Source organism: Bacillus sp. SIMBA_026, from assembly GCF_046535335.1.
Classification (GTDB): Bacteria; Bacillota; Bacilli; order Bacillales; family Bacillaceae; genus Bacillus; species Bacillus velezensis.
This window is the reverse complement of record NZ_JAWRWX010000003.1, coordinates 115,344-173,014: the sequence shown is the minus strand read 5'-3', so window position 1 is coordinate 173,014 and position 57,671 is coordinate 115,344. Positions and strand designations below refer to the sequence as shown.

41 protein-coding genes and 1 pseudogene (2 of these 42 cut by a window edge) are annotated in these 57,671 nt (G+C 48.5%); 14 read left to right on the top strand and 28 right to left on the bottom strand.

The features are described 5' to 3' along the window. The 3 genes from srfAB to hxlR all read right to left on the bottom strand — a co-directional run. Positions 1 to 3,955 carry the start of a surfactin non-ribosomal peptide synthetase SrfAB gene (gene srfAB / locus SB847_RS17025; protein ID WP_410564591.1) on the bottom strand. Its footprint begins 6,806 nt before the window's first position, so the window shows 3,955 of its 10,761 coding nt (coding positions 1-3,955); it begins with the start codon at positions 3,953 to 3,955; its stop codon lies off the left edge, out of view. A 21-nt stretch (positions 3,956 to 3,976) separates the two neighbouring features. Then, positions 3,977 to 14,731 carry a surfactin non-ribosomal peptide synthetase SrfAA gene (srfAA, locus tag SB847_RS17020; protein ID WP_410578170.1) on the bottom strand — a complete coding sequence of 3,585 codons (10,755 nt, stop codon included), beginning with the start codon at positions 14,729 to 14,731 and terminating at the stop codon, positions 3,977 to 3,979. A gap of 591 nt (positions 14,732 to 15,322) precedes the next feature. Beyond that, on the bottom strand, positions 15,323 to 15,685 hold the full coding sequence (gene hxlR / locus SB847_RS17015; RefSeq protein ID WP_007409352.1) for a transcriptional activator HxlR: 363 nt from the start codon (positions 15,683 to 15,685) through the stop codon (positions 15,323 to 15,325). 231 nt (positions 15,686 to 15,916) lie between these two features. On the opposite strand from hxlR, the gene hxlA reads away from it, so the two are divergent. The 4 genes from hxlA (at position 15,917) to comJ (ending at position 18,320) form a co-directional block, all read left to right on the top strand. Continuing rightward, on the top strand, positions 15,917 to 16,552 hold the full coding sequence (gene hxlA / locus SB847_RS17010) for a 3-hexulose-6-phosphate synthase (protein WP_014416875.1): 636 nt from the start codon (positions 15,917 to 15,919) through the stop codon (positions 16,550 to 16,552). After that, positions 16,549 to 17,106, top strand: a complete 558-nt coding sequence (gene hxlB / locus SB847_RS17005) for a 6-phospho-3-hexuloisomerase (RefSeq protein WP_044802747.1) — start codon at positions 16,549 to 16,551, stop codon at positions 17,104 to 17,106. The genes hxlA and hxlB overlap by 4 nt, the downstream gene beginning before the upstream one ends. A 357-nt stretch (positions 17,107 to 17,463) precedes the next feature. Continuing rightward, positions 17,464 to 17,901 (top strand): NucA/NucB deoxyribonuclease domain-containing protein, encoded by a 438-nt coding sequence (locus SB847_RS17000; RefSeq protein ID WP_003156588.1) that lies wholly within the window; start codon positions 17,464 to 17,466, stop codon positions 17,899 to 17,901. 20 nt (positions 17,902 to 17,921) lie between these two features. Beyond that, on the top strand, positions 17,922 to 18,320 hold the full coding sequence (comJ, locus tag SB847_RS16995; RefSeq protein WP_410578168.1) for a competence protein ComJ: 399 nt from the start codon (positions 17,922 to 17,924) through the stop codon (positions 18,318 to 18,320). A gap of 40 nt (positions 18,321 to 18,360) precedes the next feature. On the opposite strand, the pseudogene SB847_RS16990 reads toward comJ, so the two are convergent. From SB847_RS16990 to SB847_RS16960, 7 genes and pseudogenes are all read right to left on the bottom strand, one after another. Then, positions 18,361 to 18,579 (bottom strand): annotated as a pseudogene (locus SB847_RS16990) (family 1 glycosylhydrolase); the annotation flags it as partial. Further along, positions 18,504 to 18,695: a family 1 glycosylhydrolase gene (locus tag SB847_RS16985; RefSeq protein WP_410578282.1), complete on the bottom strand. Its 192-nt coding sequence runs from the start codon at positions 18,693 to 18,695 to the stop codon at positions 18,504 to 18,506. The pseudogene SB847_RS16990 and the gene SB847_RS16985, both read right to left, overlap by 76 nt. An 89-nt stretch (positions 18,696 to 18,784) precedes the next feature. Next, positions 18,785 to 19,063 carry a YckD family protein gene (locus SB847_RS16980; protein WP_263612330.1) on the bottom strand — a complete coding sequence of 93 codons (279 nt, stop codon included), beginning with the start codon at positions 19,061 to 19,063 and terminating at the stop codon, positions 18,785 to 18,787. Positions 19,064 to 19,180: 117 nt separating this feature from the next. Beyond that, positions 19,181 to 19,615 (bottom strand): RDD family protein, encoded by a 435-nt coding sequence (locus SB847_RS16975; protein ID WP_021494203.1) that lies wholly within the window; start codon positions 19,613 to 19,615, stop codon positions 19,181 to 19,183. 14 nt (positions 19,616 to 19,629) lie between these two features. Further along, positions 19,630 to 20,766 (bottom strand): zinc-dependent alcohol dehydrogenase, encoded by a 1,137-nt coding sequence (locus tag SB847_RS16970; RefSeq protein ID WP_007609290.1) that lies wholly within the window; start codon positions 20,764 to 20,766, stop codon positions 19,630 to 19,632. Between the two features lie 64 nt (positions 20,767 to 20,830). Then, on the bottom strand, positions 20,831 to 22,033 hold the full coding sequence (locus SB847_RS16965) for a GTP-binding protein (protein ID WP_410578166.1): 1,203 nt from the start codon (positions 22,031 to 22,033) through the stop codon (positions 20,831 to 20,833). Positions 22,034 to 22,221: 188 nt separating this feature from the next. Further along, entirely contained in the window at positions 22,222 to 23,427 is a 1,206-nt protein-coding gene (locus tag SB847_RS16960) for an MFS transporter (RefSeq protein WP_032872798.1), read from the bottom strand. A 180-nt stretch (positions 23,428 to 23,607) separates the two neighbouring features. On the opposite strand from SB847_RS16960, the gene nirB reads away from it, so the two are divergent. From nirB to cobA, 5 genes are all read left to right on the top strand, one after another. Next, positions 23,608 to 25,935: a nitrite reductase large subunit NirB gene (gene nirB, locus SB847_RS16955; RefSeq protein WP_410578164.1), complete on the top strand. Its 2,328-nt coding sequence runs from the start codon at positions 23,608 to 23,610 to the stop codon at positions 25,933 to 25,935. Next, on the top strand, positions 25,928 to 28,060 hold the full coding sequence (gene nasC / locus SB847_RS16950; RefSeq protein WP_410578162.1) for an assimilatory nitrate reductase catalytic subunit NasC: 2,133 nt from the start codon (positions 25,928 to 25,930) through the stop codon (positions 28,058 to 28,060). The genes nirB and nasC overlap by 8 nt, the downstream gene beginning before the upstream one ends. Before the next feature lie 119 nt (positions 28,061 to 28,179). Continuing rightward, a complete protein-coding gene (gene nasD, locus SB847_RS16945; protein WP_410578160.1) occupies positions 28,180 to 30,597 on the top strand; it encodes an NADPH-nitrite reductase in 2,418 nt (805 codons plus the stop codon). Positions 30,598 to 30,617: 20 nt separating this feature from the next. Next, positions 30,618 to 30,938 carry a nitrite reductase small subunit NirD gene (gene nirD / locus SB847_RS16940; RefSeq protein ID WP_007409365.1) on the top strand — a complete coding sequence of 107 codons (321 nt, stop codon included), beginning with the start codon at positions 30,618 to 30,620 and terminating at the stop codon, positions 30,936 to 30,938. A 66-nt stretch (positions 30,939 to 31,004) separates the two neighbouring features. Continuing rightward, positions 31,005 to 32,444 carry a uroporphyrinogen-III C-methyltransferase gene (gene cobA / locus SB847_RS16935; RefSeq protein WP_410578158.1) on the top strand — a complete coding sequence of 480 codons (1,440 nt, stop codon included), beginning with the start codon at positions 31,005 to 31,007 and terminating at the stop codon, positions 32,442 to 32,444. 54 nt (positions 32,445 to 32,498) lie between these two features. Here the strand turns inward: cobA and SB847_RS16930 are convergent, their stop codons facing one another. From SB847_RS16930 to SB847_RS16890, 9 genes are all read right to left on the bottom strand, one after another. Then, a complete protein-coding gene (locus tag SB847_RS16930) occupies positions 32,499 to 33,509 on the bottom strand; it encodes an NAD(P)/FAD-dependent oxidoreductase (RefSeq protein ID WP_410578156.1) in 1,011 nt (336 codons plus the stop codon). 198 nt (positions 33,510 to 33,707) lie between these two features. After that, positions 33,708 to 34,943: a proline utilization transcriptional regulator PutR gene (gene putR, locus SB847_RS16925; RefSeq protein ID WP_003156600.1), complete on the bottom strand. Its 1,236-nt coding sequence runs from the start codon at positions 34,941 to 34,943 to the stop codon at positions 33,708 to 33,710. Positions 34,944 to 35,100: 157 nt separating this feature from the next. Next, entirely contained in the window at positions 35,101 to 36,555 is a 1,455-nt protein-coding gene (putP, locus tag SB847_RS16920) for a sodium/proline symporter PutP (protein WP_007609276.1), read from the bottom strand. 91 nt (positions 36,556 to 36,646) lie between these two features. Next, positions 36,647 to 38,194, bottom strand: a complete 1,548-nt coding sequence (gene pruA / locus SB847_RS16915) for an L-glutamate gamma-semialdehyde dehydrogenase (RefSeq protein WP_011996302.1) — start codon at positions 38,192 to 38,194, stop codon at positions 36,647 to 36,649. A 17-nt stretch (positions 38,195 to 38,211) separates the two neighbouring features. After that, positions 38,212 to 39,123, bottom strand: a complete 912-nt coding sequence (locus SB847_RS16910) for a proline dehydrogenase family protein (protein ID WP_087920787.1) — start codon at positions 39,121 to 39,123, stop codon at positions 38,212 to 38,214. A gap of 202 nt (positions 39,124 to 39,325) precedes the next feature. Continuing rightward, on the bottom strand, positions 39,326 to 40,096 hold the full coding sequence (locus SB847_RS16905) for a nucleotidyltransferase domain-containing protein (RefSeq protein ID WP_410578154.1): 771 nt from the start codon (positions 40,094 to 40,096) through the stop codon (positions 39,326 to 39,328). 65 nt (positions 40,097 to 40,161) lie between these two features. Continuing rightward, on the bottom strand, positions 40,162 to 41,118 hold the full coding sequence (gene cah, locus SB847_RS16900) for a cephalosporin C deacetylase (protein WP_044802737.1): 957 nt from the start codon (positions 41,116 to 41,118) through the stop codon (positions 40,162 to 40,164). Between the two features lie 140 nt (positions 41,119 to 41,258). Next, positions 41,259 to 41,819, bottom strand: coding sequence for a shikimate kinase (locus tag SB847_RS16895; RefSeq protein ID WP_003156609.1), 561 nt, complete (start codon positions 41,817 to 41,819; stop codon positions 41,259 to 41,261). 126 nt (positions 41,820 to 41,945) lie between these two features. After that, positions 41,946 to 43,256, bottom strand: a complete 1,311-nt coding sequence (locus SB847_RS16890; protein WP_410578151.1) for an MFS transporter — start codon at positions 43,254 to 43,256, stop codon at positions 41,946 to 41,948. Positions 43,257 to 43,473: 217 nt separating this feature from the next. Between SB847_RS16890 and SB847_RS16885 the strand changes: the two genes are divergently transcribed. After that, positions 43,474 to 44,262 (top strand): sugar phosphate isomerase/epimerase family protein, encoded by a 789-nt coding sequence (locus tag SB847_RS16885; protein ID WP_308826439.1) that lies wholly within the window; start codon positions 43,474 to 43,476, stop codon positions 44,260 to 44,262. Between the two features lie 130 nt (positions 44,263 to 44,392). Beyond that, a complete protein-coding gene (locus SB847_RS16880; protein WP_044802733.1) occupies positions 44,393 to 44,671 on the top strand; it encodes an antimicrobial peptide LCI in 279 nt (92 codons plus the stop codon). Positions 44,672 to 44,719: 48 nt separating this feature from the next. Here the strand turns inward: SB847_RS16880 and nadE are convergent, their stop codons facing one another. Beyond that, positions 44,720 to 45,538: an ammonia-dependent NAD(+) synthetase gene (nadE, locus tag SB847_RS16875; protein WP_410578149.1), complete on the bottom strand. Its 819-nt coding sequence runs from the start codon at positions 45,536 to 45,538 to the stop codon at positions 44,720 to 44,722. Between the two features lie 134 nt (positions 45,539 to 45,672). Then, positions 45,673 to 46,269, bottom strand: a complete 597-nt coding sequence (locus SB847_RS16870; protein ID WP_011996295.1) for a DUF1989 domain-containing protein — start codon at positions 46,267 to 46,269, stop codon at positions 45,673 to 45,675. 123 nt (positions 46,270 to 46,392) lie between these two features. Here SB847_RS16870 and SB847_RS16865 point away from each other — a divergent pair, with 123 nt between their 5' ends. Then, the gene (locus tag SB847_RS16865; protein ID WP_044802731.1) at positions 46,393 to 47,721 is read left to right on the top strand and encodes an amino acid permease; all 1,329 of its coding nucleotides are present in this window, start codon (positions 46,393 to 46,395) and stop codon (positions 47,719 to 47,721) included. Between the two features lies 1 nt (position 47,722). On the opposite strand, the gene SB847_RS16860 is transcribed toward SB847_RS16865, so the two are convergent. The 3 genes from SB847_RS16860 to SB847_RS16850 form a co-directional block, all read right to left on the bottom strand. Continuing rightward, on the bottom strand, positions 47,723 to 48,484 hold the full coding sequence (locus SB847_RS16860) for a YqcI/YcgG family protein (RefSeq protein ID WP_410578147.1): 762 nt from the start codon (positions 48,482 to 48,484) through the stop codon (positions 47,723 to 47,725). 67 nt (positions 48,485 to 48,551) lie between these two features. After that, on the bottom strand, positions 48,552 to 49,181 hold the full coding sequence (locus tag SB847_RS16855) for a LysE family translocator (protein ID WP_410578145.1): 630 nt from the start codon (positions 49,179 to 49,181) through the stop codon (positions 48,552 to 48,554). Positions 49,182 to 49,244: 63 nt separating this feature from the next. Then, a complete protein-coding gene (locus SB847_RS16850; RefSeq protein WP_003156626.1) occupies positions 49,245 to 49,706 on the bottom strand; it encodes a MarR family transcriptional regulator in 462 nt (153 codons plus the stop codon). A gap of 113 nt (positions 49,707 to 49,819) precedes the next feature. Between SB847_RS16850 and SB847_RS16845 the strand changes: the two genes are divergently transcribed. After that, positions 49,820 to 51,352 (top strand): MDR family MFS transporter, encoded by a 1,533-nt coding sequence (locus tag SB847_RS16845; RefSeq protein WP_410578143.1) that lies wholly within the window; start codon positions 49,820 to 49,822, stop codon positions 51,350 to 51,352. A gap of 41 nt (positions 51,353 to 51,393) precedes the next feature. Here SB847_RS16845 and SB847_RS16840 read toward each other — a convergent pair whose 3' ends face one another. The 4 genes from SB847_RS16840 to SB847_RS16825 all read right to left on the bottom strand — a co-directional run bounded on the left by SB847_RS16840 (position 51,394) and on the right by SB847_RS16825 (position 56,818). Beyond that, on the bottom strand, positions 51,394 to 52,347 hold the full coding sequence (locus SB847_RS16840) for an L-lactate dehydrogenase (RefSeq protein ID WP_014416851.1): 954 nt from the start codon (positions 52,345 to 52,347) through the stop codon (positions 51,394 to 51,396). A 248-nt stretch (positions 52,348 to 52,595) separates the two neighbouring features. Further along, positions 52,596 to 54,575: an alpha-amylase gene (gene amyE, locus SB847_RS16835; RefSeq protein ID WP_410578140.1), complete on the bottom strand. Its 1,980-nt coding sequence runs from the start codon at positions 54,573 to 54,575 to the stop codon at positions 52,596 to 52,598. Positions 54,576 to 54,804: 229 nt separating this feature from the next. Further along, the gene (locus tag SB847_RS16830; RefSeq protein WP_130571641.1) at positions 54,805 to 55,293 is read right to left on the bottom strand and encodes a DUF6773 family protein; all 489 of its coding nucleotides are present in this window, start codon (positions 55,291 to 55,293) and stop codon (positions 54,805 to 54,807) included. A 91-nt stretch (positions 55,294 to 55,384) separates the two neighbouring features. Beyond that, on the bottom strand, positions 55,385 to 56,818 hold the full coding sequence (locus tag SB847_RS16825) for a YfcC family protein (protein WP_410578138.1): 1,434 nt from the start codon (positions 56,816 to 56,818) through the stop codon (positions 55,385 to 55,387). Between the two features lie 135 nt (positions 56,819 to 56,953). On the opposite strand from SB847_RS16825, the gene SB847_RS16820 reads away from it, so the two are divergent. Beyond that, a protein-coding gene (locus SB847_RS16820; RefSeq protein ID WP_410578136.1) for a M20 peptidase aminoacylase family protein crosses the window boundary here: on the top strand, positions 56,954 to 57,671 show its 5' portion. 404 nt of this gene lie beyond the right edge of the window; only the first 718 of its 1,122 coding nucleotides appear in the window; it begins with the start codon at positions 56,954 to 56,956; its stop codon lies off the right edge, out of view.

Below are 57,671 nucleotides of genomic sequence, written 5' to 3'. Positions count from 1 at the left end.
GATGCTGTCTACCGGCCGCCGGAGACCCGACTATGATGTCTTCCTGACCCGAATATTTGGACAGCAGCACTTGAAAAGCGGCTAACAAGAACATGTACATCGTCGTATCCGTATCAGCCAGCAGCTTCTTAATCTGCGCCGTCACCTGTTTATCAAGCCCGAAGATGACGCGTTCCCCTTCAAAACTGCGCTCGGCAGGACGCGGGAAATCAAGCGGCAGATCCAACACCGGCAGATCGCCTTTGAACGTATCAAGCCAGTAGGCTTCGTGCTGATCGAGATTTGCTTTTTCACGCTGCCAGACTGAAAAATCCTTATAATGAATCTTTGGCAGCGCAAGCTCCGTGCCTTGATAAAGCTTCGCAAGATCACCGATGAAAATGCCCATTGAGCTTCCGTCCGTAATAATGTGGTGCATGTCAATCAGCAGAAGATGCCGGTCTTCTTCAAGCCGGATCAGCTTCGAACGGACAAGCGGCGCGCGGTTGAGCGCAAACGGCCTGATAAAGGCTTTTGTCAGCTCTTCTGCATCTTCTTCCCGGCCCTCGGCGGTTTCAAGCTCAAACGACACATTTTTATGAATGGTCTGCACAACTTCTCCATCTGCCATGTCAAACGACGTACGCAGTGTCTCATGACGGTTGATTAATGCCTGCATGGCCTCCTCAAGACGCTTTTTGTCTACTGATCCTTCCAGCAAAAGTACAGCAGGGACGTTGTAGCTCGTGCTGGCCTGTCCGAGCTGATTGAGGATATACATCCTGCGCTGTGCTGAGGAAACAGGATAATGCTTCTGATAAGGCGCTTGTCGGATCGGTTCAAACTGCTGTTCCTCCTCGCTCTCATGCTCCAAATAATGCGCAAGCTCCTGAATGGTCGGCTTTTCAAATAACACTTTAATCGGCACTTCTTTTTGAAAGTGCTCCTGGATTTTAGCGGTCATCATCATGGCTTTTAAAGAATGTCCGCCAATCGTGAAGAAATTGTCAGTCACACCCGCTTTTACACCGAGAATGCCTTCCCAAATGTCCGCGAGTTTCTGCTCCGCTTCCGTTTTCGGCGCTACGTATTCTTTTTGAACGGCTTCAGCCTGAGGCTCAGGCAGCGCTTTTTTATCAATCTTTCCGTTCGCCGTCAGCGGAAACTGATTCATCTGGATGAAGTGCGCGGGAATCATATATTCCGGAAGTGATTCCGAAAGCGTTTTGCGCAGGTCTTCCGGCGAAAGAGCTTGGTCTGCTGTAAAGTAAGCGCAGATTTCATTTTCATCCGCTTTATTTTTCCGGATCACAGCCGCAGATTCCGTCACATTCTCCGCCTGGCTGATTTTCGCCTCGATTTCGCCGAGCTCGATTCTGAAACCGCGGACCTTTACTTGGTTGTCAATTCTGCCGAGAAACTCGATCGTGCCGTCCGGAAGCCACTTCGCCAAGTCCCCCGTCCGGTATATCATTTCATCCGGTCTGAACGGATCGCGGACAAACTGCTTCTCCGTTAATTCAGGCAGATTCACATAGCCCCTTGCCACTCCGCTTCCGCCGACGCACAGCTCACCGGGCGCGCCGATCGGCTGGAGGTTGCGGTTTTCGTCCATAATGTACGCAGTGGAATTTCCGATCGGCTTCCCGATCGGGACCGAACCGTCATAATCCTGATCAATGAGAAAACTCGTCGAAAACGTCGTATTCTCAGTCGGCCCGTAGCCGTTCCAAAGCGACAGCTCCGGTGATGCCTTTCTCACTTTGCTGACGATATGCGGCACAAGCGCATCACCGCCGATGATGAGGTGCCGGAGCGTGTTAAACATGCCGGCATCCTTTTGGGCAAGCTGATTAAACAGCGGAGACGTCAGCCACATGGTCGTGATCCGCTGCTCTTTCAGAAATTGGGCGAATTGTCCGGCGTCAAGCAGCGTCTCTTTTTTCACCGGGTGCAATGACGCTCCGTTCAGCAATGCGCCGAAGACTTCGAAGGTTCCGGCATCAAAGCTGACGGCTCCCGTTTGCGCCATCCGGTCTTCTTCATGAACCGGCACGTAATTCGAATGTTTGACGAGCCTGATGATATTTCTGTGTTCAATCATGACGCCTTTCGGTTTGCCGGTCGATCCGGATGTATACATGATATACGCCAAGTCGTTGCCGCCGGCCGGAAGATTCAAGTCTGTTTCGCTTACCGTTTCAACCGTGCTTTCATCCAGCATGACGACCGGGACTTGCAATGCGCCCGCTTGTTCTTGATAGTCCTGAACTGTCAGCACGAGCCGAATCGAGCTGTCTTCCGCCATAAAGCGGAGACGGTCCTCCGGAAAAGCCGGATCAATCGGCACATATGCGCCGCCTGCTTTTAAGACGGCAAGCATTCCGACAACGGTTTCCGCAGACCGGTCGTTCATAATAGCGGCGGTCCGGCCTTTTTCCAGCCCGCTCTTCACAAGGTGTCTCGCCAGGCGGTTGGCCGCTTCGTTCACTTCACGGTAGGTCCATTCGTGTCCCGCTTCTTTTATCGCGATACTTGCAGGCGTCCGGTTTGCCTGTGCTTCAAACAAACGGTGAACGGCCTCCTCTTCCGGAAGCGCCGTTTTCGTATCATTGAATACCTCAACAATCTGCCGCTCTTCTTCGCCTGAAACAAGGCCGAGTTCCCGCACGGGCGCGTCAGGCGTTCCGACCGCGGCTTTCATCATGCGGGTCAGATGGTGCGCCGTTCGTTCGATGGCATCATGAGCGAAAGCCGCTCCATTGTATTTGATTTTGACAGTCCACGTTTTTCCCGGATACACGATAAGATTGAAATCAAAGCTCGTCTGCTCAAAAGCATGTTCCACTTTAATGGAAAAGCCGAGTCTTTCCTCCATGCCCCCGTTTTCCAGCTCTTTGTCCAGCGGATAGTTTTCAAACGCGACCAAATGATTTAAGAGGCTGCCGTCCAGGGCGGAGCGCTTTTGAATGTCATAGAGCGGCACATAATCATAGCGCTCGGCTTCCACGGCGTTTTTCTGAACTGCCGCCATCACGTCCGAAAAGGCTGCACCTTTGTCAATCTTGATTCTTACAGGAATCGTATTGATGAACAGCCCCGCCATCGTTTCTATGCCGTTGATTTCTGAAGGACGGCCTGATACGACGGTGCCGAACACCACATCGTCTGTATAGTTGTATTTGCTGAGCACCGCACCCCAAACGGCCTGAAACAGGTTAGGCCCCGTGACTTGATGCCGGTTGGCGGTCTGCTGAATCTGTGCGACCAGCTCTTCATCCCAGACAAAAGAATATTCTTCATTTTGGTAGTCTTTCTTTTCTGCTGCCAGACGGCCCGGGAGCAGGCTCGGCTGTTCGAAATCCGCCAGGCGGCTGCTCCAATATTGTTCCGCTTCCTCATAATCCCGGCCTCCGAGCCATTTGATATAGTCAGAGTAAGGTTTGCCCTGGCTTCCCCCGGCGTGCCGGCCGGCACGAAGCGCTTCATAGTTTTGAAACAGGCTTTTCATCAAAACGCCCATACTCCAGCCGTCCATGACGATATGATGATTGCTCCAGACGAGATACAGCTCCTTCTCACTGAGTCTGAACACCGCCGCTTTAAAGAGAATATCCTTCGCCAGATGAAAGCCCTGCTGCTGCACGCCGCGTTTATAGCGTTCGATATACTCAGTTTGGCGCGCTTCATCTAATTGACTGATATCTTCATAGTGCACCTTCGTCTTCCGCTCCGCCAATACGACTTGGCGCGGTTTTTGAAGCTGCTGGTGCACGAATACCGTACGCAGGATGTCATATGTCCGGATCAGCTCATTGACGCTTTTTTCAAAAAGCTCCAACTGAAAGCTTCCGTGAATCCTAAGCTCTAATTGTGTGAAGTAGGAGGAAGAATGCGGATCAAGCAGCGCATGATACAGCATTCCCTCCTGCATCGGTGTGAGTGCATACACCTTTTGAATCGATTTTTTGCTCATATGTCACCTCTGTCTTTTCTGTTAGAGAATTTCCATTAATTTATCAAGTTCATCAAGCGTCAGATCATCATCGCCAAGATCGCTAGGTGTAAGCTCAGGTCCGTCTTGGGCCAGGCAGTGATCTATGATTTTCAAGAGGTGCCCTTTAAAACTGTCACTGAACGATTGAATGGTTTTTTCATGAAATTCGAGAGAATGATAGGCAAACGTCATCGTCATCTGCCCATTTTCTATAAATCCGACAATATCAAGCGCATTCGGCTTCTCTGTGTCAGGGCTCAGCGATTGTCCTGACGGCATCCCGGATCTTGTAAATAAGCCGGAATCCGACATCTCATTAAACTGGCCTAAGTAGTTAAAGCTGATATCCGGATCAATCTCAAATGAAAGATTCTCTTTATGCTCAGGCGCCGTTACATAACGCAGAATGCCGTAGCCGACTCCTTTGTTCGGGATGTGTCTGATGTCTTCTTTCATTTGTTTCAGCTGATATGAAAGATCGTCGGCGTGCTTCATCTCAAGGATCATCGGATACATGCTCGTAAACCATCCGACCGTCCGGGTGATATTCAAGCCGTCAAGAATGTCTTCGCGCCCGTGGCCTTCCAAATGAACGCCGATCGTGTCTTCCCCCGTCCACTCTTTCAGCGCCAGTCCGAGCGCCGTGAGCAGGATGTCGTTCATTTCGGTGTGATAGGCTTCATGTACGTTTGTCGTCAGCTGTTCAGTTTGTTCAGGCGTCAGAGAGAAGCTGACTGTTCTCGTATGTCTCATGCGCTGATCACCAGACTGCCTGTCTTTCGGAAGCTGAGTGCATACCTCTTTTTCCTCAAGCTCTCTCCAGTAATCCGCTTCTTTCAGAAACGCCTTCGTATTTGCATATTCTTTGATTCTCTCGGCAAATTCGGCGAATGAATGTGTTTTCGGCGGCAGCGCTGGTTCATTGCCTTGCTTCAGCTGCGTATAAACGGACGTGAAGTCCTCCAGTAAAATCCGCCAAGATACACCATCCACGACTAAGTGATGGATTGCGAGAAGAAGGTGGTCTCCATCTTCAGCCCGGAAGAGCCCGGCCTTCAAGAGATGTCCTATTTCCAGTGAAATACTGCTTTGAAGACGGTCTGCTTCCCTTTCGATACGGTCCTCATGGTCTTCAGCAGGTCCGTTCAGCTCAAAGACGTTCAATTCAACAGACGCATCCTCAATCCCTCTGTAATACGGTTTTTGTTCACGATAAATCATCCGGAGCGCATCATGGTGTACCGTCAGGACATGTAATGTTTTTTCTGTTATCTCTGGATCAAAGCCGTCTTTTGCGTGAAGCATGACGGATTGGTTCCAGTGGTGTTTGTTCGTGAAGTTTTTCTCAAAGAACCAACGCTGGATCGGCGTTAACTCCGCTTCGCCTTCGACAGGTCCCTGGTCGGCCTGCTTGCCTTCCGTCCGCTCCACATAAGAGACGAGCTCTTCGATGGTCGGATGCTGGAAGAGATCCTTCATCTCCAGCTTGTAGCCGTGCTGGTTCAGGCGGCTCGCCATTTGGATGCCTTTGATCGAATCGCCGCCGAGCGTGAAGAAATTGTCGCTTACGCCGATCTGGTCAAGACCGAGCACTTCCTGCCAAATGTCGGAAAGCAGCGTCTCCATCTCCGTTTCCGGCGCTTTATATACGGTGCTTCCCGCTTCAATGTCAGGCGCCGGCAGGGCTTTTTTGTCAATCTTTCCGTTTGCGGTGACCGGAAGCTCGTCCATCTCCACCCAGAATGCCGGCACCATGTAGTCAGGCAGCGTGTCTTTCAGCGCGGCTTTGAGCGCTTCAATATCGTCCTGCTGAGGCGCGACATAGGCGCAAAGCGCGGTATTGCCCGCTTTGTCTTCCACGGCCATCACCGCTGCGTCATGAACGTCCGCAAGCTGGGCGAGGCGGACTTCGATTTCTGAAAGCTCGATCCGGTAGCCCCGCACTTTGACCTGCTGGTCAATACGCCCGATGTATTCGATGCCGCACTGCGCGTTCCATTTGACGAGGTCGCCGGTCCGGTACATGCGCTCACCGGGCACGAACGGATCTGCGGTAAACCGCTTCGCCGTTTCTTCTTCACGGTTCAGGTATCCGCGCGCAAGACCGCGGCCGGCCACACACAATTCACCGGCAATGCCTTCCGGCTGCACCTGATCGCCGTCCCCGAGAATATAAACTCTCGTATTGGCAATCGCCCGTCCGATCGAAAGCGATCCTTCCTCCGGATTGATGACGCCGCTTGTCGCGACGACGGTGTTTTCCGTCGGGCCGTAGTTGTTGACGATCGTGTACGGCTGTTTCACCGCCCGCTTCAGCTTGTCACCGCCGACGAGAAGCATACGGAGAGAGGTATTTTCCAGCTCCATAAATTGTTCGGCCAGCTGCGTCGGCAGGAAGGTGATGGTCACGCCGTTCTCCTCGAAATAGTGATTTAAGCGGGTGATATCCAGCCGGATCGCTTCGTCAATGACGTGAAGCTCCGCGCCGATGGTCCATGTCGGGAACATTTCCCAAATGGAGGCGTCAAAACCGAAGCCCGCGTATTTGGCGCTCTTATCATCCGCCGTCATGGCGAATGCGTCGTGATGCCAGAAGCACAGGTTCACCAGCGCATGGTGTTCGACCATGACACCCTTCGGCTGTCCGGTCGTTCCTGACGTGTAAATCATATAAGCGAGATGATCCGCCGTTGTTTCCGTCTGCGGGTTCGCTTCATCGTTTTCATCAAGCGGCAGGCTCAGAATGGAGCGTCCGCCGTCAAGCAGAATCGTTTCTCCGTTGTAGCTGTCCGGCACGTCCAGCGCTTCCTGTGTGAGAAGAAGCTTGGCGCCGCTGTCCTGCAGAATGTAGCTGATCCGCTCTTCCGGGTAGTCGGGGTCAATCGGCACAAATGCCGCGCCCGCTTTCAGGACGCCGAGTACGCCCGCGGCCATTTCCAAGGACGGTTTCGTCAAAATGCCGACACGTTCGTCAGCCGTGACGCCGCAGTCCATGAGAATGCGTGCGATGCGGTTCGCCCTTGCGTTCAGCTCGCCGTACGTCCACTTCGCGCCGTTGTATGCCGCGGCCGGCCGGTTCGCGTGGCGGGCGGCCGTTTCTTCAAAGAGACGGTGAACCGTTTTGTCCCGCGGCACAGAAATTGTTTTTCCTTTCCATGCGTCAAGGAGGGCTTGTTTTTCTGTTTTATTCACCAATGAAAGCTCAGAAAGCTTCGCAGCCGGATTTTCCGCTGCTGCTTCTAACAGTTGAAGCCAGTAATGCTTCCATGTCTCTGCCGTTTCCGGTTTAAACAGCGCGGTGTTATATTCAAGCACAAACGTTAAGCCTTCGTCTGTGTCCTCAGCCGTCATTGTCAGGTCAAACTTGGCTGTTTTTCTGTCAAACGGATGGTGCTTCAGCTCAATTCCTTCCATGACCAGATCTTCCGCATTTGCATTTTGCATTGAAAATACTGCATCAAACAGCGGATTTCTGCTCGTATCACGCTGCACCTCAACCTTTTGCAGAAGGTCTTCAAGCGGATAATCCTGCGCGTCAAATGCATGTAAAGCGGTTTGTTTCACTTCTTTGAGATAGTCCGTGAACGTTTTGTCCGCTTCCGGATACGTACGAAGCGCGAGTGTATTCACAAAAACACCGATGACGTTTGCGAGATCCGCATGTGACCGTCCCGCAACCGGCGAACCGACAATGATGTCATGCTGTCCGCTCAGTTTTGAGAGAAAGGCGCTGTATGACGCCAGCAGCACCATGTACATGGTAGAATCTGTTTGTTTCGCAAGACTGCGAAGAGCCGACGTCTGTTCCCCAGTCAGAGAAAAGACCAGCTTGTCTCCTTCAAAGGTTTGCACGGCCGGACGGCTGTAATCAGCCGGCAGCGTCAATACCGGAAGCTCGCCGTCAAGCTCCCGAAGCCAATGCTCCTCCTGCTTGCGGTACTGCTCTGATTGAATAAATTTCTGCTGCCATACCGCATAGTCTTTATAATGGATCCGCAGCGGATCAAGCGTTTCACCGCCATACAAGCGGGACAGTTCATCTATCAGCACGCCCACTGAAGCGCCGTCCGAAATGATATGGTGCATATCAAACAGCAGCAGGTGGTCATGTTCAGCCAGCTTGACCAGTCCCGTTCTGACGAGAGGAAGCTGATCCAGGCGGAACGGCCGGATAAAGCTCTGAATAATCCGTTCAGCATCTTCTTCAGAGGCTTCATAATATTCCATGTCGATATCAGCTTCCGCCCATATGCGCTGAACCGTTTCTCCATCCTTTATGTCAAATGTCGTTCTGAAGGCTTCATGGCGTTCTGTCAGCTGTTTCATGACGGATTTCAGCTTTTCTGCATCAAGCTTTCCTTTTAAGCGGAGCACAGACGGCATGTTATAGCTTGTTTCAGCGCCTTCCAGCTGCTGAAGCACGAACATCCGCTTCTGCGGTGAAGAAACCGGATACGTTTCCCGCTCGGCAGCCGGTGCGATGCTCTCTGCCGTTTTCCGCTCAGCCCCTTCAATCAGCTGCGCCAGCCCCGCAGCCGTCGGAGAAGTGAACAGATCCTTTAAGGTAAGCTGCACGCCGAATGTCTTCTGGATAAGGGCCAGCAGTTTCATCCCCGCTAACGAGTGGCCCCCGATCTCAAAGAACTGATCATGGACGCCGACCCGCTCCATTTGCAGCACCTCAGCCCAAATATCCGCCAGTTTTTGTTCTGTTTCATTGCGCGGTGCCGTATATGACACGGCATTCGCTGCGGTCACATCCGGCATCGGCAGCGCCCGCCTGTCGATTTTTCCGTTTCCTGTAAGAGGCAGTTCATCCAATTGAATAAAGACGGACGGAATCATATAAGCCGGAAGATCCTTCGCCGTATGCTCCCTCAGCTCCCGGGAAGAGATTTCCCTGAGGCCGACAACATACGCGCAAAGAAGTTTGTCACCCGCGCCCTGATCCACAGCGAGCACAATGCATTCCTGTATCTGGTCATGACTTTGAAGCTGATGCTCAATTTCGCCAAGCTCAATCCGCTGACCGCGGATTTTCACCTGATGGTCGATACGTCCGATAAACTCGATATCGCCATTCGGAAGCCATCTGGCCAAGTCGCCCGTTTTATACATCCGTTCACCTTCCTCAAACGGATGCTTTACAAATTTTTCTTCCGTCAGTTCAGGACGGTTGTAGTAGCCTTCTACGAGACCTTCACCGCTGACGCACAGCTCTCCCGCGATACCGGCCGGCTGAATGCGTCCGGCTGAGTTCATAATAAAGACTTCCGTATTGCTGACCGGTTTCCCGATCGGAACGGAGAGCGTATCCTCTTCAATGACATCCACCGGATGGTATGTCGCAAACACCGTGCTTTCCGACGGACCGTACATATGAAGCAGTCTTCCTTTTCCGACTGCCGCAAGCGCCTTTTTGACATGTTCTACAGACGCTCTTTCGCCCCCGAACATGATTTTCCGAAGCGTCGTCAGACAGGACGGCTCCATATCAACAAGCAGGTGGAACAGGGCCGTCGTAATCATCAGAATGCTGACGTTCTCCCGTTTGATCACACGGGACAGACGTGACATATCCAGCACCGTATCTTTCGGGACGATCACAAGCTTTGCACCGTTTAACAGCGAACCGAACATATCAAACATAAAAGCGTCAAAGACGTAGTTTGACAGACCGAGCACTGTGTCCTCTTCAGAAACGGTCAAATAGTTCGTGTTTTTTACCGTCCGCAAAATGTTGGCATGTGTGACGATGTTTCCTTTCGGCGTTCCCGTCGTGCCAGATGTATAAGTGAGATTGGCAATCGTTTTGGAATCAAACGGCAATGCTGGATTGCGAGAGTCCTTTTCATAGCTCGCCTCATCATCAGCAAGCACAATGACGCCTTGAAAACCGGCCTTTTCCGCAAGCGGCTTGAGGCTTTGCTGAGTCATGAGCACATTCGCCCCGCTGTCGCGGAAGAAATGCTGAATCCGCTGAACCGGATGCTCAGGATCAATCGGCACATAGGCGGACCCCGCTTTTAACACAGCCATAATGGAAACAATCATATCCATTGACCGTTCACACAGAACAGCCGCGGTTTTTCCGCCGCCTCCGACTGAAAGAATATGCCGCGCAAGCCTGTTGGCGCGTTCATTCAGCTGCTGATACGACAGGGTTTCCCCTTCGAACTGAAGAGCCGTCCGGTCAGGGTTCTTTCGGGCCTGTTCTTCAAAGATCTGCACGATCGTTTGCTCTTTCGGGTACGCCGTGCGCTCCGGATTGAACCGCTGTAATTGAGTCAAAGCCTCCCGTTCAGAAAGCAGATCATATTCGCTGATTTTCGCATCCGGCTGAGCTGCCGCGCTCTCCAGCAGACGGACATAGTGCGCAAGCATGCGATCCGCAGTTGAGCGCTTAAACAGCTTCGTGCAATAATCCAAATCAAGCGCAATGCCTTCCGCTGTTTCCCGAGCCTGCATGGTCAGGTCGAATTTGGCGATGTTGAAGTTTGTTTCATGAAGAGACAGCGTCAGATTACCGATCTCCGGAATTCCGTCCGAAGCATTTTGCAGACTGAACATCGTATCAAATATCGGATGCCTGCTCATATCCCGGGGCACGTTCAGCTCCTCGGTCAGCCACTCAAACGGATAGTCCTGATGAGAAAACGCGTCCAGCACCTGCTTGCGCACATGACCTAACAAGCCGGCAAATGTCTGATCCTGCTTTACGGAGCTTCGCAGCGCGAGCGTGTTGACAAACATCCCGATAAGCCCCTCGGTATCAGAGTGATTTCTTCCCGCTGACGGTGTTCCCACGATGATGTCTTCCTGTCCCGAATACTTAGAAAGCAGCGTATAGTAAGCTGATAACAGCACCATGTAAAGGGTGGCTCCGTTTTTCTCGGCAAGCTTCTGCAGCCGTTCCCGCAGCATTTTCGGCAGCTTGGCGGACACGCGGTCACCTTCAAAGCTTTGCACCTGCGGCCGCGGATAATCAGAGAGCAGCTGAAGCACCGGCAGTTCGCCGCTGAAGACTTCTTTCCAGTACGCCCGCTCCTTCTTGTAGCCTTCTTTCGCCCGTTCCGCCTGCCATACGGCATAATCTTTATATTGAATGCGCAATTCAGGCAGCTGATTTCCGCCGTAGATGTCAGCCAGTTCCTTCAGCATGATGGAAATAGACACCCCGTCAGAAATCAGGTGATGCATATCAAACAGCAGCATATGGCGATTGTGATCGAGCGTTTGCAGGCCGATTCTGAACAGCGGCGCCTCAGATAAATCAAAACGGCGCACAAAGTCCTTCATGACCTGTTCATTCGTTCTTCCGCGCGCTTCGATCATTTCAATATGAAACGGAACATGTTCGTGAATCACCTGTCTCGGCGTGCCGTCCTCTGATTGAAACGATGTTCTGAGCGCTTCATGCCTGCTGATTAAGGCAGAAAATGCACGCTCAAGCTTTTCACGGTCTAAAGCGCCCTCAATCATGGCCGCAGCCGGCATGTTATATCCGACTCCCGCGTCTTCAAATTGGCTCGCGATATAAGTCCGCTGCTGAGCGAGCGAAAGCGGATAGCTCGCCTGCTTCTCAGCCGGCTCAATCGCACTGAATGCCGGTCCTTCGTTTCGGTTTTCCGCATAATCGGCAAGCGCTGCAATCGTCGGATGCTCAAACAAGTATTGCAGCGGAATTTCAACGCCCATTTGCTTATGAATTTTCGTCAGAAGCGTCATGGCCTTTAATGAATGACCGCCTGACTCGAAGAAATGATCATAAATGCCCGCCTTGTCCATTCCGAGGACTTCCTGCCAGATGACGGTGAGCGTTTCCTCCGTTTCATTTCTCGGCGCGGCATATTCGGATGAGCTGACAGCCTGCACATCAAGCGCAAACAGCTTTTTGCGGTCCGCCTTCCCGCTCGGCGTGAGCGGAATTTCGTCCGTTTTTGTAAAGTAAGCGGGCACCATGTAATCAGGAAGGTGCTTTGACACATACTCTCTGTACTCGGCAGGGTGAAACTCGGTTCCTTTTTCCTGAACGATATATGCGCAGACATCTAAGCTGCCCTGCTGATCCGGCCGTGCCAGCACGACGGCCTGCGCCGCGCCCGGAGCTTTTCTGAGCACCGTTTCAATTTCTCCCAGCTCAATGCGGTAGCCGCGGACTTTCACCTGATCATCTTCACGGCCGATATATTCGATCGTCCCGTCCGGCAGCCAGCGCGCCATATCACCCGTGCGGTACATGCGGCCGCTTCCGTTAAACGGGTCTTGCAAAAACTTCTCTGCGGTCAAATCCGGCAGATTTAAATAGCCGCGGCCTACACCGTCACCCGCGATATACAGCTCACCGGCCGTGCCGTCGGGCTGAAGCCGCTGGTGCTTATCCAATATATACAGACGGGCGTTGCCGAGCGGTTTTCCGATCGGAACGTACGCCGCCTGTTGATTCATTCCGTTATCGGCTGACACCTGATGCACGGACGCATCTACGCACGTTTCTGTCGGCCCGTAGACATTTGTCAGACGCGGCGCCCTGCCCGATTGATGAAAGAGCGTCATCAGCTGCTCGGCAACAGCCGCGGACAGGCCCTCTCCCCCAATGAGCATGTGGCGCAATTCAATTCCGCTGACATCTCCCGCCGCAACCATCATCTGCAGATGCGCAGGCGTTCCGTCAGTGGCTTCAATCCGGTTTTGACGATAATAGTCCAGCAGTGCCGAGCCATTCGTTACAGTCGTTTTCGGCACGATATAAAGCGTCTGTCCCAAAAGAAGCGATGCAAAAATCTGTTTGACGGACGCATCAAAATGAAACGGAGCCAAAAGCGCCATTCTTAACGTCTGCTCACCGCATTGATAAATCTCCTGCTGCAGTGATTGCACCAGATGATGAACTTGCCGGTGCTCAATCATCACGCCTTTCGGCCGCCCCGTTGTACCTGACGTGTAGATGATGTAAGCCAGCCGGTCTGATTGTGTGCTGACACCGTCCGCAGCCGTTTCAAACTGAACAGCCTCGTCAAAATCAATCCGTTCGGCATCCGCTGCAGGCACCTGTATTCCGGTCTCCGTCAGAACAGCCTTCGCTCCGCTGTCCTCTAAAATGTACTGAATCCGATCCGCCGGAAAGTCAGGATCTATCGGCACATAAGCGCCGCCCGCTTTCAAAATTCCCAATATTGCCGCAATGACACGCTCAGATCGGCCAAGCAGCACCGCGACAGGAGAATCGGCTGATATCCCGGCTTGAAGAAGGCGTCCGGCAATACGGCCTGATTGTTCATGCAATGTGCGATAGGACAATGTTCGGCCTTCATACACAACTGCGGGTTTGTCAGACAGTGACTTCACTTTCTCTTCAAACAGCCCCGGTATCGTCATCTCCTTGCGGTAATTCACCGGATTGCCGGAGGCCCGTTTCAGCAGCCGCTCTTTCTCGGATTCAGAAAGAAGAGTAAGTTCATCAATTATGCGATCAGGAGATGAAATCGCATCTTCAATCAGCGTGATCAAACGTTCAGAAACAGATTCAATCTCTTCCCCCTTGAAAATGTCGCTGCGATAGTCAAAATCAATCGTCAATTTCCCGGTGTCCCATCGTTCCTTCACATGAATCGAAATATCATTTGTACCGCTTCCGCTGAAAATAGGGTCTGTCAGGAAGGACAGATTCTCTTTTTTCTGCCACTGCATCACCTGGTACTCCAGAGCCACCGTAAACAATCTGCTCAGCGAACTTTTCGAAGCACGCAAATCATTTACAAGCAGGTTATACGGATACTTTTGGTGGCGGAGAATTTTCATCAGATCCTTCATCCGGCCTTTAACGAATTCCAAGAACGACTGTCCTCCGTCAACGCTTGTCCGCACAGGCACCGTAGATACGAACATCCCGAGCATCTGCTTTTCTTTCGCATTCGTCCGGTTTCCCATAAACGTACCCGTGACAACGTCATCCCGGCCGGTCACTTTGTAGAGATAAGTGATCAGAGCTGACTGGAACAGAGACAGTACGCTGACTTTATGCTCCTCGCAGAATGAATGAATGCGGCCATATAAGTCGTGAGGAATTTCTTGAGAAAACCGTTTCGCATCAAGACCCGCATCTGCCCGGCTCCGTTTCAGGGACACAAGCTCCGGCACGGTCTCAAACTGCCCGTTCCAAAAGTCCCGATCCTTCTTAAACCGCTTTGACTGCACATATTCCTGCTCTGTCAGCACGTGCTCGATAAAAGAAGGAATCTCCGTCTGTTCCTCACTTGTCCCGCCTGAAAGCTCCAAATAAATATCAGTAATCGCATTGCCCAGAATCGTCATGGAAATCCCGTCTGAAATAATGTGATGCACATTAGCGTAAAACCAGACCTCATTTTCACTGATCGTGTGCACGGAAAAACGGAATAAATCCTGATCATATAACGCCAGAGGCTTGCCAGCTTCTTCACGCCCCCATTTTGACAGCTCGTCCGCAGAGCAGCCGGCTTGCCTGATATCCGTGTGCCCGATGGAGAGCGGACGGTATTCGCTCACATATTGAACGGGCTCCCCCTCATCATCAAGCCGCAGACGGATTCTCATCGACTCATACCGCCGGACGAATTCCTGTATCGCTTTCTCAACGTAATGAGCCTGTACGCCGTCTTCAGAAATGAGTTTCCCGAACCCCGCAAGATTTGAAATACTTGTCTTCGGATAGAATTTTTCTGTATACCAGATACGTTTTTGAGCATTTGTTAAAGGATAAAAAGTTATTTCCATATGTGTGCGCCTCCCCTTTTTAAGATATAGTTGTCAATTCTCCCTTAGAAACAGCCTCCCTCTATGTCCCTAACTCATTCTCAAGCCAAAAGAACCACTTACCTCAAAAACGATCCCGATTCAATCACCGCCGAAATCCGTCATCCGTTCACCCGCGCAGTCCGAAATGCGGCATCAAATTTATGAGAAATCAAGACAAAAAGCCATTGATTGTAAGCACGAAAGGTTTACCTATTTCTGCATGTATTTCTATATATCTACTTACGTTCACTTTATATGAAAATATTGTTTTTATCACCGAAAAATGGGTGAAAAGTTTCATGCGGCACACCGAAAAAAAATCCGACAAATCCAGAGGGTATTTTGCGGCATCCCGCAATTTATTTTCAAAAATATTATTTACGTAAAATTAAAAATCTTTAAACTATAATGAAAATCTGTCGAATATCCAGTTATGGCAGAAATAAAAAAAATTTACGTACGTAAGCTGACCCGGAAAAAACAGCGCAAGAACCGAAACAGACGGCCCGAATGTTCGCAATATGATTTCATTAAACCGCAAAAAAAGCACTCTATTTTACATAGAGCACTTCAAAAAGATTCCTTTATTGCAGTTTTATCAATGTTGATTAATTCCATATAATCTTTTCCCCACTTATACATGGCGTCCAGAATCGGCATAAGGCTTTCTCCTTGCGCCGTTAAAGAATACTCCACTTTCGGAGGGACGACAGGGTAAACTTCCCTGTGAACGATCAGATCCTGCTCCAGCTCCCTGAGCTGATTCACAAGAATTTTGTGCGTAATATCCGGAATTAAAGCTTTCAGCTCATTAAACCGCTTCGTCCCTTCTTTTCCCAAGTGCCACATAATCAGCATTTTCCACTTCCCGCCTATCACGGCAAGCGTCAATTCCTTTTCGCAATTAAACGTTTTCTCATCCATTCGGCTCACGGACAATTCTCCTTCCTCTTACTTTTTGTACGGTCATCATCTATTCATACACGCTTACTTTTTCACACAACTTTCATCAGTTTATACTACCACGCAGTTTTGCTGAAACAAAGCGCATTGCCTGCGGGGACAGTATCCTCAAAGTAACTATTAGACTTCAAAGTGCGTACTTCTCAACATGCGGGGCACTCTATAGAATGGAAATACATGAAAAAGAGGAGTGGATATAAAGTGGAATTACAGCTGGCATTAGACTTAGTAAATATCCCGGAAGCAATTGAACTTGTGAAAGAGGTCGAACAATATATAGATGTTGTAGAAATCGGCACTCCCGTTGTCATTAATGAAGGACTGAAAGCCGTGCAGGAAATGAAAACAGCCTTTCCTCACTTGAAAGTGCTTGCCGATCTTAAAATCATGGATGCAGGCGGTTACGAGATTATGAAAGCGGCAGAAGCGGGAGCCGACATCATCACCGTTTTAGGAGCGACAGACGACTCAACGATCAAAGGGGCCGTTGCCGAAGCAAAAAAACAGCAGAAAAAAATCCTCGTCGACATGATAAACGTAAAAAACCTTGAAACACGGGCAAAAGAAATTGACCAACTCGGTGTTGATTATATTTGTGTTCATACGGGTTATGATCTTCAAGCAGAAGGAAAAAATTCATTCGAGGAACTGACGGCGATTAAAAAAGCGGTCAAGAGCGCTAAAACCGCAATTGCCGGAGGCATTAAACTTGATACGCTTCCTGAAGCCATCAAACAAAACCCAGATTTAATCATTGTCGGCGGAGGCATTACGGGAGCTGACAATAAAGCGGATGCTGCTGCTAAAATGAAACAGCTGATCACACAAGGATCATGAAAACGACTGAATACTTACATGAAATACTAAATGAAATATCCCGCACCGCAGCATTAATATCCGACAGTGAAGCTGACAAGCTTGCGGATCAGATTTTATCGGCAGATCAAATCTTCACGTCCGGAGCGGGGCGTTCCGGCTTTATGGCTAAAGCGTTCGCCATGAGGATGATGCACATCGGCCTGAACGCTTACATCGTCGGTGAGACGCTTACCCCTCCCCTCCAAGAAGGCGGTCTCGTCATCATCAGCTCAGGCTCAGGCGAAACAAAAAGTCTGCTTCATACAGCTGAAAAAGCCAAAAGTCTTAACGGTATCGTCACTGCATTAACGATTAACCCCGGCTCAAGTCTCGGCAAACTTGCGGATCTTACAATAACGATTCCCGGCTCTCCTAAGGAAGAGACCGGCGGAGACAGAAAGACGATTCAGCCGATGGGTTCTTTATTCGAACAAACTCTTCTGCTGTTTTACGATGCGGTTATTCTAAAAATCATGGAGAAAAAAGAATTGAATTCAGCAGACATGTTTACAAAGCATGCGAATCTGGAATGATTTGCTGACGGCCTTCTTATCAGATGGCCGTCTTTTTATCGTCTTGTTGCGCACGGTCATGCAGACCAAGGTTTTCGGGTCGGACACTCGCAGACGAAGATATCCTGCCGGTGAGCTTATCGCTATAATAAGTCAATTGACGATACGGCCGCAACCGTTCATTTCTGAATAGGGAAACGGCAAAAAACACTTTCTGATCGAATTTTTAATGAATAAAGTTGATTTGTGCGGATGGTTTTACAGATATTCAGCTGAATTGCGGCTGAGAAATATATTTTAACAGCTTTACAGCCGGCCGATTCTGCTTTATTCTTGGACCAGCTTAAAGCAATTTATAACTGGAGGTGATTGATACTCTTGAAAACATTAAAAGCACTGCTGCTTGTTCTTATCATCATTGCCGGAGCAGTCGCGGCCCTGATCAAGGGTGATCTTTTCTCAGATAACGAGCAGACCGTTCAGAAGAGTGATTATGACAAAGTAATCCTATTTCCGTCCGATCGATATCCGGAAACAGCAAAGCATATTAAGGACGCGATAAAAGAAGGACATTCCAGCATATGCACCATTGACAGAGACGGAGTACATAAGCGTCGTGAGCAATCTCTTAAACATGTACCTGTAAAAACGGGATACGATAGGGATGAATGGCCGATGGCGGTTTGTAAACAGGGCGGAAACAACGCCTCCGTAGAATATATTTCTCCGGCAGACAACCGCGGAGCCGGCTCTTGGGTCGGACATCAGCTTACCAATGATCCCGACGGAACGAGAGTATTATTTAAAATCAAGTAAAAAACAGGAGGAACAGCGCATTGATTAAATCATGGAAACCGCAAGAACTGGCCATTTCTTATCATCAATTTACAATCTTCCAAAAAGATTCAGAACCGCCTGTTATCGATTGGACCGATGAAGCCATTGAAAAAGGATATGCGGAAGCTGACAGAGCTGTTTCATTTGAGGCAAGGAGAAATACGAGGGCATTTATCGTTCTCAGGCTTAACACAAGTGAACCGGTACCATCCTATGAGAAAAAAGCGACTGTTCCCTTTGAGGCTGTAAAAAATGGAATTGAGATTGAAAGCGTGATGTCAAAGCGGCTTTTCTTTCATATTCCGAAAGGCCGATACAGCCTTACCTTTTATTCAGTGCCTGCCGAAATATCCGATCTTCATGCGGATACGTATATTATTGATGCAGCCGCAATGTAAAAGAAATCCCTGAGAGAATCATATTTCTCTCAGGGAACTTTTATAAACTTTTACCGTTTGTTTCAATTACATTCCGGTACCAATAATAACTTTTCTTCCTGATCCGTTTCAAATCCTTTTCATCTTCTTCATCTCGATTGATATACACAAAACCGTAGCGTTTTTGATAGCCGTTCAGCCAGCTTAACAGATCCGTGAATGACCAGCTGCAGTAGCCGATGAGATGAACTCCGTCACTAATGGCCTCTCTGCACTGTTCACCCATACTGAAGGTCCTTTACCGTCTTTATTCCAGGCTCCTTCAGCCTGATAGGCAGCCGAGGCTGACCCCCATAGAAATGTATCAGGGAACAGGCCCTGTTTTTTATGTATCATGTGTGCGTATAATATTGATATCATACGTTATGAAACGCGTTTCAGAGCAATCCCGATAAAAACAAAAAAGCAACCGGCTTGCCGGATGCTTAAGAATGATGATGCCGCTTTTCCAATTTATGAGGCGGCGGCTTCGGAACAAACCCATTTTGTTTCATCATGTTAAAGCGCCTGTCCATATGCTGTTTAATATGTTCTGCTTTTTCTTTCGGCAGGACCCCGTACTCGACATATTTGGATATGACATGTTTTCGTTTTTCGAGCACTTCTTTTTCAAGTGATTCAATTTCTTTTTTCTGCTGTTCCGTGAGTGACATTGTTGAAGGCATTTTTGTTCCGGCGGCGTGTGCCGGCATTGTGAAAACCATTGCTGTAATGAAAAACGCAGCTAAAGACAATGCAGCTTTTTTCATGATTCTTTCCTCCTTTAACGTTTGTTATATGTTTCTCCCTCATCCATTTTTTATGCAAAAAAAAGAGCGAAATTATTCGCTCTTTTCAATCGATTCGTCCGGCAGCGCGTACGTGACATACGTTCCCGCTACAAAATCGTGGATTGACCGTTTGTCTTCTCTCATTCCGACCATGAATGCGCTCACGATCACACCGATTCCAAACGTCACCCCATATATCAGGCCGCCCACAAGCACTCTCAAAATCATAGTGAGAAAGCCTACCTGAGTTCCGTCTTTTTTGACGATGCGGATACCGCAGATCTTTTTGCCGATAACATAACCGTTCCAGTAGACAGGGAGCAAAATACCATAAAGAGTCAAAATAATGCTGATCATTGCGCTCTCATTCGGATCTTTTCCTGTTGCCAGCATAAAAATAATCGCCAAAGGCACTGAAGTAATTAAATAGTCGAGTACCACGGCTCCCAATCTGATCCAAAATCCCGCCGGTCTGTAAATATTCATCGTGTTTCTCCTCACTATGGCTTTAAAATCACTTTAATGTTGCCATCTTCTTTTTTGTCAAATATATCATATGCAGCAGGAGCTTCCGCAAGACTCATTTTGTGTGTAATGATGTCCGTCGGATCAATTTCATTTTGTTCGATCATTTGATACAGCATCGGCATCAGATGAATAACGGGTGCCTGGCCCATTTTTAAAGAAACGTTGCGTGTGAAAAAATCACCGAGCGGAAAGCCGTCCGCTTCAGAAATGTATGCGCCCGTGAGCTGCACGGTTCCGAACTTCTTAACGGCTTCTGATGCTGTAAGAATCGGACTGATCGTTCCGAACTGATTCGGTTTTTGCTCTGTTTTTTCTTTTGAAAGCGGCGTGCCGTCCATTCCGACACAATCAATCACTACATCCGCGCCCCCTGACGTTTGTTCATGCAGCAGTTTCCCGATCTCATCATGTTCTGAAAAATTGAAGGTCTCTGCTCCGTTTATGCGTCTCGCATGTTCAAGGCGATGCGGGACTTGATCGACTGCGATAACCCGCTTTGCTCCTTTTTTCCACGCGAATTTTTGCGCCATTAAGCCGATCGGACCTGATCCCAGAATCACGACTGTATCCCCTTTTTTCACTCCGCTGTGCTGGACGCTCCAAAAGGCGGTCGGCATGACATCTGACAGAAGCAGCACCTGCTCATCTTCAAGCTCACTGTCTGCCGGAACCAGAAAAGAAGAGAAATCAGCATAAGGAACACGTAAATATTCAGCCTGCCCGCCGGGATAATTACCGTTAAACTCCGAAAAACCGAATAAGCCGCCGGCATCTGTATGAGGGTTTGGATTTGATTCATCACACTGGCTTTCCATCTGATGCTTGCAATAATGACATTCTCCGCAGCCGATGTTAAAAGGAATCACGACCCGGTCGCCTTTTTTCAGCTTTTTGACTTGACTGCCCGTTTCTTCAACGATTCCCATCGGCTCATGCCCGACGATATAACCCGGATCGGCGGGTATTCCGTTTTTATATAAATGAAGGTCTGAACCGCATATCCCGGTTGCGGTGATTCGAACGATGACATCTCTCTCATCTTGAATGGCGGGTGCCGGGACTTCTTTCACTTCCATATGTTCTTTTCCTTGGTATGTCAGTGCTTTCACACTTGGTCAGCTCCTTTTTCATCACTCCTTCCCTTTTCACCTGCTTCTAAACTTGGCCGGTATGTTATTCGGCCCGCTGAATATCCCATTGAAAAGGATCTTCAAGCTGCAACCAATCGGAATCGAACTCAGACGGCGTGAGCAGGCACTGATCCAATTCCTTTGTAATGGCTGCTTCATCTAAATCTGTTCCGATAAACACCAGGTTCGTATGACGGTCTCCGAATTGGTCGTCCCAATCTTCCAGAATCTCCGGTTCCTGCTGTTTAATCTGCTCCTGCTCAAGTTTCGGCATTGCCGCCACCCAATAAGAAACAGGCTCAATCGAAACTGCCGGACCCGCCTGAGACATCAGCAGCGCAAGGCTGTTGCGGGTTGCGCACCAAGCAATTCCTTTTGCGCGCACAATGTTGTCAGGCATTGATTGATGCAGCCAGCTGTCAAAACGAACGGTATGAAACGGCAGACGCCGCGAGTACACAAACGAAGTGATGCCGTACTCTTCCGTTTCCGGAGTGTGCGCTTCATGACCTGCCGTCAGTTCCTTTATCCATCCTGCTGATGAACTCGCTTCCTCAAACTCAAATAAACCGGTATTCAATATGTATTCGGCGGGCACTTCTCCGCGGACGGACCGGATCAGTCTGGCACGGGGCTGTAATGCGCGAAGAACCGTTTCCAGCTGTTCAAGCTCTTTTTCGCCCACCATGTCGCATTTATTTAAAATGAGCACATCACAAAACTCGATTTGGTCAATTAGTAAATCGGCAATCACCCGTTCATCCTCTTCTCCCGCCGCTTCCTTCCGGTCAAGAAGGCTGTCACCGGACTGGAAATCATGCCAGAAGCGGTTTGCATCCACCACGGTCACCATTGTGTCCAGCCTGCAGAATGTTGTCAGATCAATACCCATTTCTTCATCTATATAAGAAAATGTCTGGGCAACGGGAATCGGTTCGCTGATCCCTGTTGATTCAATCACTATATAATCAAATCTGCCGTCTTTCGCGAGTTTCTCAACTTCGACTAATAAATCTTCACGCAGCGTGCAGCAGATACAGCCGTTGGATAATTCTACGAGTTTCTCATCCGTCCTTGACAAGCCGCCTCCCTGCTTCACCAAGCCCGCGTCTATATTTACTTCGCTCATGTCATTGACGATGACGGCAATTTTTAAACCGTTGCGGTTTTGTAAAATATGATTCAAAACGGTCGTCTTTCCGGCACCAAGATAGCCGCTCAATACTGTAACCGGAATTTTTTTCATATAAATAGCCTCCTGACAAAATAGAATGATTACGATTTACATGCTGCACCTGCCTTATTTTCATTATGATGTATATTGTCTCAAATCGTAACCGTTACTATTTATTCTGATATATTCTCCGCTAAAAATCAAGTGGAAATGATAAATCATAAAAAAGACACGCTGTCATACGTGTCTTCCGCCCAAACTTAAACATCCGCAGGACTGTTTTCAGTGCCATAGCTTTTTCTCCAAAAATAGCCTGCGGCCAGAACAAGCACAAATGCGAGCAATGCGATACATGAAAAAGAGATAAAACCGATCGCATAAGTTCCCGTCATCTGCTTCAATGATCCTAAAATATTCGGAAGGAAAAAACCCCCTATGCCGCCGGCTGCTCCGACGATCCCCGTCACCATTCCGATTTCTTTTGCAAAGTGCTGAGGGACAAGCTGAAATACTGCTCCGTTGCCCATACCGAGTGCCATCATTCCGATAAACAGCAGAACGACAACCGTTGAAAGCGGAGGCAGGCTGCTGACTCCCGCCATACACAGAGCCGCGATGACAAACAGTACAGCGAGAACTTTCGCACCTCCCGCACGGTCTGAAATCCAGCCTCCTGCTGGGCGAAAAAAACTGCCCGCCGCGACACATATTGTAACGAAATCACCGGCATGGATTTTTGACAATTGATATTGATCAACGAAAAAAATCGCCAAAAAACTTGATAATCCCACAAAACCTCCGAAAGTGACGCCGTACAAAAGACAGAAACACCATGTCTCCTTCTGCCTGAAAACGTGAAGGTAGTTTTTAAGCGGCTGCGGTGCGGGCTGTGCAGGAGAGTCCTTCGCCATGACGATAAACAGTATAAAAACGATCATCAACGGAAGAAGCGCAATTCCCATTACACTGTGCCACCCAAACTGTTCCGCAAGGCGGGGACCGAACAATGTCGCAAACAAAGTGCCGCTGTTGCCGGCACCTGCTATCCCCATCGCAAGCCCCTGCAAGTGAGGCGGATACCACCGGCTCGCCATCGGAAGCGCAACAGCAAAACTTGCGCCCGCCACGCCCAGCAGAATGCCGATCGCATACAGCTCAGTCAAAGAACGGCCGCCGAATGCCCCCCAAAGCAGCGGGATCATCGTGATCAGCATCCCGATCACGGCTGTTTTCTTCGGCCCGATCCTGTCCGTTAACACACCTAAAATGATCCGAAACACAGATCCTGATAAGATCGGCAGAGCCACGACAAACCCTTTTTCAAAAGAAGATAACCCGAAATCCTGAGAAATATAAACGCCGAGCGCCCCCAGCATTACCCAAATCATAAAACTCACATCAAAATATAAGAAGGAACAGAGCAGAGTGAGCGGATGGCCGCTTGTTTTTAATTCCGACAGCTTCATAACATTCTCCTTTCCGGTCTTCTATCATTTCAAATTGCTGAATCAAGAATATATGACCGGCATTCACCGGAAAAGACATGTGTAAGATAATGCGACACATTTAATGCGTTAATCAGGCAATGTGCCATAATTTCTCATAGAGAAGCAATCTTACAGGCAGCTGCAAAGGAGGTTTGGCGAATGAAGAAACAACGATTAATTGCAGCAGGGAACGGAATGGCCGGAATCCACTGTATTGAACACATTTTAAAGATGAACCGTGACATGTTTGAGATTGTCATTTTCGGAACCGAACCTCATCCCAATTACAATCGCATTCTCTTATCCTCCGTTTTACAAGGTGAGGTTTCGCTTGATGACATTACGCTGAATAGCCGCGAATGGTACGAGAAAAACGGAATTACGCTTTACACAGGAGAAGCGGTTGTAGACATTGATACAGAACGGCAGGTTGTCACAACGGATCGAAAGCGCAGCATGACTTACGATCATTTCATCGCGGCAACGGGCTCCTCTCCTTATATTCTCCCCATACCCGGAGCAGAGAAAGAAGGCGTCTGCGGCTTTCGGACAATAGAGGACTGCCAATCCCTTATCAGTGCGGCCGGCCGGTATCAAAAGGCGGCGGTCATCGGCGCCGGTTTATTAGGTCTTGAAGCGGCCGTCGGCTTACGGCAGCTCGGCATGGACGTCAGCGTCATTCACCACTCTTCCGCCATTATGCAAAAACAGCTTGATCAAACGGCATCACGCCTGCTGCAGAAAGAGCTGGAGCGAAAAGGCTTAGTCTTTCTTTTAGAGAAAGACACGGTATCCATTACAGGAAACTCACGGGCGGAAGGCATCCGTTTCAAAGACGGTTCTTCCATAGAAGCAGACCTGATTGTCATGGCCGCCGGTGTGAGGCCCAATATCCGATTGGCTGCATCTGCCGGACTTTCAGTGAACCGAGGAATCATCGTCAATCAATTCATGCAGACGAACAAACCGAATGTGTATGCCGTCGGTGAATGCGCGGAGCATGACGGGATTGTATACGGATTGGCGGCGCCGCTTTATGAACAGGGAAAAGTGCTCGCGCAGCATCTATGCGGCGTCCCGTGCGAAGGGTTTCAAGGCTTTGCACAATCTGCAGCCTTAAAAATAGCTGGTATTGATGTATGGTCGGCAGGAAAGGTGCACGAGGATGAGCACACAGCCGGCATATTGTTCCATGATGAGCATGCAGGCATCTACAAAAAAGCGCTCTTTGAGGACGATAAACCGGCCGGCTTTATTTTATTCGGGGACACGCGCGGTAAACAGCGGCTTCTCGACAGTCTTGTGAAGCAAAGAGATATTTCCATCGTGAAAAAACAGCTCATGGAACCGGATCAAGGCGGTATATCCTTTGAATCCATGCCTTCCCATGAAACCATTTGCCAATGCAGCTCAGTGACCAAGGGCTCCATTGAAGAAGCGGTGAACAAATATGGCTTAAAAACCGCGGAGGAAGTGAAGCACATGACAAAAGCGTCCGGGTCTTGCGGAGGATGCAGGCCGCTCGTTGAAGACTTGCTGAAGTATATGGCGAGCGATGATTACACAAAACCCTCCCGCCAGCCTTCGTTTTGCGGCTGCACCGATTTGACGGAAGAAGAAGTCATCGCGGAACTTCGGCGCCGTCCGTTCACTGATGCCGCCGAGGTAATGAAAGAGATCGGTTGGAAAACAGAAAACGGCTGCCGCATTTGTATTCCGGCGCTTCACTATTACCTGGAAAGGACGCGGCCTGATTTTATGCAATTCAATGAAATATCGGCAGAAGAGACATGCACCCTGATTCCGCAAATGTACGGCGGACTGACAAGTGCCGCAGAGCTCAAAAACATCGCAAACGTCATTGAAGCATACGGCATCCCCGGCGTTTCGATGACTGACAGTCACCGGCTGAGGCTTTCCGGAATCAGGCCAAATGACCTTGCAAGCATCAGAAAAGCACTGAACATGCCGGTTTTCTCCCCCTGGCACCGCTGGACGATTCAAATCAGATCATGTACGTGCGGACAGCATCGCTCCTTTCAAGAGCTGGCAAGCAGGATTGAACGAGATACCGACATGCTTGCCGTCCCCGCTTATGTATCCGTCAGCTTGTCATGTGAAAACAATTGCACCGATGCTTACATTCAGGATATCGGCGCGCTTCAGACACAAACTTGCTGGGAGATTTATATCGGGGGCGTCCGCGGAAAACAAGCTCGCGCCGGCAGCCTTTTTTGTGTGACGAATAACGAAGACAGTACCGCCGCTATGATGAAAGGCCTTATTCAGTATTATCGCGAAACGGCTCACTACAACGAAGCGATTTATCAATGGGTTAACAGACTCGGCCTCGTCCATATCAGAGAAATGCTGTTTGAAGAAGATATGCGGACACAGCTTCTGAAAAATCTCCGTTCAGACATATCCCTGCTGCAAAATCTGTCTGCCGGGAAAACGCCATACGAAAGGATGAAGCTTTTTGACTGAACCGATGCTCCGTTATTTCCGTGACAAACTGCAAGATATTCAATCGGAAAAAACATATGAGACTCAATGCCCGTTCTGCAGCATGCAATGCAAAATGCAGCTTACGGAACAAACCTTCGCGGCACGAAAGAAATACACTGCAATCGGCATTGATAATCCGACGACACATGGCCGTTTATGTACAAAAGGCATGAATGCCCATCAGCATGCCGTGCACACTTCCCGCATTACACGCCCCCTGCTTAAAAAAAACGGTGAATTTGTGCCTGTCTCTTGGGCTGAAGCGCTGAATCGCATAAAGGAACAAATCAATCTGATCCAAACCGAACACGGCAATGATGCGATGGCCGTCTATGGGAGCGCCTCCATTACAAATGAAGAAGCCTATCTGCTTGGAAAGTTCGCACGGATCGGCTTACAGACGAAATACATCGATTACAACGGGCGGCTCTGTATGTCTGCCGCAGCAACGGCGGCCGGCCAGACATTCGGCGCGGACAGGGGCCTGACGAATCCATTATCGGACATTCCGCATACACGCGTCATCATCCTGGCAGGCACCAATATCGCGGAATGCCAGCCGACGATCATGCCGTATTTTGATAAAGCGAAAGAAAACGGGGCTTACATTATCGCCATTGATCCCCGGGAAACGGCGACGACCAAAATAGCCGATCTTCACCTGAAAATCAAGCCCGGCACAGACGCCGCCCTGGCAAACGGACTCGTCAAAATCTGCATTGACGAACAGCTTACAGACAAAGACTTTATCCGCACACGTACAAACGGATTCGATAAGCTCAAACGGCATACCGACGCTTTGGATCTGAAAGAGATCTCCGAGCAGACAAGTGTTCCTTTGGAGCATATGCGAAAGGCCGCCGTGAAGTTTGCCAAGGAAACATCCGGCATGCTGTTTACAGCGCGGGGGATCGAACAGCAGACTGACGGTACCGCGGCGGTAAAAGCTTTCTTAAATATGGTGCTGATCACGGGAAAAATCGGCAAGCCCTTCTCAGGTTACGGGGCGATTACCGGTCAAGGCAACGGACAAGGCGCGAGAGAACACGGCCAAAAAGCGGATCAGCTTCCGGGCTACCGTTCTATCGAAATTGAAGAACACCGGGCGTATATTGCGAAGGTGTGGGGAATTCATCAGGATGAGCTGCCGCGAAAAGGCGTCTCAGCCTATGAAATGATAGAAAAAATAGATAGCGGCGACATCAAAGGACTGTTTCTCATGTGTTCCAATCCGGCTGTTTCCGGTCCAAATGCGAATTTCGTCAAACAAGCAATCAAGAAACTGAGATTCTTTGTCGCAGTTGATTTATTTATTTCTGAGACCGCGGCATTCGCAGATGTGATATTACCCGCCTCCTCTTATTTGGAAGACGAAGGCACGATGACAAATGTAGAAGGCCGCGTGACATTAAGAGAAGCGAGCCGCACCTGCCCCGGAGAAGCGAAACATGATTGGCAGATCATCTGTGACATTGCCTCGGCTCTTGGTAAAGGGCATTATTTTCCCTATACGTCGGCGGAGGAAATCTTTAACGAACTGAGAGAAGCGAGCCGCGGCGGAATTGCTGATTACGCTGGCATCACCTATGACAGGCTCAGGCGGGAAGGCGGCATTCAGTGGCCATGTCCTGAAGCGGATCACCCCGGAACCGGGCGATTGTTTGAGCACTCATTTGCCCATCCCGATCACAGAGCTGAATTAAGCGTGATTCCAAATGAACCGGCCGTCCAGAAAGAGAAACCGAGCGCCGGCTATCCGCTTTATTTAACCACGGGAAGGGTGATGTCTCACTACTTAACGGGTGTCCAAACGAGAAAAAGCTCCGCCCTGGCTGCAAGACATTTCGAATCCTTTGTGGAAATCCACCCAAAAACGGCGGCCGACTATCATATCGAAGACCGTGTTCTCGTGAAGATAGAATCCCCCCGGGGCAGCATCACGGTCCGGAGCAGATGGTCGGAGAACGTACGAAAAGACACGTTGTTTGTCCCCATCCATTGGTCTGACACGCAAAACGTCAACGATTTAATTGGTGAAGCCTTGGATCCGGACTGTAAAATGCCCGGTTTTAAGATGTGCACAGTACGAATCAGCCCTATATAATTTTTCATAAAATTTTTAGATTTTTTAGTATTTTTTGTTACATTTCATAACATGCACCTTAAATATTTGTTTTTGCTGTGCTACGCTAAAGAAAACATAGATAAGGAGCGGATCATCTGATGGGAAAAAAACAGCTAGTCCTTGTTGGAAATGGAATGGCCGGGGTAAGAGCGATTGAAGAAATACTGCGTGTTTCAAAAGACGAATTCGAGATTACAATATTCGGGGCCGAACCTCATCCCAACTATAACCGAATCCTTCTGTCAAAAGTGCTGCAAGGCGATACCGACATTCAAGACATTACGTTAAACGATTGGAACTGGTACAAAGAAAACAACATCCAGCTGTATACCGGTGAAACAGTCATCAAAGTCGACACGGAAAACAAAACCGTCATCACAGATGCAGCCAGAATCCAGCCTTACGATGAACTCATCCTGGCGACAGGCTCTGTCCCTTTTATCCTTCCGATTCCGGGCGCAGACAAACAAGGCGTCACGGCATTCCGGGACATAAAAGATACCGACACGATGCTCGCCGCGTCAAAACAATATAAAAAAGCAGCCGTCATCGGCGGAGGACTGCTGGGATTGGAAGCCGCACGCGGACTGCTGAATCTCGGAATGGACGTGTCTGTCATACACCTCGCCCCATTCCTGATGGAGCGCCAGCTTGACGCAGCGGCGGGACGCCTGCTGCAAAACGAATTAGAAAAACAAGGCATGACCTTTTTCCTTGAAAAGCAAACCGAAGAAATTCTCGGTACTGACCGTGTCGAAGGCGTACGCTTCAAAGACGGCACAAGCATCGAAGCTGACCTGGTCGTCATGGCGGTCGGCATCCGCCCGAATACACAGCTTGGCACAGAAAGCGGCATTCCGGTAAACCGCGGAATCATTGTCAATGATTATATGCAGACTGACATTCCGCACATTTACGCGGTCGGTGAATGTGCCGAGCACCGCGGAATCGCATACGGTCTTGTGGCGCCGCTCTATGAACAGGCGAAAGTGCTGGCCAAACATATTTGCGGCATTGAAACAAAACCGTATGAAGGCTCCGTTCTCTCCACTCAATTAAAGGTATCAGGCGTCGAAGTCTTCTCTGCCGGTGACTTTGACGAATCAGAGGACAAAAAAGCGATTAAAGTGTTCGATGAGCAGGACGGCATTTATAAAAAAATCGTCCTGAGGGGCAATCAAATTGTCGGCGCTGTTTTGTTCGGCGACAGCAGCGAGGGCGGCCGCCTGTTTTCTATGATTCAAAAAGAAGCCGATATCTCCGAAACTTCCAAAATATCAATCTTACAGCCTCTTGATCAGGAAGCAGGCGCAAGCATGACCGCGGCGATGAGCGACGATGAAATCATCTGCGGATGCAACGGCGTTTCAAAAGGTGCGATTATTCAAGCCATTCAGGAAAAAGGCTGCACATCAACGGACGAAATCAAAGCATGCACCGGGGCATCCCGTTCCTGCGGAGGCTGTAAACCGCTCGTGGAAGACATTCTTCAATATACACTGGGCTCAGAATTTGACGCGTCCGCGCAAAAAGAAGCGATTTGCGGCTGCACCTCACTGTCGAGAGATGAAGTCGTAGAAGAAATTAAAGCCAAAGGGCTGTCCCATACAAGAGAAATCATGAACGTGCTCGGCTGGAAAACGCCGGAGGGCTGCTCCAAATGCCGTCCTGCCCTCAACTACTACTTAGGCATGATTAATCCGGCTACATACGAGGATGACAGAACATCCCGTTTTGTGAACGAACGGATGCACGCCAATATTCAAAAAGACGGAACATACTCAGTCGTGCCGCGGATGTACGGCGGCGTGACCAACTCTCAGGATCTCCGCAAGATCGCCGATGTCGTCGACAAATATGATATCCCGCTCGTTAAAATGACAGGCGGCCAGCGGATTGATCTCATCGGCGTCAAAAAAGAAGACCTGCCGAAAGTATGGGCCGAGCTTGATATGCCGTCAGGCTACGCGTACGGAAAAACACTCCGCACGGTAAAAACGTGCGTAGGCGAACAATTCTGCCGCTTCGGCACGCAAGACTCCATGGCACTGGGCATTGCGCTTGAGAAAAAATTCGAAGGGCTCAATACGCCTCATAAGGTTAAAATGGCCGTGTCCGCCTGCCCTCGGAACTGTGCGGAATCAGGCATTAAGGACCTTGGCGTTGTCGGCATCGACGGAGGCTGGGAGCTTTATGTCGGCGGAAACGGCGGAACCCATTTGCGCGCCGGTGATTTGCTGATGAAAGTAAAAACGAATGAAGAAGTCTTAGAATATGCGGGGGCTTACCTTCAGTACTACAGAGAAACGGCAAACTATCTGGAGCGGACATCCGCATGGCTTGAGCGCGTCGGTTTATCTCATGTCCAATCCGTATTAAACGATCCGGAAAAACGGCAGGAGCTCAACGACAGAATGAATGAGACACTCTCTGTCCACAAAGATCCGTGGCAATACTTCCTTAAAGATAAAAAAGCATCTAAAGATCTATTCGAAAATGTCGTCACGACTTCATAAAACAGTAAGGGGGAACGGACATGGTTAATAAAGATATGACAAAGGTTTGCATAGGCAAAGTAAACGAATTACCCGAGGAGTTAGGAAAAACCGTATATATAGAAGATAAAGAGCTTGCCGTATTTAAGCTTTCTGACGGGAGCGTCCGCGCCGTCGAAAATCGCTGTCCCCATAAAGGGGGCGTCCTGGCTGAAGGCATCGTCAGCGGAGAATACGTCTTCTGTCCGATGCATGACTGGAAAATCTCCTTAGAAGACGGAAAAGTCCAAGAGCCGGATCATGGCTGTGTCAAAACATACGAAACACTGATTGAAGGAGAGAATGTATACCTCCTGTATTGAGCAAAGACCGGATCACTTTTTCAAGTGGTCCTTCATTTTTTAAATTGCTGAAGGGATGACGCCATCATGAAAAACGGAATCGTATATTTTGTCGGTGCCGGACCAGGAGACCCGGGGCTGATCACAGTAAAAGGAAAACAGGCTCTGGAGAAAGCGGATATCATTTTGTATGACCGGCTCGCAAACCCAAAGTTTCTTGAATATGCCTCACCGGACTGCCGGTTCATTTATTGCGGAAAGCTGCCCGACCGTCATTTTATGAAACAGTCTGAGATAAATGCCCTGCTGATTGAAAAAGCGGCGGAGGGCTGCACCGTCGTCCGCTTGAAAGGCGGAGACCCAAGTGTGTTCGGCAGAGTCGGCGAAGAAGCGGAGGCGCTTCATCAGCACGGCATCCGCTACGAAATGGTGCCCGGCATCACCTCGGGAATCGCAGCGCCGCTGTATGCGGGAGTCCCCGTCACCCATCGTGATTTCGCTTCGTCCTTCGCGATGATCACCGCTCATGATACATCATTGCAAGGCAGGCCGAATCTCGACTGGGAAGGGCTTGCCCGAAGCGTTCAAACGCTTGTGTTTTACATGGGCGTTAAAAATCTGTCGTTTATATGCCGGCAGCTTATGGAGTACGGAAAATCCCCTTCCGTTCCCGTACTCGTCATTCAATGGGGGACGTGGGGGCGGCAGCGGAGCGTTAAAGGAACGCTTCAGGATATCCATGAAAAAGTTCAAAACCAAAACATCACCAACCCTGCCATTATCGTCATCGGTGATATTGTCAATTTTCAAACACACAGCTGGTTTGAAAGCAAACCGTTCATCGGGCGGCATATCATGGTTGTCACTCATGGCGATGAAGAACATACATTGACAGACAAGCTGCGCGAGTATGGCGCCGATGTTATTGAATGGCCGAAGCGGATCGTTAAAAAAATGCCCGCAAACGAAAACATCCTGAATCAGATCAGCACCTTTGAACAACTATTTTTCACATCGCGCCTTGCGGTATGCGAATTCTTTGACACACTGGCTTTCAAGCAGATCGACATCCGCCGGGTGACCGCAAGCCTGAATGCAGCGACTGAGACCGCAAAGACGGAACTGACAAAACGGGGCTTTCTCCTATCCGAATGTCAATTTGATTCTCCGCATTCACTCATTGTAGGAAGCCGTCAAGCAGCAGAAAACTTGTCAAACTCAAAATCATGCTCTTTTTATATCACCCATGAACATATCGCGGATGAGCGGTTCACTTCCATGATCGAACGCACGATCAGTGAGTCTCCTCTGCAAATGATTATCTGTACGGGCAAAGAATCCGCTCAGCATTTGATCAGCGCCGGAAAACAAATCGGCATATCACCGGATCCGTCAGCAAACCGCCCTCCCGTCATCTGCATGGGCGAAGACGTCCCCGCCGGCTGCGGGTTTACCGCCGTGAAAAATCAGGAACAGTTATTTGCGTTTATACGAAATGAAATGAAAGACATGCTCGTTCACAGCTGATACGCCGGAATGCTTTTCTGACCCCCAGGCTCAACATCGGGGGTCAGCCCTTTTTTATTGTGTCACCAATTTTTTATGGTGAGTCGAATACATCGCCATCTGATCCGCCTGCGGGTCCAAATAGGCTTTGGCGCTGTTCACGGCGGTCGGCCCTTCCGTGAAACCGCCGGCAATCAATCTGAGCTTGCTTTCATAATGGGCGGCGTCACCGGCGACAAACACGCCCGGAAGATTCGTCCGCATATGTCTGTCAGCTTTAATTCTGCCTTCTTCTATCTCAAGCCCCCAGTCCTTCATCGGACCGAGATCAATTTTAAACCCGTGGTTGATAATGAGCTCATCAAGCTTGATGACTTCAGAAAGTCCGGACTCAGTTTGGCAAATGGTGACGCTCTCGATCCGTTCTCCGGTGCCATTGAGATGCTTCAGACGATACGGCGCAAGCACCCGCACGGAAGACCGCTTCATTTTCGCGACGCTGCTTTCCAAACCGCCGAACTCCTCCCTGCGGTGCAAGACGGTAACAGACGCCGCAATCGGTTCCAGCTCATTCGCCCAGTCAACCGCGGTATCTCCCCCTCCGGAAATCACGACATGCTTCCCCTGAAACGCATCAAGCTTCTCCACTTTATAATGAAGGTTCTTTCCCGAATAACGGCTCGCATCCGCGCTGTCAAGTTCATTGACCTCAAGCGTCCCCATGCCGACGGCCAAAATCACCGTGCGTGTATAGTGCTTTTCCCCTTTGGAACTTTCCAGCACAATGGTTCCGTCTTCCAGCCGTTCAAATCCGGTCACCCGCTGATTCAACACGATATCCGGCTCAAATGTCGCAGCCTGTTCCTTCAGCTGCTTAATCAGCTGTTCTCCGGCAATCCCGGGTATTCCGCCGATATCACGGATGATTTTTTCAGGGAAAAACATAGACACTTTCCCTCCGAGCCGCGGCAAAAACTCGATCACTTTCGTTTTCAGCTCGCGCATCCCGCAATAAAAAGCCGCAAACAGGCCGACCGGGCCTCCGCCTATAATCGTGACGTCATACACCTCATGATTTTCCGCCATCGTTCTGCCTCCCGTTTATATCTATACTTCAAATATTTTTAATTGAGAATCAATATCAATGAAAGTATAACACATATTGAGGAGAAGTGTTTATTCATTTCTCATCTTGCGGAAAAGGAGTGATTCAGAAGTGAGGTTCTGAGATTGATAAGCGGGAAGGTATTAAAACTGAAACCAGTACGGCGACTGGTTTCTTTTTTATCTCTTTTTCATCAGCATGATATCGAGGTACAGCTGGCACCTTGTCCTGAAGTCGTTTAAATTAATTGATGTCATGTCAAGAATCTGTTTGATACGGTAGTTCAATGTGTTTTGATGAATAAAAAGCTGTTCTGCGGCTGGTTTTGTTTTGCAGTTATTGAGGAGATAGATTTCTAACGTTTTCAGCAGTTCTGTACTGCTTTCTCTGTCTTTGGCTTTTAATAACGCTAAATCATCGTTTACATATTCCAGTGAGGCGTTTTTTTCTTCGATGCTTTCAAGATAGCGGTAAATCCCGAGCTTACTGTATTCGTACGGGATATTTTCCTGGTTTCCGGTAATTTCGGCGGCCTTTATGACTTCAAGGGCTTCTATATAACTTTTGCCGAGCTTCAGGATGCTGCTGTATTCATTGCCGATTCCGATATAGATGGGAGTGGGGATCTTCTGAAAGTGAAAATGAGTCAGCAGTTTGTGGATGAATTCAGATGCTGCCGAAGTGCCGGAGCTTTTTTGCGAGAAGCTTGCGACGACGATGACAATATTGGAATCAATGGTTAAGACGTGACTGACTTTATCCCGCAAATTCAAGTACGATTTGATGTTTTCCTTCACATCTTCGACTGCCTCCCCATCCCCATTTGCGGCGTGCAGGACGACCACTGAAAAAACCGACGGCAGCACGGCGTTCATCTTTTCCGCTTCCCGCCTGAACTCCTTTTCAGAGGAGAATTGCTGAAAGATCGCCCGTTTCACCAGGTCTTCCGCTCTTTCTTCTTTTTCTTGTTTCAGCCGGTTCGTTTTATAGATGATTTTTCCGACATGAAATGAAGTTTCATATAAAAAATCGAGCTCCTCGTCCGTCAAGTTTCGGTCGAGCTCCTGAATCCAGATGTAGCCCATCACTTCCCCTTTATGTTTTGCGCTTACAACCACTCTCTGATTCAGTCCGATGCTGTCTATTTTTTCGACACGGAACGGTTCAGGAACGGTTTTCAGCTTTTCGATCACCCCGTCCTTCAGAAACCTTTCAAAAATCTGCACGGGGCATTTTTTTGAAAATATCGTCTGCTGGTTGGCGGAGTCGAAGTGATTAATGTAATAAGAATTATAGGCAAGCAAAAAGAAATCCGCGCTTTCCAGAATAACGGGCTTCTGCAATTCATAACTGATGAAATCAATTAATTTATCAATGTCCGTAAATGAAAAAACTCTCTCTAAAAGCTCTTCCATACCTATTTCTCCTATGCTCTTTTTATCTTTATCATACTCTGCGGGGTGACTTTTTGTATAGAAAAAAATTCACATATTCCCAAAACGGCATGATCCGAAAGCCTGTATCGTGAAAAGAGGAAAAAGGGCGGTCCCTTCTTCCTCTCGTTCCTTGCTTTTATTGAGAAAGTGTATCACGGTAATCATGAAACTGATCTGTGACATCTTTTGACGGAGCCTGTGTCAATAAGCTGACGACAAATACAGCGGCAAGGCTTACAGCAAAGCCCGGAATGATTTCGTACAAAAAGTCTGAAAGACCGGCATTCGCCCAAATGATTACGGTAATCGCTCCCGCAATCATGCCGGCGAGTGCCCCCCATTTCGTCATCCGTTTCCAAAATAAACTGAGCAGTACGACCGGCCCGAATGACGCGCCGAATCCCGCCCATGCATAGCTGACAAGACCAAGTATCGTGTTGTTTTTCTCCCAAGCGAGCACCAAAGCGATGATTGACACCGCAAGCACTGCCATTCTCCCCAGAAATACGAGTTCCTTATCAGAAGCCGAACGCCTGAACATGGACTTATACAAATCCTCTACTAAAGAACTGGACGTAACGAGCAGCTGAGACGAAATCGTACTCATAATGGCCGCTAAAATCGCAGAAATGAGAAATCCCGTAATAATCGGGTGGAACAGAATGTTGCCGAGCTGAATAAAAATGGTTTCCGGATCAGCCAGCTTCAGTCCGTGCTGGTGGTAATACGCGATTCCCGCAAGACCCGTAAACAGCGCGCCTAGTGCAGACAAAATCATCCATCCCATTCCGATCCGTCTGGCGCGTTTGATTTCTTTCACAGATGTGATCGCCATAAAGCGCACAATAATATGCGGCTGCCCGAAATAGCCGAGCCCCCACGCAAATAAAGAAATAATGCCAAGGACGGTCGTCCCTTTGAACATGTTAAACAGTTCCGGGTTGACGGAACGGATATCGGCAACGGTTTCCCCCGGGCCGCCCGTATGGAAAATCGTCACAATCGGCACGAGAATAAGCGCCACAAACATAATGATCCCTTGAACAAAGTCCGTCCAGCTTACCGCCAAAAAGCCTCCGAACAAGGTGTAGGCGACAACGACGCCTGTCACGACCCACAGTCCCGTGTGGTAATTCAACCCTAAAATGCTGTTGAATAAGACGCCTCCTGAGACCATGCCGGATGATACGTAAAATGTGAAAAAGACGAGAATGACAAGACCCGAAAACAGTCTGAGAAGCTTCGTATGATCACCGAAACGATTTTCAAGGAAACCCGGAATAGTGATGGAATTCCCCGCTTTTTCGGTATACGTTCTCAGTCTCGGCGCCACGAAAAGCCAGTTCGCCCACGCCCCGAGCACAAGCCCGAGCACAATCCAAGCGCCGCTTAATCCTGTCGAGAACATGGCGCCCGGAAGCCCCATCAAGAGCCATCCGCTCATATCCGCCGCTCCCGCGCTGAGCGCTGTGACGGCAGGGCCTAAAGAACGCCCCCCGAGCATGTAATCCGTCAGATTTGACGTCCGTCTGTAGGCGAAATAACCGATAAACAGCATACCCGCCATATAAATACAAATGGAAATAATCAACTGAATGTTTGCTATGGCATTTCCTCCTCCGCTTTATATGTTTATGGTGAAATGGACACCCCCCGCGAGGAGGATGCCCATTCAGTCCCTCTTAAAACATTTCACTGATTGTTTTCGCCTGCATGTGGAGGGCCAAATAATCCGGGCCGCCCGCTTTTGAATCAGTGCCGGACATTTTGAAGCCTCCGAACGGATGGTAGCCGACAATCGCTCCCGTACAATTGCGGTTGAAGTACAGGTTGCCGACATGGAATTCCTGTTTCGCCCGTTCAATATGTTTGCGGTTATTTGTAATGACCGCGCCTGTCAAACCATATTCAGTATTGTTGGCCACTTCTAAAGCTTCATCAAAGTTTGACACTTTAGAAAACGCCACGACAGGCCCGAAAATTTCTTCCTGCATGAGTCTGGCTTTCGGATCAAGGTCAGCGAAGATCGTCGGCTTGATAAAGTAGCCTTTTGAATCATCTCCGGTGCCGCCGCTTACTAAACGGCCTTCTTCTTTTCCGATTTCAATGTAGCTCATGATCTTGTCGTAAGAACCTTGGTCGATGACAGGCCCCATATAAACATCTGCACTGTCAGGTTTAGCAGTTACTTTTGATTCCGTAATTTCAATGACACGCTCTAATACTTGATCATACACTTTTTCATGGACAACTGCACGTGAACCTGCAGAACATTTTTGTCCGGCAAAGCCGAATGCAGATGTGAAGATCGATTGAGCCGCTAATTCAATGTCCGCATCCTCGTCGACAACAACCGTATCTTTACCGCCCATTTCAGCAATGACACGCTTTAAGTGCTGCTGGCCCGGCTGCACTTTCGCCGCGCGTTCGAAAATTCTCGTACCGACTTCACGTGATCCTGTAAATGTGATAAGGCTTGTTTTCGGATGGTCAACAAGATAATCGCCTACTTCTGCTCCGCTTCCCGGCACAAAGTTGACTACGCCTTTTGGCAATCCGGACTCTTCAAGCACCTCAACAAATTTTGCTGCAATAACAGGTGTAGCACTCGCAGGTTTTAGAACCACTGTGTTTCCAGTAACGATCGGCGCCACTGTTGTTCCTGCCATGATCGCAAACAAGAAGTTCCACGGCGGAATAACAACTGTCACTCCAGTCGGCGTGTACACATATTGGTTCTTCTCGCCTTCACGGCTGTTGACCGGTTTGCCTTTTGCCAGTTCGATCATTTGGCGTGCATAATACTCCATAAAGTCGATGGCTTCAGCCGTATCTGCATCAGCTTCGTTCCAAGGTTTTCCCGCTTCCTTGACAAGCAGGGCGGAGAATTCGTGCTTTCTGCGGCGGACTTTGGCAGCTGCGCGGAACAAAACGGCCGCTCTTTCTTCAGGGGATGTGTATCTCCACTCTTCGAACGCTTTCGCAGCTGCTTCAATCGCTTGCTCAGCGTGCTCCTGGGACGCCTTTGACACTTTTCCGACGACTTCTTCTTTATCAGCCGGATTGATTGAAACGATTTTCGCTTCCGTCTCTACCTTTTCACCGTTGATGACGAGCGGATAATCTTTTCCCAGATACTCATTTACCGTCGCAAGCGCTTTCTTAAATTCTTCAACGTTCGATTGATCTTGGAAATTCGTGAATGGTTCGTGTTTATAAGGTGTAGTCATTGTCATCTCTCCCTTTTTTACTTCTTAGTCATCCCTTTAAAGGCGAATGCGATGTTTGAGGGGCGTTCGGCGAGCCGTCTCATGAAATAGCCGTACCAGTCATCCCCGTAAGGCAGGTAGACTCTCATGCGGTATCCTTCTTCCACCAGGCTGAGCTGGGTTTGCGAGCGCATGCCGTACAGCATCTGAAACTCAAAACGGTCGTTTGGAATGCCGTGCTCTTTGGCAAGCTGTTTTGTAAACTCGATCATTTTGTCATCATGCGTGGCAACTGCCGTATAATGTCCTTTTAAAAGCTGTTTGCGGATGAGTCTTTTATAATTTTCATCGACGTCGCTTTTTTCAGGATAGGCCACCTTTTCCGATTCTTTATAGGCCCCTTTGACAAGCCGCAGAAACGGATTCAGCGGGCTGAGGTCATCAAGATCCTTCTCCGTTCTGTACAGATAAGCCTGCACCACGGTGCTTACGTATTCATACCGGCTCCGGAAGTCTTTAAAGATATCCAGCGTTTTCTGGCATCTCGTTTCATCTTCCATGTCAATCGTCACCATGACTTTATGTTTTTCAGCCGTCTGGAGGATTTTCGTCATATTTTCATAGACAAGATCGAGATCTATATCAAGACCTAAAGACGTCATTTTTAATGACACTTGGGAATTCAGCTGTTCATCAGCGATTAAGGCGATGGTCTGCATGCACTCCTCGGTGCGTTCTTTCGCGACATCACCGCTGTTGACAAATTCCCCCAAATGATCGACAGTAACTGACAGCCCTTGGCTGTTCAAATGTCGGATTGTCGGGATAGAACTGCGGAAATCCATTCCTCCGATGATTTTGCCGGCTGCCACACGGCTTCCCCAGCTTCGCGCCATCTTATTGAGAAAGCTGCTCTTGGATAAAAATAAGAAAAAATCTCTTGTAATCACTTCCAACCTTAACACCCCGCAATCTAAGAAGTATTTGTATGAGTCTATTGTAAATGGACAAAACATCCTCTCACAATATTCTAAAAATACAAAGATTCTGATAAATTTTTGTGGTTTTACCACAATCAGCTTCTTAGATAGCAGGCGGATTATGCCGAAAAAAGGCGGACGGAAATGACGGCAATCGTCAATTTCCGCCTTTTTACCCCCATGCCTCTTCGACGGTCTGAATCAATAGCTGATTCAATTCCTCCGTTATGTCAGGTTTCGGCGTTTTGATCGTTTTGACATAGTGCCCGATGCGTTCTATTTCTTCTTCTATAAATGCATGAATGATCGTATTTCTCGGTTCCGGAGCCAGCTCCTGACCGCTTTTTTTCCTTGTAAGCAGTGTATTGATTTCAGAAATGAGCGCTTCATCCGTCAATAAGGCATCGGCCAGTACGGGAAATGACATCGGCGGTACGGAGCCGAACGTTTCAATCCATCTGCAGGCAAGGAGAGGACGCAGAACATAAAAATACTTTTTAATCTTCACTTCACTGCCCCGCAATTCCGTTTTTTCATTCCGTTTTGCCATATTGAGATAATGATAGATGCCGGCTTCAGGCGAAAAGGCGCGGTTTTTCAGTTTTCGAAGCTTTTCAGCCGCTGAGAAAGCTTCATAATAGATCATCTCAGAAGAGAGCCATTCCAAAAGAGGCGGATTTGATTTTTTAAAAAGCCGCAGCGCTTTTCTCAGTTCCCAGCCGCTGATGTCAAGCATGTCATGAATCGGCTCTTCTATGACATCCCTATGCGGTTCGATCGAAAAGTACCATTCTTTTTTCGGCACATAGAGAAACCGTACATCGTAGTCGCTGTCTCTTGACGGAAATCCCCATGCGCGGCTCCCTGATTCTACGGCATAAAGCACCTTGACGCCGTGCTGTGCTTCAATTCGTTTTAATTCTTCGATGATCCTTTGTTCCATCTGTATCCGTCCTTTTCCGTGATCATTCCTGAAAAAAGCCCAAGTACTTGGGCTTTTCGCTGTCGTCAGCCTTTCAGATGCGCTTTCAGAAAGGCCAGCTTTTCCGTATGGAAAGAAGGTATGTATTCATGTCCGAAATACCGGTAAACCTTCAATTCTTTTTCCGTTTCCAGATGATTGTAAGCGGCAAACACCGTCGACGGCGGAGTCACGCGGTCAATCAGCCCGATGGACATGAGCACCGGAACTTTTACGCGGTCCGCCAGATTCATGATATCAAAATAGGCCAGTGTATTCATCGCGGCCTTCTCCGTTTCAGGGCTGCCGTTCTTTCTGAAAAAGGAGTTAATCTCAAGATACGGCTCATCAAGGGCGACATCAATGGCCCGCTCAAAATTGCTTAAATAAGGATAATCGGCCGCAACCGCTCTCGGAATGTCAGATAGTGCCGCCGCGGCGATTGAAAGTCCGCCTCCCTGGCTCCCGCCGATGACGGCGATCCTCGTTTCATCCACTTCATCAAAGCCGCTGATGACTTCCAAAGCCCGGACGGCATCTAAGTACACGCCGCGGTAATAATATGTATCTTTATCTAAAATCCCTTTCGTCATCCAGCCGGGAACGTGTCCGTGCGGTGAGACGCCTGTATCTGTGCTGCTGTGCTGACCGCGGACAAGCATGCCGAACGCGGCATATCCGTGTAGCGCCCAATTTACGATGTCATGTATATCCCCGTCATAGCTCGCGTTATAGCCGTGATATTTCACGATAGCCGGATGCGGTCCTTGCCGGTCGGGAACGGCGTACCATCCCTCAATTTCCGCCTTGCCGAAGCTTCGGTATGTCAGCCGGAATACTTTCACGCCGTCAGCTGGGTAGCTTTCAGCCTTCAATTCAGGCTTTGCCTCTTCCTTTGCAAGCTCATGTAATGATGATGCCCAAAAATCCGAAAAGTCATGAGGAGCGGTTTTATTTGGTTTATAGGTTTGCAGTTGGTCGAGCGGCAAGTCGTATAATTGCATATCCGATTATTCTCCTTTGTTTTGTAAGATTTAATTTTCTGACTCTATCTTAACACGATTTTACACTCATTTTCTAAACATTTTAATAAACGTTTGTTTAAAAACAAAAAAGCCGTGCGCTCACAGCGTCACGGCTCTTTTTACATCGGCTGATACAGGTCCCAGCCGATTTTTAACGTTTCTACGATATAATCGGCTATTTCTTCTGGTTCCAGATTATCCGTCGCCACTTTTGAATTATGTTTATCATAGATGCTTTGGCGCTCGTTAAAGAGCTGCTGCATTTCATCCATGGAACGGTTATGCAGAACGGGACGGCTTTCAATCAGCAGATCAGCCCGCTGCTTCCAATTCTCCCATGATAAATCAAGATGGAGCACGAGACAGTTTTCAAGGCAGCACTGTCTGATTTCCTCTTGTTTAAACGAACCGCCCCCAAGTGACACGATCTTGAATTTTGTATTGCGGCAGATATCTAATATATAGTCCTTTTCAGTCTGACGGAAAAAGGCTTCACCTTTTTTCTCAAACATTTCAGGGATGGACATATTGAAATCTTTCTCAATCTGCAGATCAATATCAATGAAGTCTCTGTATAATTTCTTAGCGACCAGCTGGCCGATTGTTGTCTTTCCGACACCCATGAATCCGATCAGTACGATATTTCTTTCTCTTACGGGAATGGCACGTTTTGCGTTCATCTTCGGCGAAATCCTCCTAAGAAATGAAAAAGTTATGTTTATTATATGATAACTCAATATTGAAATATAGAGATAATGCAATGAAAGAAAACCCATCCTTTATTAAGAAGAGATGAGTTTTTCTTTCTATCGGAGCGTAATGCGTTCCACCTTTCCGACAATGAAAATATAAGAAAATGCCCCGATAAATGCGACAGCGCCGACAAACAGAATCGCTCCGTTATATGAACCGGTCGCAGAAACGATAAACCCGATGATAAGCGGGGTGATAATACCGGCCATATTGGCGAAAAAGTTAAACACGCCTCCAGCCAATCCGATTGTCTCGCTTGGCGCCACCTCACTCAGCATCGTCCAGGATATATTGGACATGCCCTGCGCAAAAGAAGCAATGGATAAGATCGTCAAAACCGCAGGCGCAGATTCCGTAACATTCGCGAGCACGATGGTGCCTGTCAACAGAAGACCGAGGATGACGGGCGTTTTCCGGGCAACGTTCACCGACACGCCCCGTTTCATCATTCCGTCAGACCAATATCCGCCGAACAATACACCGAAAAAGGCGGCGATATACGGAATTGATGCGGCGAAGCCGACTTTTAAAAAAGCCATGTGCTTTGCCTCCGCCAGATAAGTCGGAAACCATGTCAAAAAGAAGAACAGCGTGGAGGCTACGGCGAATTGGCCGATATACAAGCCGACAAGCTTGCGGTATTTAAGAAGCTGGACGAAATCCGGCCACGTGATCCTGCCGGCTGATTCTGACACCTCTGTCAGTCCGCCGCCTTCTCTAATATAATCAAGCTCCTCCCGGTTCACTTTCCGGCACCGATTCGGCTCGTGATACATTTTGAACCAGAAAATGGAGAAAACAAGCCCGAGCACCCCTGAGGAAATAAAGACGGCGCGCCAGTCAAATGCCGTTAACACCCAGAATAAAACCGGTGTGGCGAACGCCAGCCCCACATATTCCCCCGCCGTATAAGCACCCGTCGCAAAGGCGCGTTCCCGCCTTGGAAACCATGTCGTGACAATCCGGTTGTTTGCCGGAAACGCAGGCGATTCAGCCAGCCCGATAATCAGGCGGCAGCCGAATAAAAATCCGAAACTGGCCGCAAAAGCCTGCACTCCGGTGAAAACAGACCAGATAATTAAAGAAACGCCGTACGTCCGTTTTGACCCGAATTTGTCCAAAATGAGCCCGCCGGGAATCTGCATTCCCGTATAAGTCCAGCTGAATGCGGAAAAGACGACGCCCAAAAGCGCGGGGCTTATGTTCAGCGATGTCTGAATGGACGGGGCGGCGATGGATACACTGGCACGGTCTATATAATTAATCGCAGTGATAAAAAACAAAAGAATCAGTATCACATAACGAGCGCGAGTCGGTTTATTGCGGACGGGACTGAAGTCCGTCAGCTCTGTTTCATTTTTCAATGGCTTCTCCCCCCTTACTCGAATGAAATTAATTGTACAACACTTCGGTCAATTATTTAATACTTTGACGCAAAAAAGCGCTAAACAATTTGTGTGCCGCACTGACCTGATGCAGACACACCCCGCTCATAAAAGTGTCTGCCCTTTTCATCTGTTTATCCGTATCGCACCCGGGGAAAAAGTACACATATGATAGACAGTTACGGGAGGATTATCGATGAAACTGAGTTTTTGTACGACAGGATTTAAAAAAAAGCATATTTTCGACGTCATTTCTTTCGCGAAGGAGCACTCCTTTGAGGGAATCGAACTGTGGTACGGACACGCTAAACAATATATAGAGGAAATCGGCCCGCTCGACAGGCTTAATCAGCAGCTTCAGGAGGAAGGTATCGGGGTGCCTGCCGTCAGTTTGTACACTGACTTCGCCACTCAGGATGAAAGGCAGGCGTTAAAGGATGTTCAAAGGGCATTAAGCGCGGCACGACAGCTGCGCAGTCCCTTGATCAGAGTCTTTGCCGGCAATCTTCCTTCGCATCGGACATCACCGGAAAAGTGGCAGCGTGCGGTTGATCAATTTCAGCAGGCGGCACGGCTCGCAGATGACTATGAAGTCGATATCGGGCTTGAGATTCATTACGATACGTACGCGGATACACCGGAGGCGGCGCTGGCATTTTTGGAGGATGTCGGACATCCGCGGGTCCGCACCATTTTTGATGGCTCCAACCTACACGTCAATCACGTTGACCAAATGCCCGCTTTAGAAAAACTGTATCATACCGTCAGCCACATTCATCTGAAAAACTATCACTGGAATTTTGACAACTGGTATCTCAGCAAGCCGGTGTCTGTTCTGCAAGGCGATTTACGGCAGGAACCCTTTCTGAAAGAACTGTTGAACAGGCAATACGGCGGTTTCGTGTCACTCGAATACTTCGGTCATCATGCTGAAGCGCATATGAAAGAATCTCTGAATGAGATCAGGCACTGCTTTAAGAAATAAAAAACATCCCTTCAGAGGGGATGTTTTTTCAAATTAAGAAAAAAATTTTAGAAACACAGAAGGTATTTTATGGATAATCATCTAATTATTAACACTGTAATACATTTCATTTGAAAAGGGAGTGCTCGAAATGAAATTCAAAAAAGTGTTAACCGGTTCTGCGCTGTCTCTTGCCTTACTGATGTCTGCCGCTCCTGCCTTTGCCGCATCACCAACAGCATCCGTGGAAAATAGCCCAATCTCAACGAAAGCAGATGCCGGCATTAATGCCATCAAGCTCGTTCAAAGCCCTAACGGCAACTTCGCTGCTTCTTTCGTTTTAGATGGAACAACGTGGATTTTCAAAAGCAAATACTATGACAGCAGTAAAGGGTATTGGGTAGGGATTTATGAAAGTGTAGATAAATAAAAGCGATAAACAAAAAACCTCCCTTTCAAAAGGGAGGTTTTTTTCATTCTATTTCCACCAATCATCAAACATCGAAGCCGGCACCTGGCGCTTATGCTCCGTACTGAGGTAGCGTTTTTCCAGCGCCTCAATCACTTTGGAAGATACGTCCTTGCCTTCTAAATAATCATCAATGTCATTGTATGTGATGCCGAGTTCGGTCTCATCAGTCTGCTGCGGTTTTTCATCAAGCAGATCGGCCGTCGGTAATTTCAAATACAGGCGCTCCGGCGCACCGAGCTCTTCTAATAAACGTCTGCCCTGGCGTTTCGTTAATCCGGTCAGGGGCAGCAGATCAGCTCCGCCGTCACCGTATTTCGTGAAGAAACCTGTCACCGCCTCGGCCGCATGGTCGGTTCCGATGACAAGCAGCCCCTCTTGTCCGCCGATGGCATATTGAGCGATCATTCTCATTCTGGCCTTTACATTTCCTTTGTTAAAGTCAGACAGCTGATCGCCCGTGTCTTTTTTGTACTGATCAGCGAGCGCGCTGACAGCGGACTTAATATCAAATGTCCATGATTTATCAGGTTTAATGAATTTGAGCGCCAATTGGGCGTCATCCTCATCCTGCTGTGTGCCGTGCGGAAGCCGGACGGCGATAAATTCCGCATTTCCGCCTTCTTCTCTGATGCTCTCAGCCGCCAATTGGGCGAGGCGTCCCGCAAGCGTGGAATCCTGCCCCCCGCTGATGCCGAGCACAAAGCCTTTGGCACCTGTTTTTTTCAAATATTGTTTCAGAAAGTTCACTCTGTCCTCAATTTCTTGTTTCGGATCAATTGAGGGCTTTACATGGAGATCATTCATAATTTGTTTCTGGATGCTCATCCCAATCACTCCTCCTGCATTGTTTCTTTATGATCCATTTCCCGTTCATGCTGAAAATGAATCATGCCACTATGTACGACTCTCTGTTAAATATAGCACAGGTGCAGATTTTAAGTGAATCAAATACACCGGGATCAGCTGATTTCCACCCGCAGCGCCGTGATGCTGTCTCCATTGCATTTTCCTTTTTCGATCGGACAGGATGAAAACGCGACGACGAGATCCATTTCCGCACGGAGCCGTACATAATCACCCGCGTCAGAAAGAGGCGTTTCGACTGATAAGTTCCCTTTCTCATCGAGCACCGTGTTCATAAAAATGGCGAATGGGTAATGCATATGCGGCCGCGGCACCCCGAATGGTTCAAGCGCTCCGCTCATATTGTCATAGCACGTATCCTGGAGCTCGTCTTTATGCTTTCCGTATAAAAGCCTGTTCATATCCGGACGGCAGGCGGGAAGCAGCAGGTCATGCTTGCCGACTGTATCCTCAATCAGCGTCAGCATCGGCTTGTATAAATTCGAATAAATATGATCACCCGTTTTCACATGAATGGACTGGTTGGCATCAATCGTCGCGCCCTGATCAAGATGTTCATAAAAGTCCTTGGCATGATACGCCGTGAAGTCAGCCACCTGCTGCCCTTCCACATCGACTACTTTTATAATCTGCCCTTTGTGAACCTTCAGGCCGAGCCCTTTTTTCGGCGGTACGATAAATTGCTGTGTCATCAGACTGCTCCTTTTTTCTTCTATTATGAACTCCGTCCGTTTGTTTCATGTAAAGCAATTTATTGGATGTATATTCCCCTTCTGACGGCTGCAATCTAAGCTTTGATAAAGGGGTTGAACTTCATGGGTAAATCACAGGACCAGCCTAAAGGAAATCTCGCTTGGTGGCAGCTCTCCTTAATCGGCGTCGGCTGCACAATCGGGACGGGATTTTTTCTCGGGTCCAGCATTGCTATTGTCAAAAGCGGATATTCCGCGCTGATCTCATTTCTTATTGCCGGGCTTGGCACCTATTTTGTCTTTGAGCAGCTCGCGAAGCTTTCGGCTAAACAGCCCGAAAAGGGGTCTTTTTGCGCTTATGCGAGAAAGGCTTTCGGCAATTGGGCCGGTTTCAGCAACGGATGGGTGTACTGGTCGTCCGAGATGCTGATTACGGGAAGCCAGCTGACAGCGATCTCGCTGTTTACGAAGCATTGGTTTCCGAATGTGCCGCTGTGGATTTTCGCCTCCATCTATGCGGTGCTCGGTCTTTTGATTATATTTACGGGGCTGTCCGTTTTTCAAAAAACGGAAAATGTGCTCGCTGTTGTCAAGACGGCGGCGATTTTTATGTTTATCGTGATCGCCATATTGGCGCTGTGCGGTATATTTTCTCACAAACCGGATGTGCAGGTGCCGAACGAATCAAAGGATTTGTTCCCGCACGGAGCGATGGGGTTATGGACGGGGCTGATTTATGCGTTTTACGCCTTCGGAGGAATTGAAGTCTTGGGGCTGATGACCGTACACTTGAAAAAACCGGAGGAAGCCTCAAAATCAGGCCGGCTGATGCTTGCTGTACTTGCGGTGATTTACGTCATTTCTCTCGGCCTGGCGCTGCTGTTAGTGCCGCTGGGCAAATTCACCGAGCAGGACAGCCCGTTTATTACATCGCTGAAGGGTTTTCATTTAGATATCATTCTTGATATTTTTAACGGCATTTTTATTATTGCGGGATTTTCCACACTCGTCGCCTCGCTGTTTGCCGTGACGACATTGCTTTGTACAATGGCCGATGACGGGGATGCGCCGAAATGCTTCAGGTTAAAGGAAAACAAAAAAATCTGCTGGCCTGCGCTCGGATTGACGTTTGCCGGACTCATCGTCTCCATCATCCTGTCATTGGTGCTGCCGAAAAATATATATGAACACATGACAACCGCGGCGGGTCTGATGCTTCTTTATACGTGGCTGTTCATTTTGTTCTCGGGCAAGAAACTGCTCGAAACGACAAAAATGGGAACCGCACAGATTTTTATCGCCCTTGTGCTGATTGTCGCGGCCGTCTCCGGGACGCTGTTTGAGAAATCGAGCCGGCCCGGTTTTCTGGTCAGCCTTTGTTTTCTCGCCGTCATTGCGATCGTGACATGGATCGTACAAAAAAAGCAGGGACACAGCCCTGCCGGATCATAGCTTATTTCGTCGGTTTAAACAGTCTTTTCAAATAAGAAAAGGGACACTTTGACACTTGCGTCTCATCATCACGGAGGAAATATTGCTTCCATTCTAAATTGTCTTTTAATCCGTACCACCCCAATCGGGGATGAAGAGGGGCTTCATCATACGCCTCTAAGCGTTTTCTGATCAGCCGGCTCATGTTTCGTCCGAACGCGGTTGAATCATTTAATCCTTCAAAAACCCATCTCGGCTGAAACGCCAGCATAAAAAACGGGAAGCTTCTGCTTTGTCTCGCTTCATGCGCAGGCGTCGCGCACAGAATAAAATACGGCTCGCCGTCAAAGCAGAACTCCCATTTATAATGTTCAGGGTCTTCCGGCATGTCTTCCGGCCAGTCATTCGGGTCGCAGCCGCTCAGCCGGTTTAAAAAAGACCAGAACAGCTCTTCATACCCCTCAATGGAATAATGCTCAGCTAAATCCTCAGGCGTATCAAAAATCACAAGCAGCGACGCGTATCTTCCGGTATCCCTTGAGATCTTTCCGTACTCGGACAGCAGCATCCCCACTTCCTCCGGGGTTCCCTCTTCGCGGGGATCACCCGCAAAGGATATCCGGAGCTGATCTGTCAAAAATCCCTGACGTCCGGGAATGCACGGAAACGTATCCGCTTTATCGCCTACTTTTTCTGATAGAAGCTCAAAAGCGATTCTCTGCCAATTTGGCAGATCCAATAACTTTTCCTCAAGGCAACTTTTTGTGTACAGCCCGCTTGCCATCGGCCCACCTCCAGTATCGTCATGATACGTTATGACGGAGATAGGCGATGGGTGACTCTTCTTCTATTTATGAGATGAGCATTTGAATCCCCTGCCATCCGAAATAAAACCCGAAAACGATCAAAGACACACCCGCCGCTCCCGTCAGCCAGCGGAGCGCTTTTTCATGAAGGAGATTTCTGAAAGTGCTCGCGGCGACCGCCATGCAGAAATCCCAGATCAAAATGCCGAGAAGAATGCCGGAGCTGTAAATCAAAAGCTGATTTGCATCGAAGGATTCAGCGGTTTTGGCGAGAATGCTCCCGTATATGCCGAGCCAGAATAAAATGCTCAGCGGATTGGAAAGAGAAATAAAAAATCCCGCGCCGAATGTTTTGTAAAAAGACGGTTTTCCTTTTCCGCTTCTGACATTCATGGCTTCCCTTATATTTTTTAACGTTTCGACTCCCGTATAGGTCAGCACGAAAAAACCGAAGAGCCACAAAAACGTTTTTACAAAAGGAGCGGTCAAAAATTGAGACAGCCCGAAATAGATCAGAATCATATACAGCCCGTCCGCGGCCATGGCGCCAAGACCGAAAATCCACGCATGCCAAAAGCCGTTTTTGATGCCTTTGTCAATTTGCGCCGCATTGACCGGGCCGACAGGTGCTGACAATGACAGCCCGAGAACGATGTAGCTTAAAAAGATGTTCATTGGCTTCCCCCTCATTCATGCAACTTGTACAAGTTATTCATGAATGGGCCGTGCTATGATACATTATTTTAATTTCTCAAGTTCGTCTTCCATCATGTCCGTCGCTTTTCCTAAAAAATCGAATATCAGCCGCAGTTCTTCTTCTTTATATTGCCGGCAAAGGCTGATCGTGGACTGGGATAAGGAGCTGAACAATTGCTTCACATTCGCTTTTCCGGCTGTCAGCGGCACGATGATCACCCGACGTTTGTCTTCGGGGTCTTTTTTCCTCATGACATATCCCGCTTTTTCGAGCCGGTCAATGAGCGCCGTTACCGAACCTGTGCTGAGGCCGGTTTTTTTCCCCAGCTCGCCTGCGGTCATCGGGCCTGCTTCATTTAAGATATCAGCTGATTTTAAATCGGTCGGAAACAGACCGAGAGATTGAGCGGCCGCCTGATGAAAAAGGATCGTCCTTGTGGCCATCTTCCGGAATAACTGTATCGCGGTTTCCTCCGTCTCGCTTCTGGTATTTCTTGTTGACAACTGACAGGCCTCCCTATAAAATCAATTTATCTTGACGATCAAGATAATTTTCGGCAAATCTAATATGATCATAGCAAATTTAATGATCAAAAGTAAGTATGGGAGGAAAAAGCATGGAACAAACAGCCGCTAAGGACGCCTCGACGAAGTTTGTCGTCATCGGTCTTTTACTGGGCATTTTAATGTCGGCTATGGATAATACAATCGTTGCCACTGCGATGGGAAATATCGTGGCGGACCTCGGAAGTTTCGACAAGTTCGCGTGGGTGACGGCATCATACATGGTAGCCGTTATGGCCGGTATGCCGATTTACGGAAAACTGTCCGATATGTACGGACGCAAGCGTTTCTTTTTATTCGGTCTTATTCTTTTCTTAATCGGATCTGCATTATGCGGAATCGCCCAAACAATGGATCAGCTCATTATTTACCGCGTCATTCAGGGAATCGGCGGAGGCGCGCTGATGCCGATCGCCTTCACGATCATTTTTGATTTATTTCCGCCCGAAAAACGCGGAAAAATGTCGGGCATGTTCGGTGCCGTTTTCGGCCTGTCCAGCGTTCTCGGGCCGCTTTTAGGCGCGCTCATTACCGACTCCATCAGCTGGCACTGGGTGTTTTACATCAACGTGCCGATCGGTATTTTATCATTGTTTTTCATTCTTCGTTATTATAAAGAATCCCTTGAACACAGGAAGCAGAAAATCGACTGGGCCGGCGCGATTACGCTGGTGGTTTCCATTGTCGGTCTGATGTTCGCTCTTGAGCTCGGCGGAAAAACGTATGATTGGAACTCCGTGCAGATCATCGGTCTGTTCGCGGTGTTCGCCGTGTTCTTTATCGCCTTTTTTATTGTGGAAAGAAAAGCGGAAGAACCGATGATCTCATTTTGGATGTTTAAAAACCGTTTATTTGCCACGGCACAGATTCTGGCGTTCCTTTACGGAGCCACGTTCGTCATCCTAGCGGTGTTTATCCCGATCTTCGTTCAGGCTGTGTACGGAAGCACCGCGACAAGCGCAGGCTTTATTTTGACGCCGATGATGATCGGTTCTGTTATCGGAAGTATGATCGGCGGAATTTTCCAGACGAAAGTGCGGTTCCGCAGTTTAATGCTGATTTCCGTGGTCGCTTTCTTTATCGGAATGCTGCTGCTTTCCAATATGACACCGGATACGGCGCGTACGATGCTGACGGTATTCATGCTGATCTCGGGATTCGGCGTCGGCTTCAACTTCTCACTGCTGCCGGCTGCGTCCATGAACGATCTGGAGCCGCGTTACCGCGGAAGCGCCAACTCAACAAACTCGTTTTTGAGATCATTCGGTATGACGCTCGGTGTGACGATTTTCGGAACCATCCAGACAAATGTGTTTACCAATAAGCTCACAGATTCATTCAGCGGCATGAAAGGAGCGGGCGGCGCGATGCAGAACATCGGAAATCCGCAGGACATTTTCCAGGCCGGCACGCGCGCTCATATTCCGCCGCACATTCTGGATCGCATTATTGACGCCATGTCGCAAAGCATCACATATGTATTTACGCTTGCGCTGGCGCCGATCGTCATTGCGGCCGTTACCATTTTGTTTATGGGAAAAGCGAGAGTAAAAACCTCTCAGGAAATGGCGAAAAAAGCGAATTAAAAAAAGCAGTACATGGCGTTTGTCATGTACTGCTTTTTTATTTACTCTGCGAAATGCGGAGCGAGAATATCTTTCAGTACGTTTGCGCTGCGGCTGAATTGAGCCTGTTCTGTTTCATTCAGCTCAAGTTCCGTCACACCTGCGATGCCGTTCCGATTGACGACGGCCGGAACGCCGATAAAGACGTCGTTTACACCGTATTGGCCGTCCAGATATGTGCTGACGGTTAAAATGCTGTTTTCATTACGCAAAATCGCTTTTGTGATGCGGGCGAGGCTCATCGCCACTCCGTAATATGTCGCGCCTTTTTTCTCGATAATATGGTAGGCCGCGTTTTTCACATCGTCAACGATCTGATCCAGCTCGTCCTGTTTGTAAGCTGCATTTTTCTCCAGCAATTGCTGCACCGGCACTCCGCCGATATTGGCGTGACTCCATACAGGAAGCTCGGTATCGCCGTGCTCGCCGATAATGTGGGCGTGTACGTTTTGCGGAGCGGCTCCGAAGTATTCGCTCAGCATATAACGGAATCGCGCAGAATCCAGTGTCGTGCCGCTGCCGATGACGCGTTCTTTCGGCAAGCCGCTGAATGTCCAAGTCGCATAAGTGAGAATGTCGACCGGGTTTGTGGCAACGAGGAAGATGCCGTCAAATCCGCTTGCCATTACTTCACCGACAATACTTTTAAAAATGGCGAGATTTTTTTCGACCAGCTCAAGTCTCGTTTCGCCCGGTTTTTGATTGGCCCCTGCACAGATGCACACGATATCGGCATCCTTGCAATCCTCATATGTGCCGTAAGACGTTTTGACCGGATGAGGCGCAAATGCCTTTCCGTGATTTAAATCCATGACATCTCCCATGGCTTTTTCTCTATTTACATCAATGATCACAAGCTCATCTGTGATCCCTTGGTTAATTAACGCAAATGCATAACTGCTTCCAACAAAACCTGCTCCGATTAATGCTACTTTGTTCACTCGTTCGTTCATCATGTATGCTCATCCTCCAGTGTTTCGTGGTGACTGTTTTTATATTGTGAAGTATTTCACATTTATATTGTGCAATACTTCACAAACTTTTGCAAGAGAAAAGTTTGATTTTTGGACAAAAAAATATCGATGATGGTTTCCAGATTGTTGACAACATCCTAAAACGGAACCGTTTTAGGATGTTGTCATCTTTTCAGCGTGATTGATTTCCTAACAGAAGCAAGGGTTTGATGTGATGATGTCTCTATTCATTAATGCGGAAGATAACCGTTTAAACCGGAGTTGTTATACAAACCATTCTGCACATAATCAAAGCCGGGCTGGTTCTGGCCGGGCACTTGGGCGCTGCCATTGTTAAAAATCACTTTGGCGTTGGCCGTATCCGCATTCTCAGGCAGCGTCAGCGTGTACATTCCATCTGCATTCTTGGTCATGGCTTTCCCCGGCCACGATCCGGTTAATTCTATCGCCCTGCCTCCATCATGTTTATAGATATAAGCATTTACCTGGCCCCAATGATCCGGATTTTGATAGCCAATGATGTTGGTTTGGGCCGGGTCTTTTTTGACAAACGTGTATTCTTGGGTTCTCGCTGCACCCTCGCCGTTCGTTCCGGTTAATTTAATGTTGTATGTCGTGCCGATTGGATCTTCTTTCCCGATCGTTAATCGGTCTCCATCCTTAAATGCTGTCTGCTGCTCATTATTGATTTGGTAAACGGCTTTTGTTGTTTTCGCATTTGCACGCAGGGTGACCGTCAGCTGATCATTGAAAGAATGGACTGCCCCCGTTTGGTAATTCTCAAGGAAGACATGAGGCGCATTTCCAATGTCGTCAGGATAAAGAACAGCCGCGGATCTGGCATTGATCGTACCTGTCAGTTTGCCGTTCGCTACTTGAAATGAACCGGCGCCGGCCCTATTATCATACCTGCCGTCAGGTAATTTCGTTGAAGTATTGATGGTGACAGAAGACGATCCTGCATTTGCCAGCACAACGCCTTTTGAGCCGCGCTGATTCATAAATATTTGATTGTTCCCATTCGGATTCGAGAGTTCCTCGGGCTGCCCGGCCATTTCATTGTGAAATTGATTGACCGCAGTGATCGCCTGATCTTTAAATAAGGCGCTCCCGCGATCTCCTATTTGACTTTTTCCGGGAAATCTCACACCATTTCCTCCGCCCTCAGGCCGGGAAAAGAAAAGAGGCGTGCTTCCTGAGCGGGAACCAATCACTGCCCAGCCTAAACGAATATCGTCATCACTCATCCATGTGGACTCTTCATCATCATTGGCATACGTATCATGTGATTCCACCCATGTGACTAACTTGTCCGCAGACACGTCAGATGCATAATGGGAGATATTCGACACACTCAGATTACGATTCTTTAAAGCGGATCTGATGGAATGCCCGTAGTTAGAAGCCGTCACATTCATATAATTCGCATAAGCAGTATCTCTGGATGCGCTGTCTTGCAGGATTTCTCCGTATTGGAACTCCGCCGATGTATTTGTGATATTCGGCCAAAATTGGCTGCCGTAATTCCCATCATCCGGAAGCTCTATATGCTTGGCGGCATCATAGCGGAACCCGTCTGCTCCGTCATTCAATGCTCTTTCCAAGAAACCTTTCAGGTAGGCTTGCACCTCAGTGTTCTGTGTATTCCAATCATACAGCCCAAGCAATGAATTTTGAGTGACGTCCCATCGATCCGACCAATTTTTAATTTGTGTGTTTCCGTGGGTCCAGTTTGGAATACGCTTAATCTCGTCAGAAATCGCGGCATAATCGCTGGTGGTATGATTGATAACCGCATCAACAATGACTTTTACGCCGTATTTTTCCGCGGCTGCACACATGTCCTTAAATTCTTGTTCAGTGCCTAAGTAACGGTTGCCGATTTGGTACGATGTCGGCTGATACAGCCAGTACCAGTTCCTCATGCTTTTATCTCCTTGGTTCCCTTCCTTTACTTGGTTAATCGGAGACGTCTGAATGGCTGCATAGCCCGCATCACGAATCTCTTTCATATTTTGTGTTAACGTATTGAACGACCAATTCCAAGCATGAAGGATGGTCCCGTTTTTGACCGATGACACGGCCATCTCATTCGATTTGTTTGCAGTTTCAGCGTTTGCAGCCGCCGGGCCTGACAAAACCAAATGAAACAGCAATAAAAATCCGGCGAATAACGGCAGTAAAGAGGTTTTGAATCGTTTTTCAAACATTTTTGACACTCCTTATTTCATTTTTGAAGACTGACTGCGGAGTCAAAAATTCCTCTTACTCTTTCTTTAGCTCCTTTCAACTGTTGTGAAGACTGGAGAATTCTGTTAACGCTTACATTTCAACTTATCACACTCTCTCTATCAAAGCAACGCGGCAGAGTGAATTCAAATCTATATTCCTATCAATTAAAAAGACTTCCCGCTTTCAAACAAAAAAAGAAACCACCTGTCAAGATGATTTCTTTTTTATTTCTTTTATCGCTCTTCTGTAAGACAGCTTCACAATGACATACCGAAGCAGAAACAGAATGCCTCCGCAGACGATAAAAAGAAAGATCATTTTCAGCCAAGCAAAGAATGTATGGGGAAACCCCCTGTCGTACATCGTAATCGCCGCTGCCGCAAAAGTGACCGCAATTGAATCTATCCGCTGCTGCTTCACCCGCTTTTGCAATTCTTCTTTGGTGTCTATTCTCGGCATGAGCATTCCCGACGCTCCCGCCCTGATACAATAATAAACAATTATAATGAAGAAAACCGCCAAGCTTCCGGCCCATTCCCTAAACGGACAGTTCAGAACAAGTCCGCGTACGATGATGTCAAGCAAAGACAGTGTGCCCACAAGCATTCCGACTTCTGACCAAATCATTCGTTCTTTCTCTTTCACACTCTCACTCTTTCCATTCACGTTTGAAAGTCTGTTCCGACGCTGATTCATGACTTCCTCCCGTACTATTAAGAATGGCTTACAACTCCCATTATATCTTGCCGATTCATAATGATAAACCGAAATATCATTGACAAAAATGTTAATAAGGGCCCCAATTGATCAGGACGCCTATGCAAATAAACACAAGGCCGATGACAAACCAAATCAGCGCCAGCGGAATCATGAAGCGAAGCCACTTTACGTACGGAATGCCGCTGGCAGCCAGTACGGCCATCAGCACGCCGGAAGTCGGATTGACACAGTTTACGACGCCTTCCCCAAGCATAACCGCTTCAACCGCGACCTGTCTCGTGATACCCATCAGATCGGCAAGCGGCGCCAAGATCGGAATAAATACGACCGCCTCCCCTGAGCCCGATGAAATCAGAAAATGAAGCAGGGCGCTGGAAATATACATTCCGATTGCCCCTGCCATCGGGCTGAAACCGTGCAGCAGTGACGCAAGTCCATTGACTACCGTATCAAGCAGCTTTCCATGTTCCAGGATAACGGAAATGCTTCTCGCCATTCCGACGATCAGCGCGCCGTAAACGAGGCCCTGACAGCCTGTAATAAACGTTTTTGCGATATCATCTGCCGCCATTCCCGCAATCAGGCCGGACACGATTGAGATAAAAATGAACACGGCGGCCATCTCTGAATCAGACCAGCCAAGAGTAAGCGCGCCGTATAAAAAGCCTGCAAGCGACAAAGCCGCGACAGCCAGAATCAATTTATGGCGGACGGTAAACGGGACATGCTTGTCCTCCGGCTCAGAAACCTGCGGGAGTGAACCTGCCGCCGGAAACCAATCGTTCCCCAGCAGACTGGCGTCCTTTGCTTTTCTGAGTTTTCTCGTATACCGATAAATATATAAAATAGATGATAACAGAAAACAAATGTAGACGGCAATCCGCAGTCCGATACCGGAAAACAGCGGCAGCTCCGCGATGCTTTGTGATAACCCGAGCGGTGAAGGTGATAAAATCGTCGCGTTAAACCCGGCATAGCAGCCGATATAAATGACGGCCGCTCCGGCCACGGCGTCCCATTTCAGCGAGCGGGCGACGATCAGGCCGATCGGAATAAAACCGATCACGGAATTAACGACGATGCCGGTTGTGCCGAGGATCGAAAACAGAGATCCGACAATCGCAATAAACAGCAGCTGTTTTGTGCGGAACGTACTGATGACATTACTGATCAATCCATTGATGGCGCCCGTTTTCTCCAAAATCGCAATGGTGCCGCCCGTAAACAGGATTAAAAAAATGATCGGCGCGGAACTTGTCATCCCTTCCTGAATCGCGGTAAAAAAAGCGATCGGGCTGACAGGAGACTGGTCTAAAGAATGATAGCTTCCCGGGACGGCGGACGTCACACTGCCCTTTGTCACCCTGTCAAATTCTCCCGCGGGAACGAGGTACGACGCTATCGCGCATAGTAAAGCGACAATGAACAGCAGCACATAAGCATCAGGCATCACAAACAATTTCTTCTTTTTCAATACAGGTTCGGCCTTCGGCACAGCCATACCATCACCATCCCGCTTTAAAAATTTATAAACTATTCAGAAAATACAGATATGTGCTATATTATATACAGACCGATTGCCTGTTTTCAATATCAAAAATAAAAAACAGACAGCTTTTGAAGGAGGACTTACGGCATGAACAGACTCACAGCGCATGAAAAGCAAGTCATTATGGATATTTTTGACCACCTGCACGCCAATCCCGAAGTAAGCTGGAAAGAATATCAAACAACTGAATATCTGACTGAAAAACTGAAAGAGGCCGGCTGCCGGACCCGCACGTTTGATGATTGTACCGGTGTTGTCGGCGAAATCGGAGAAGGCTCGCCCGTTGTGGCTGTCCGGGCGGATATTGACGCGCTGTGGCAGGAAGTGGATGGTGTCTTTCAGGCGAACCATTCATGCGGACATGATTCACATATGACGATGGCGCTCGGCACGATGATGCTTTTAAAGAGTCAGCCGAAACTTCCGAAGGGCACCATCCGCTTTATTTTTCAGCCGGCTGAAGAAAAAGGCGGCGGAGCGCTGAAAATGATTGAAAAAGGCGTACTGGATGATGTTGACTTCTTATACGGCGTGCACGTGCGCCCCGTACAGGAAACGGCAAACGGCCGATGCGCACCGTCCATTCTGCATGGCTCAAGCCAGCATATAGAAGGTCTGATTATCGGAGAAGAAGCCCACGGCGCGAGACCGCATCTCGGCCTTAACAGTATCGAAATCGCCGCTCTTCTCGTCCAAAAACTCAGCTTCATTCATCTTGATCCCGGCATCCCGCATTCCGTGAAGATGACAAAGCTTCAGGCCGGCGGAGAGAGTTCCAATATCATTCCGGGAAAAGCATCGTTCA

Excerpts from the sequence above, each read along its gene's own strand:
- srfAA (WP_410578170.1), bottom strand. The coding sequence starts at position 14,731 with ATGGAAATAACTTTTTATCCTTTAACAAATGCTCAAAAACGTATCTGG.
- hxlB (WP_044802747.1), top strand. The coding sequence starts at position 16,549 with ATGAAAACGACTGAATACTTACATGAAATACTAAATGAAATATCCCGC.
- SB847_RS16985 (WP_410578282.1), bottom strand. The coding sequence starts at position 18,695 with ATGATACATAAAAAACAGGGCCTGTTCCCTGATACATTTCTATGGGGG.
- SB847_RS16980 (WP_263612330.1), bottom strand. The coding sequence starts at position 19,063 with ATGGTTTTCACAATGCCGGCACACGCCGCCGGAACAAAAATGCCTTCA.
- SB847_RS16975 (WP_021494203.1), bottom strand. The coding sequence starts at position 19,615 with ATGAATATTTACAGACCGGCGGGATTTTGGATCAGATTGGGAGCCGTG.
- SB847_RS16965 (WP_410578166.1), bottom strand. The coding sequence starts at position 22,033 with ATGAAAAAAATTCCGGTTACAGTATTGAGCGGCTATCTTGGTGCCGGA.
- SB847_RS16960 (WP_032872798.1), bottom strand. The coding sequence starts at position 23,427 with ATGAAGCTGTCGGAATTAAAAACAAGCGGCCATCCGCTCACTCTGCTC.
- nirB (WP_410578164.1), top strand. The coding sequence starts at position 23,608 with ATGAAGAAACAACGATTAATTGCAGCAGGGAACGGAATGGCCGGAATC.
- nasD (WP_410578160.1), top strand. The coding sequence starts at position 28,180 with ATGGGAAAAAAACAGCTAGTCCTTGTTGGAAATGGAATGGCCGGGGTA.
- nirD (WP_007409365.1), top strand. The coding sequence starts at position 30,618 with ATGGTTAATAAAGATATGACAAAGGTTTGCATAGGCAAAGTAAACGAA.
- cobA (WP_410578158.1), top strand. The coding sequence starts at position 31,005 with ATGAAAAACGGAATCGTATATTTTGTCGGTGCCGGACCAGGAGACCCG.
- SB847_RS16930 (WP_410578156.1), bottom strand. The coding sequence starts at position 33,509 with ATGGCGGAAAATCATGAGGTGTATGACGTCACGATTATAGGCGGAGGC.
- putR (WP_003156600.1), bottom strand. The coding sequence starts at position 34,943 with ATGGAAGAGCTTTTAGAGAGAGTTTTTTCATTTACGGACATTGATAAA.
- pruA (WP_011996302.1), bottom strand. The coding sequence starts at position 38,194 with ATGACTACACCTTATAAACACGAACCATTCACGAATTTCCAAGATCAA.
- SB847_RS16905 (WP_410578154.1), bottom strand. The coding sequence starts at position 40,096 with ATGGAACAAAGGATCATCGAAGAATTAAAACGAATTGAAGCACAGCAC.
- cah (WP_044802737.1), bottom strand. The coding sequence starts at position 41,118 with ATGCAATTATACGACTTGCCGCTCGACCAACTGCAAACCTATAAACCA.
- SB847_RS16895 (WP_003156609.1), bottom strand. The coding sequence starts at position 41,819 with ATGAACGCAAAACGTGCCATTCCCGTAAGAGAAAGAAATATCGTACTG.
- SB847_RS16885 (WP_308826439.1), top strand. The coding sequence starts at position 43,474 with ATGAAACTGAGTTTTTGTACGACAGGATTTAAAAAAAAGCATATTTTC.
- SB847_RS16880 (WP_044802733.1), top strand. The coding sequence starts at position 44,393 with ATGAAATTCAAAAAAGTGTTAACCGGTTCTGCGCTGTCTCTTGCCTTA.
- nadE (WP_410578149.1), bottom strand. The coding sequence starts at position 45,538 with ATGAGCATCCAGAAACAAATTATGAATGATCTCCATGTAAAGCCCTCA.
- SB847_RS16870 (WP_011996295.1), bottom strand. The coding sequence starts at position 46,269 with ATGACACAGCAATTTATCGTACCGCCGAAAAAAGGGCTCGGCCTGAAG.
- SB847_RS16865 (WP_044802731.1), top strand. The coding sequence starts at position 46,393 with ATGGGTAAATCACAGGACCAGCCTAAAGGAAATCTCGCTTGGTGGCAG.
- SB847_RS16860 (WP_410578147.1), bottom strand. The coding sequence starts at position 48,484 with ATGGCAAGCGGGCTGTACACAAAAAGTTGCCTTGAGGAAAAGTTATTG.
- SB847_RS16855 (WP_410578145.1), bottom strand. The coding sequence starts at position 49,181 with ATGAACATCTTTTTAAGCTACATCGTTCTCGGGCTGTCATTGTCAGCA.
- SB847_RS16845 (WP_410578143.1), top strand. The coding sequence starts at position 49,820 with ATGGAACAAACAGCCGCTAAGGACGCCTCGACGAAGTTTGTCGTCATC.
- SB847_RS16840 (WP_014416851.1), bottom strand. The coding sequence starts at position 52,347 with ATGATGAACGAACGAGTGAACAAAGTAGCATTAATCGGAGCAGGTTTT.
- amyE (WP_410578140.1), bottom strand. The coding sequence starts at position 54,575 with ATGTTTGAAAAACGATTCAAAACCTCTTTACTGCCGTTATTCGCCGGA.
- SB847_RS16830 (WP_130571641.1), bottom strand. The coding sequence starts at position 55,293 with ATGAATCAGCGTCGGAACAGACTTTCAAACGTGAATGGAAAGAGTGAG.
- SB847_RS16825 (WP_410578138.1), bottom strand. The coding sequence starts at position 56,818 with ATGGCTGTGCCGAAGGCCGAACCTGTATTGAAAAAGAAGAAATTGTTT.